The organism is Streptomyces sp. NPDC002817, from assembly GCF_053592055.1.
Genome location: NZ_JBSFUY010000049.1, coordinates 1 through 51,769 on the forward strand (window position 1 = coordinate 1; position 51,769 = coordinate 51,769).

Consider the following 51,769-nt stretch of genomic DNA (forward strand, 5'->3'; position numbering starts at 1 on the left):
GTGGTCCACCACCCAGGCCCCGCACGCCCACCGCACGCTGTACGCGCTGGTCGCCGGAGTGCCCGAGCACAAGATCCGGGTCGTCTCCCCCGACATCGGCGGCGGCTTCGGCAACAAGGTGCCCATCTACCCCGGCTATGTGTGCGCGATCGTCGGCTCGCTGTTCACCGGCAAGCCGGTGAAGTGGATGGAGGACCGCTCGGAGAACCTGATCAGCACCGGTTTCGCCCGCGACTACGTGATGCGCGGGGAGATCGCGGCGACACGGGACGGGAAGATCCTCGCCCTGCGCACCCAGGTGCTGGCCGATCACGGCGCGTTCAACGGGACGGCCGCGCCCGTGAAGTACCCGGCCGGCTTCTTCGGTGTCTTCACCGGCAGTTACGACCTCGAAGCGGCCTACTGCAGGATGACGGCCGTCTACACCAACAAGGCGCCCGGCGGGGTCGCGTACGCCTGCTCGTTCCGGATCACCGAGGCGGTGTACCTGGTCGAGCGGATGGTGGACTGTCTGGCGTACGAGCTGGGGATGGACCCGGTCGAACTGCGGATGCGCAACTTCATCCGCCCCGAGCAGTTCCCGTACCGCACCAGGACCGGCTGGGTCTACGACTCCGGGAACTACGCGCCCACCATGGAGCTCGCCCGGCAGATGGCCGGGTACGAGGAGTTGCGGGCCGAGCAGGCCGAGAAGCGGGCCCGTGGCGAACTGATGGGCATCGGGGTGTCGTTCTTCACCGAGGCGGTCGGCGCGGGGCCGCGCAAGGACATGGACATCCTCGGGCTCGGCATGGCGGACGGCTGCGAACTGCGGGTGCATCCCACCGGCAAGGCGGTCGTCCGGCTGTCGGTGCAGTCGCAAGGGCAGGGACACGAGACGACGTTCGCGCAGATCGTCGCCGAGGAGCTCGGTATCCCGCCGCAGGACATCGAGGTGGTGCACGGGGACACCGACCGGACGCCGTTCGGTCTGGGCACGTACGGCAGCCGGTCCACGCCCGTCTCCGGAGCCGCGGCGGCGCTCGTCGCCCGGAAGGTGCGGGACAAGGCGAGACTCATCGCGTCCTCGATGCTGGAGGTGTCCGTCGCCGACCTGGAGTGGGCCAAGGGCTCCTTCCAGGTCGCGGGCGACCCCAGGGCCTCGGTCACCATCCAGGACATCGCGATGCGGGCCCACGGGGCCGGCGATCTGCCGGACGGCGTCGAGGGCGGCCTGGAGGCGCAGATCTGCTACAACCCGGAGAACCTCACCTATCCGCACGGCGCCTACATCTGCGTGGTGGACATCGATCCGGGGACGGCGAAGGTGACCGTACGCCGGTTCGTCGCGGTCGACGACTGCGGTACCCGCATCAACCCGATGATCATCGAGGGGCAGGTGCACGGCGGGCTCACCGACGGCGTCGGCATGGCGCTGATGGAGATGATCGCCTTCGACGAGGACGGCAACTGTCTGAGCGGTTCGCTGATGGACTACCTCATCCCGACCTCGCTCGAAGTACCCGACTGGGAGACCGGGTTCACGGTCACGCCCTCCCCTCACCATCCCATCGGGGCCAAGGGGGTCGGCGAGTCCGCGACGGTCGGTTCACCGCCCGCGATCGTCAACGCCGTGGTCGACGCCCTCAAGCCGTTCGGCGTCCGGCACGCCGACATGCCGCTCACACCGTCGCGGGTGTGGGAGGCCATGCAGGGCCGTCCCACCCCGCCGATCTGATGGGCGGCGACGTGAGCGCCCTGGCACTCGAACTCACCCAGCGACGGGTGCCGTTCGTGCACGCGCGCGTGGTGCGCGCCCAGGCCCCGGCGTCCGCGCATCCGGGCGACGAGGCGATCGTGCACGGAGACGGCACGATCGACGGGTTCGTCGGAGGCCACTGTGCGGAGGGGTCGGTGCGTACGGCCGCGCTGGGCGCCCTGGTCGGCGGGACGCCGCTGCTGCTGCGGGTCCTGCCGCAGGGCGGGACGTCGTTCCCGGAGGCGCCCGGCGCACAGGTCGTGGTCAATCCCTGTCTGTCCGGAGGCGCGTTGGAGATCTTCCTGGAGCCGGTGCTGCCGCCGCCGCTCGTCGTGGTCGTCGGGGACACACCGATCGCCGAGGCCTTCGTCGCGCTGGCCGACGTCCTCGGGTACACCACCGCCCGCACCCTGCCCGACGAGCACGCGACCGCGGTGATCGTGGCGGGGCAGGGCCACGGCGACGCCGAGGCGGTGCGCGCCGCGCTCGACGCCGGTGTCCCGTACATCGCGCTGGTCGCCAGTCACCGTCGCGGCTCCGCCCTCCTCGCCGATCTCGGCCTCGACGCAAGGCAACGGGCACGCGTCCACACCCCGGCCGGCCTCGACATCGGCGCCCGTACGGCACCGGAGATCGCGCTGTCGATCCTGGCCGAGGTGGTGCGGGCCGTACGGTCGCCGCGCACCGCCCTGCCCCTCGTCGAGGACGCCGCGCAACGGTGAGCGAGCTGTTCACGGACGCCGACGACGTACGCCAACGTCTCGACAGGGTCGGCCACTTGGTCGACGAGGGCACCGCGACGGCCCTCTTCCTGGCCACGGTCCTGGACCGGCCCCTGCTGGTGGAGGGCGAGCCCGGTGTCGGCAAGACGAGCCTGGCGAAGGCGCTCGCCCGGGCACTGGACACCGCGCTGATCCGGTTGCAGTGCTACGAGGGGCTCACTCCTTCCGAGGCGCTCTACGAGTGGAACCACCAGCGCCAGCTCCTCGCCATCCGGCTCACCGAGGCGCACGGCGAACGGCTCGCCGACGCGGACCTGTTCACCGAGGAGTATCTGCACGACCGGCCGCTGCTGCGTGCGGTGCGCCACGCGGGTCCGCGGCCGCCCGTGCTGCTGATCGACGAGATCGACCGGGCCGACGACGAGTTCGAGGCGCTGCTCTTCGAGTTCCTCGGCGAATGGGCCATCACCATCCCGGAGTTGGGCACGTTCGCCGCCGTACGTCCGCCGCTGGTGATCCTCACGTCCAACCGCAGTCGCGAGCTGCACGACGCGCTGCGCCGCCGCTGTCTGTACCACTGGATCGACTTCCCTTCCCCGGAGCGCGCCGCGCAGATCCTGCGCCGCTCGATACCGGCCGCGAACGAACCGCTGATCGCCTCGGCGACGGAATTCATCGGCCGGGTACGCCGACTGGACCTCGACAAGGCACCCGGCATGGCGGAGGCCATCGACTGGGTCGCCGCCCTCGCCGCGCTGCGGGTCTCCCTGCCCGCCCGCGCGGACATCCTCGGCACGCTCAGCGCGATCGCGAAGAGCCCGGACGACCGCACCGCCGTCATCGGGGCGCTCGACGAACTGGGCTACCCCGGACAGGCCACGCGACCGTGACGTTGCTGCCCGCCGTCGACCGGGCCGCGTTCACCGTCGCGCTCGCCGACCGGCTCAGGGAGCGAGACGTGGCGGTCGGCCTCACCGCCACGCAGGACTTCGTTCGCGCGCTGGAGGCCGTCCCTCCGACGTCGCGGACGGCGCTGTACTGGACGGCCCGCATCACCCTCGTCCGCGACCACGCGGATCTGGCGCGCTTCGACGAGGTCTTCGACGCGGTCTTCGGTCAGGCCATGCTCCCGGTGGCGGACCGAGGCAACCCGAACGCGCTCCCTGCCCGCGACGCGCGGGCGGCCACGCCGGTCAGCGCGTGCGACGTTCCAGGCGGGGTTCCGTGGGTGACGTTGCCGCCCGCCGTCACCCGCACCGAACACCACGAGGGCCTGGAGGCGAAAGTCCCGGAGCGCCTGCCCAGTGATCTGGCAGGCGTGGTGGACACTCCCTTCGAGCAACTCGACGCCCGGGAGGCGGAGTTGCTGGGCGTGTGGCTGGAGACGGCGCTTCGGGAGTGGCCGGTGCGCCGCTCCCGCCGATACGCGGTGCGGCCGGGTGGACACAAAGTGGCGATCCGCGAGACCGCGGCCCGGGCCCGGCTCACCGGCTGGGAACCGGTGCGGCTGGTCCGTACCGGCCCGGTCGACCGGGCGCGCCGGGTCGTGATGCTGTGCGACGTGAGCCGCTCGATGCAGGCTCAGGCCCAGGCGTATCTCCACCTGATGCGAGCGCTCACGCTGAGCACCCACGCCGAGGCCTTCGCGTTCGCCACCTCACTGACCCGCCTCACTCCCGCCCTCGCCCACCGTTCACCACGGCAGGCCCTGGCCGAGGCGACGGACCGCGTCACCGACCGCTTCGGCGGTACCCGCATCGCCCACTGCCTGACCACCCTCCTCGCCTCCCACCACGGCGGCACCCTGCGCGGCGCGGTCGTCCTCATCGCCTCCGACGGCTGGGACGGCGACCCCCCGGATCACCTCGCCGCCGCTATGGCCCGCCTGCGGCGCCGGGCGCACCTGGTGATCTGGCTCAACCCGCGCGCGGGAGCACCCGGATTCACCCCTCGCACGACGACGATGACAGCGGCCCTGCCGTACGTCGACCTACTGCTGCCGGCCGGCAGCTTCGCCGAACTGTCTCGCGTGCCGGGCGAGATCGCCCGCCGAGGGACCGGCCGTCGGGGGCTCCGGAGCCCATGACAATCTGTCCGCCATGGAACAGACGGAGGTGCGTGGACTTGCCCTGCCCGCGCGGTTGATCACGCTGCTGCGGGAGGACCGGTGGCACCATCCCGGCGATGCGGAGCTGGCGCGGCTGATCCCGTGGTTCGAGGACCCGCTCGACTTCCTGAGGAGCACGAAGGAGATGGAGCGGGAGTCTCGGCCGTTGGACCTGCTCGCCGACGATCCGGTGTCCTACGCACTCTTCCGCCAGATACGCGGCAGCACCCGGCCGGCTCCTGTGGAACTGCCCTGGCTGGACATCGAACAGGCGCTGCTCATCGCGGTCAACCGCAGGCCGGGTGACGACGTGGCCCTCGCCCTGGACTACCGGACCGACCCTGCCGATCCGCGTGTCGTGGGCAGCGACTTCTGGACGAACCCCCGGCAGTGCGCCTGGCGGGAAGTGGCTCCCGCCTTCTCCGCCTTCGCCGACGAACTGGGCCTCTAACTCCACAACGTCACATGGATCGCCGGCCGGAACCGCCCTGCCGTCACCCCCGCCCCCCGCAGCATCGCCTGGGTGGCGCGGGGTGTGGTGACGAAGCGGCGTAGTTCCGCGGCGGCTTCGGGGGCTTCGCGGTCGGCGAGGGAGAGGAGGTTCCAGGAGCCGCGGGCGGGGAGTTGAGGGCCGTTGAGTTGGTGGAGGTCTCCTGCCGCGATGTCCTTCGCGACGGAGAAGGCCACCGCGAGGGCGACTCCCTTGCCGTGCTTGGCCTCGTCGACACAGGCTGCCTGGCTCTGGAAGATGCGCTGGTTGTGGTCGGGGACGCTCAGCCGGCGCAGTACGGAGGGCAGCATGCCGGTGCGGCCGACCGCCGAGGGGCCCAACAGCCAGGTCTGGTCGCGCAGTTCCGTGGCGCCTGCGGCGCAGCCCGCGAGCGGGTGGTCGGTGCCGATGACGGCGATCACCTGGTAGTTCAGGAAATGGGTGCAGGTCGTCGTGGTCTCGACGGTGGCAGGCCGGGGACCGATGGCCACGTCGACCGCACGGGTCGTCAGGAGCGTGCCGAAGCGCTCGGGGTCGTGGACGCTCAACTCGACGTCCAGATCGTCGGCACGGCGGGCGAACAGTTCGATCAGCCCGGGGGCGGCATGCTCGGCGAAGAGGCTCGACGCGGCGATGCGTAACTGACGGCGGCCGGAACCTGCCCGGCGTACCTCCAGGATCGTGCGGTCCTGGAGCCCCAGGAGTTCGGCGGCGCGGCTGGCCAGCCGCAGGCCGCCGGGAGTGAAGACGAGTCCGCCGGCCATGCGGGTGAAGAGGCGGTCGCCGAGTTCCCGGCGCAGATGCGCGATGTGCATCGAGATCGCCGCCTCGGTCACCGCCAGATCGGCCGCGGCGGCCTTCACCGACCCGAGGCGCACGGTCGCCGAGAAGGCCCGTAGTTGTGCCGGGGTCAACGAGAACCTCCCGCGCTCACCACGGGTGTCCGTCCACCTGTGACCTGGAGCTCAAATTAGCGCACCAGTTCGCCGAGGGCTACGGCCGCGCGGTGACGCCTGATCTCGATGACCGGCCCAGCCCTCGCCCGCTGCGGCGCTAGCGTGGCCCCATGATCGTATGGCTCAACGGCACCCATGGCGCGGGCAAGACGACGACCAGTCCACTCGTGCAGCAACTGATCCCGGACTCACGGGTGTTCGACGCCGAGAAGGTCGGCGAGACACTCATGGACATCAAGCCGGGACTGCCCGCGACGGACAACTTCCAGCACTGGCCGCCGTGGCGGCCGCTCGTGGTCGAGACCGCCCGCCACCTCCTCGACTACACCGGCGGCACTCTGGTGATCCCCATGACCGTCCTGGTCGAGCAGTACTGGCGCGAGATCAGCGCGGGCCTCGCCCGACACGCCATCCCGGTACGGCACTTCGTCCTCCACGCCGACCAGGCCACCCTCCGCGGGCGCATCGCGGGCGACACCGTTCTCGGCCCCGATTCCCCGTTCCGTCTCCGATACCTCGAGCCCTACGCCGAGGCGGCCCGTACGTGGCTGCACGCCGAGGCCGAGGTCGTCGACACCACGCACATCACGCCCGCCGAGGCCGCCCTGCGGATCGCGGAGGCGGTCAAGAGCTGAGGGTCAGTCCATGAGGCCGGCGGCCAGGGTCGCGCCCAGCTCCCAGCAGGCCTCGGTGTCGGACTTGCCGGGCTCCCCGGTGACCGTCACCGCGTCCGCCGCCAGGCGCCAGCCGAGGCCCGTGGTGATCGACTCGATGCCCCGCACCGCTCCGGTGACGTCGCTGCCGCCGTGCACGTAGTAGCCGAACGGCCGGCCCCGCGTCTCGTCCAGGCACGGGTAGTAGACCTGGTCGAAGAAGTGCTTGAGGGCACCGGACATGTAGCCGAGGTTCGCCGGGGTGCCCAGCAGATAGCCGTCGGCGGCCAGTACGTCGGAGGCGGTGGCCGCCAGTGCGGCCCGCCGGACGACCTGGACGTTCTCGATCTCCGGCGCCGTGGCGCCGGACACGACGGCTTCCAGCATCGCCTGGCAGTTGGGCGAGGGGGTGTGATGCACGATCAGCAAAGTAGCCACACCCCGAACCCTGCCGTCGGCCCCGCGTCGCGCGCAAACGCGGCGCCTACTTCTTCACCTCACCGGTGAAGATGGAGGTCTCCGACTCGTAGTCGGGTGCCACCTCGATCTGGAGGAAGTTCTCGCCCTTGGGAAGCTCGCATCCCCAGGGCACGGAGAGGGACCGGCCGGCGAGGACGCTGGTGTCGGGCAGTCCGTCGAGTCCGTCGTCGTAGATGGCCTCGCCTTCCTTGCCTTCGTCGCCGTAGGCGCAGTTGACCGTCATCATGCTCGCGTCGACCTTCTTGTCGGACCGGTTGACGATCTTGATCGTGAACTTGGCGTACGGGGTGTTCTCGGGCGCCGCGTAGTCGCTGGAGACGGCGCGGGAGAACTTGGACAGGCTGATCTCCACGTCGTTGTCGTAGACGATCGTGTCGTCGAACCCGTAGGAGTCCTCGCCCGCTTCCTCCGCGGTCGCTTCCCCGGTGGGCTCGTCGGACGCGGTGTCCGCCACGGTGTCACCGGAGTCGGCCGGGACCGTCTTGGTGACGGTGACGGTCGGTGCCGCCTCGGCCTCGCCGTCGCCGCCCACTCTCGCGGTGACGACGGCTGCGAGGACCGCGGCCACCACCGCGGCCGCGGCGGCGACGAGGACCGTGGTGGTCCTGTCCGGGCGCTGAGGCGGCTGCGGCGGCAGATAGCCGGGCGCGGGCGGCGGGGTGTAGCCCGGCATGGGCAGCGGCGTGCTGTCGTGGCTCATGGTCCCCCCAGGGATGATGCTGTTGAGTGCTCAATGATCACCCGCGGGGGCACTTATGTGGAATTCTCGTAATGAAACTGTGCTGATGGCGCGATCGGCTATTCCGTGCGCAATGCCGTCGCCGTGCGGGCCTTGGCCGCCCAGCCCGCCGGAAGCAGCGCGCCCAGCACGGCGATGCCGACCCCGGCCAGACCCAGCAGGACCAGTACGGGAGCGTCGTACACCTCCAGGACCGACGGCGGCAGCCCGGTGCCCGCGGCCGCCGCCATCTCCGGCAGCACGAAGCCGTGCAGGGCGAATCCGGCCGGCACCCCGACGAGCCCGCCGAGAACGCCGATCCCGGCCACCGAGGCGAGCACGAGGCTCACGGTCTGGCGGGGCGTCATACCGAGCGCCTTGCACACCCCCAGGTCGTGGACGCGCTCCCGGGTGTCGAGGACCACGGAGTTGAGGACCCCGAGTCCGGCCACGGAGATGAGCATGAGGGTGAGGAGCGCGGCCATCGCGTTCAGGACGATGAGGAGGTTGTCCTGCTGGGAGGGGGAGTTGGCGAAGGCGTCGGCTCCAAGGGGTTGTACGGCCGCGGCGAGTTTCTCGGCGTACTCGGTCGGGGAGACGCCCTCCTTCACGTCGACCCGGAACTCGGTGGGGTCGACGGCCGGGAAGTCGGCGATGTCCGCGTGGATCTCCAGCGTGTCGTCGGAGGTGTCGAAGGCCTCGCCCACGATCCGCAGGGTGGCCGTGTCCTTGCCGGCGGTCACCCGCACGGCGTCGCCGATCCCGGTGCCGGTGGTCTCGAGGAAGTGGGAGGAGACGATGACCTGGCCGGGGCCGGTGATCCAGCGGCCGGAGATCATCGCGTAGCTGCCGGAGCTCGAGTCACCGTCGTAGAGAGTGACCCGGACGGTGCCGGAGACTCCGGGCACCGTGGCCTCCTCCTGGGCCACGCCGTAGTACAACGCGGTGCCCGACTGTGCCTTGATGGCGGCGCTCACCTTCGCCGGGTCGGCCGGCGTGGGGGTGGGGGTGTTCGGTGCGGGGACGCGTTCGCCCTTGCCGATGGCGGGACCGCCCGCGAAGACGCTCACGTCGTTGCGGCTCTCGGGGTCCCCGGCCGCCGCCACCTCGTTCAGTGACGAGGTCAGCCCCAGCGCGAAGGTCGCCGCGACCGTGCCGAAGGCCACGGCGAGGAGCATCGCGAGGGTACGGACCGGGTGGGCGAAGGGGCTCGCCAGACCGTAGGTCACCGCGCGAGGCAGCGGCAGTCGGCCCGCCGCGCGGTGGGCCCACTGGCCGCGTCCCGTACGGGGTGCCCGGCCGACGGCGATGGCCTCCACGGTCCGCAGCCGTCCGGCCCGCAGCGCGGGGACCAGCGCCGCGATCCCGACGACGAGCAGGGCGACGGCCGCCACCAGGACGTCCACCCACCAGGCGACCGTCAGCGAGACCGTGCCGTAGATCGTCTCGGTGTCCTCCAGGAGCGGCAGGGCCATGAGGTTGCCCAGGACGACGCCCAGCGCGATACCGGCGCCGGCCGGGAGGAGTGCCTGGGCGACGTAGGCGCGGACCACTTCGCGCGGAGTGAAGCCGATGGCCTTGAGGATGCCGATCCTGCGCAGGCTCGTCCCGACCGCGCCGCTGATCACGCTGCCGACGATGATCACCGACATGACGATGCCGAGCACGCCGAAGGCGATGAGGAACGGGATCGTCGGCGCGGCGTTCTGGTCGGCGGCGCGCTTGGTGTCCAGGTAGGACTGGCTGCCGAGGAGCGCACCGGACGGCACGGCGGCTGCGAGCCGCTTCCGGTCGGCGGCGATCTGGCCCTTGGTGCCGGCGGAGTCGAAGCGGTAGAGCATCTGGCTCGTGACCGGGGTGTCCTTCGACCCGAGTGCCTGCACCTGGGCGGGGGTCGCCCAGGCGTCGGCGGTCTTGCCGACGGACAGGGCGAATCCGACGATGGTGAGCGTCGGGCTGTTGTCGGCGTCCGAGGCCCTGAGGGTGGATCCCAGCTTGAAGGCGGGGCCCTCGAACGACTCCGAGAGGGCGATCTCACCGGTCTTCGTCGGCCACCGGCCCGACTTGAGGTCCAGTCGCTCCACGTCGCTGTCCGGGTCGGACCTGCCGACAAGCGTCATCGCCGGTGTCTTCCGCCCCTGGTCGTCCACCCCGTGGATCGTCGTGGACGGGTAGGGCCCCGCGGTCCCGGTGACGCCGTCCAGCGTGCGCGTGGCCGTCAGCTGGGCCGTACTCACCTTGGCCGGGTCGAACTCCGCGGTGAGATGGGCCCCGTTCTGCCGGGAGAAGGCGCGGTCGAAGGGAGCGTTGGTGGCGACCATGAGCGAGCCGGCTACCACCGCGGAGGCCACGGCCATCATCGTGGCCAGGGCGATCACCACGGTCTGTACCCGGCGCCGGCCGACCCCGGACCGTACGACCCGGCCGAGGGCGCTCATCGCACGGCCTCCGTCCGGGTATCGAGGGCGAGGTGACCGTCGACCAGGTGGATCGTGCGGCTCGCGCACGCCTCGGCCAGGGCCAGGTCATGGGTGACGAGCACGATGGTCTGCCCGCCGCGGTGCAGGTCGACCAGCAGCTCCCGGACGTCCTGGCCCGAGGCGCTGTCCAGGGCACCGGTCGGCTCGTCGGCGAGCAGCAGCGCCGGCCGGTTGACCAACGCCCGGGCCACCGCGACCCGTTGGCGCTCACCGCCGGAGAGCCGGCCGGGGTAGGCGCCGGCGTGCTTCTGGATGCCCAGCACCTCCATGAGCTCCCCGGCCCGGCCGGCCGCCTTGCGCCGGGAGGTTCCGGTCAGCTGGGCGGGCAGCTGGATGTTGTCGGCGACGGTGAGGTCGTCGAGCAGGTTGAAGAACTGGAAGACCATGCCGATCTGTTCGCGGCGGAACCGGGCCAGCGCGTGCTCGCTCATCCGGTCGACCTGCTGTCCGGCCACGGTCACGGTGCCCGTGGTGGGCTTGTCGAGGCCCGCGACGAGGTTCAGCAGGGTGGACTTGCCGCTGCCGGAGGGGCCGGTGACGGCGAGAGCCTCGCCCTGGGCGACACCGAGGTCGATCGGTCCGAGCGCGGGTGCGCCGGCACTGTCGTAGCGCTTTGCCACGCCCGTCAGTTCGATCACATGAGTCATGGAGTCGGTCCTCGCGTCGAAGGGGTTCAGGCTCAGCGAAGGTAGGGGCGCGGGCTCGTTCACCGCGTCGCCCGGGGCACCGACATGGGGCCCTTCCCGCGGAGGACCCGATCGCGGGGTCATCCCTGCGAAGTACGCCAGGAGGACGGTTCGTCGGCCTCACAGGCGGACGCGTCCGCTTCGGCGCGGGCCCCACAATGTGCCGATGGAGACCGTGAACCGTTGGCTGCGTCAGATGCGCGCGGCCGTGCGGCCGGAGCCGAGGCGTACCCCGCTGTCGCGGCGTGCGCTCACTGCCGACGTCGTCCTGGCGGTACTGCTGACCGCGATCGCGCTGGTCGTGGCGGCGCGCTATCCCGGCGACGGGCCGGCCAGCGTGGGGAAGGTGGAGTACGGGGTCCCGGACTTGCCCCGTCCTGCGGTGCCTCCGGGACCCGTGCCACCGGGACCGCGGTTCGTCCCGGAAGAGGCGTACTCCACGTCCTGGCCACTGATCGTCCTGTCGGCACTGCCTCTTGCCGTCCGGCGCAGGTTCCCGCTCGCCGCGTTCGCGGTGCTGATGACCGCGGTGCTGGCCATCGGCGACGACGCCTCCTGGATCAACGTGCTGACCTGTGTCATCGCCGCCTACAGCGCCGTCATGCACAGCCGGCACCGGACGGTGGCGACGGCGGCGATGGTCTTCGCAGCGGTGCTGGCCGGCTTCGCCTTCCGGGAGACGGAACCCATCCTGCCGGGGTGGTCGAGCCCCGCGGTGGTCCTGCTGATCGCGGGGATGACGGCCGGTCTCGTCCGCTACTGGCGACGGCGCCTGTCGGCCGACCGCGAGCGGCTCGCGCAGTTCCAGCGGGACCAGGAGGAGGCGATGCACCGGGCCGTGGAGGAGGAACGGGCCCGCATAGCCGCCGAGTTGCACGACGTCGTGACCCACAATGTGAGCGTGATGGTCATTCAGGCAGGGGCGGCGCGCAAGGTGATGGACGTGGCGCCGCAGCGGTCGAAGGAAGCGCTGCTGGCGGTCGAGGCGGGCGGCCGGGCCGCCATGGCCGAACTGCGCCATGTGATGGGCCTGTTGGCCGCCCCGGACGTGGAACAGCCCGACGCCCTGGAACCCCAGCCCGGCCTCGCGCAGCTCGACGCGCTGATCGTGCGGGTGCGCGCCGCCGGGACTCCGGTGGGCGTCGCGGTCTCGCTCCCGCCGGATCCACTGCCGCCCGGGATCGATCTGACGGCGTACCGCGTCGTACAGGAGGCGCTGACCAACACGATCAAACACGCGCCCGGCGCGGAAGCCTCGGTCGCGATCGGCTACGCCGAGGAGGTCCTCCAGATCGAGGTCACCGACACCGGAGCCGTCCGTGACGCTCCACAGACAGAGGGGAACGGCCGGGGGCTGATCGGGCTGCGAGAGCGACTCGCGGTCTACGGCGGCGAGTTGGCCGCCGGTCCGACCCTCGCCGGCGGCTACCGCGTGAGGGCCCTCATCCCGTGGCGGACGGCATGAGCGGACCGGAGCTGCGCGCCGTCATCGCCGACGACCAGGCCCTCGTACGCACCGGCTTCGGGATGATCCTCGCCGCGGACGGCATCGAGGTGACCGCCGAGGCCGCCGACGGAGCGGAGGCGGTCGACGCGGTCCGCCGCACCCGGCCGGACGTGGTCCTCATGGACATCCGGATGCCGGGGATGGACGGGATCGAGGCGACGCGCCGCATTCTCACGGAGGAGGGCGCGGACGGCCCCCGGGTCATCATCCTCACCACGTACGACCTCGACCACTACGTGTACGCCGCGCTCACCGCCGGCGCCAGTGGCTTCCTGCTCAAGGACGTCACCCCGGAGCATCTGGTGGCCGCCGTACGCCTGGTGCAGTCCGGGGACGCCCTGCTCGCGCCGGCGATCACCCGCCGGCTGATCGAGCGCTTCGCGCACCGCGAGGAGGCCCGCCCGGCTCCGGGCCTGCACCGTGACCTCTCCGATCTGACACCCCGCGAGATGGAGGTGCTCCGGTTGCTGGCGACGGGTCTGAGCAACGCCGAGCTCGCCGACCGGCTCTTCCTCAGCCCGACCACGGTCAAGACCCACGTCGGCCGCATCCTGTCGAAGCTGGATCTGCGCGACCGGGTCCAGGCCGTCGTCCTGGCGTACGAGACCGGGCTGATCACTCCCGGCGGGACGGACTGAAAACCGGAGGACGTCCCCGGCACCGCCGGTTACCGTTGATCCATGGAGGTCATCGAGCACACCCACACCGCAGCCGCGCGAGCGACCAGCTCCCCGGCTGCCGACGCCTGACCTCACCGATCCCCCGGCGGCCGGAAACGGACCGCCGGTGCAGTGCGCCTCTTCTTCTCTGTCCCCGCGGTTCTTTCCGGTCCCCCGACCCGAAGGAACACCGCCATGAACACGGACCGGATCCTGCGCACCTTCACGGACTTCTACGTCGAGCGCGGACACCACCTCATCACCGGCAGCACCCTGCTGCCGCCGCCCCCGGACCCGGTGCTGTTCACCACGTCCGGGATGCACCCCCTCACCACGTACCTGGAAGGCCGCCCGCACCCTCAGGGCCGGCGCCTGGTCAACGTCCAGCGCTGTCTGCGCACCACCGACCTCGACGAGATCGGCGACTCCACGCATCTGACGGTCTTCGAGATGCTGGGCTCCTGGTCGCTCGGCGACTACGGCCATTCGCAGAGCCTGCGCTGGGGATACGAGCTGCTGCACGACGGATTCGGCATCCCGGACGGGCAGTTGTACGTCACGGTCTTCGGCGGGGACGACCAGGTCGGCCCCGACACCGAATCCCTGCGCACCTGGCGGGAGTTGGGGCTGCCCGTGGAACAGACCCGCGAGGACAACTGGTGGTCCAACGGCCCCGTCGGCCCGTGCGGCCCCGACTCGGAGATCTTCCTCTGGACCGGTGACACCCCACCCGAGGGCACCCCCACCACCGACCCACGCTGGGTCGAGGTCTGGAACCACGTCAGCATGCGCTACCGCCGCCACGAGGACGGCAGCCTCTCCCCGCTGTCGCAGCCCTCCATCGACACGGGCATGGGTCTGGAGCGCCTCGTGACCGTCCTCCAGGGCCACGACTCGGTCTACGACACCGACCTGTTCGAGCCCTGGACGCGGCTGCTTCCGCCGCTGTGGGAGCTGGACGAGACGCCGTCACTGCGGCTGGTCCGCGACCATCTGCGGTCCGGCATCGTCGTCATCGGCGACGGTGTGCGGCCGTCCAACACCGGCCGCGGCTACGTCCTGCGGCGCCTGGTCCGCCGTACCCTCACCACCCTCTGGCAGCACGACCCCACCCGCACCCTGTCCGACCTGCCGCCGGAGCTCGTAGAGCACACCCTGGACCACTTCCGTCTGCCCGGCGGCACCACTCCGGTCCGCACGGTGCTCCTGGACGAGGAGCGCCGCTTCGGCAAGCTCCTGGAACAGGGCCGGCGGATCCTCTCCCGCCCGCAGTACCAAGGGCAGTTGAGCGACCAGGACTACCACTACCTCCATGACACCCACGGCCTGCCCCGCGATCTCGTCGTCGGGCTGCGGGGCCTGCGCCGATAGACTCCCCCGCTCATGGACATGATCACCGTCCCGGCCGGGCGGGTCACGCTGTCGGACCGCAGGACGCAACGCAGTTGGGCGGTCGAGGTCGCGCCCTGCGAACTCGCGGCGCACCCCGTCACCCAGGCACTGTACGAGCAGGTCACCGGTCTGCGTCCGGCCGCGGCCGACGGGGAGCGGCTGCCGGTCGAGGGCGTCTCGTGGTGGGACGCGGTCGGCTTCTGCAACGCCCTGTCCGAGCGCGAGGGGCTGAAGCCGGCCTACCGTCTCGCCTCCGGCGGTGATCACGTCGACCGGGACGCCTCGGCCGACGGCTACCGGCTGCCGACCGAGGCGGAGTGGGAGCACGCGTGCCGCGCCGGGACGACCGGCCCGCGCTACGGCCCCCTGGACGACATCGCGTGGTACCGCGGCAACTCGGACGAGCGGATCCACGAGGTGGGCGGCAGGCGACCCAACGCGTGGGGGCTGCACGACACCCTCGGCAATGTGTGGGAGTGGTGCTGGGACGTGTACGACGCCGAGGTCTACGGCGGTTACCGGGTACTGCGCGGCGGTGGCTGGTTCGACGAGCACTGGAGCTGCCGGGCCTCCGTGCGGCGTCGCAGTCATCCCACGTTCCGGGTGGACGACGTGGGGTTCCGCGTGGCCCGGTCGGGTCGGTGCCGGGGCCCGGTGTCCTGAACGCTCTCAGGCGATGAGCGCCTGGTCCGGCGACCCCAGCCGCTCCAGGAGCCGGGCGTGGTGCAGCTCGGCCACGGGCGCGACCAGGTCGGGGTGGCGCAGCAGGGCCGCCGCCCGCCGGTCGTGCTCGTCCGGGGCGAGCAGCCGCCGGAACTCGAAGGGCGTCCCGGCCGTGTGGTCGCCCTCCCCCACCGTGGCCGCGGCGAGGCGGGCCAGTTCCGGGTCGGTCAGCAGACAGGCGGCCCAGCTCGCGACGACCTCGTCCACCCAGGTGCGCCAGGCCTCGCCGTCGGCGCTGTGGTGCCGGTCCCCGCCGGTGATCCGGTCGAGTCGCGCGGCGCCGCCGGGGCCCGCCATCTCGACCAGCGCGGCATCCATCGACGTGGGGTAGCGCAGCCATGCCGCGACCGTGACGGCCTGCCGGGCCTGCACCTCGCACAGGGCCGAGGCCAGGGCGCCGCCGGAGGCCGGGTAGGCGCACGTCAGCCACTGGGCGGTGGCCGCGATGACCGGGGAGAGAGCTGCTTGCACTGGCGAACCGTCCGAACCGCTGCGTGGGGAGTGCGGAAACGGTAGCCCGTGGAGTGGGTCCGTGGGGGAAGTTGTGACCTCGGTGAAATCTCCGATCCATGTCTTGACATACCCCGGTAACGATTCTTAGCTTGGGCGATCATTTAGATTCGTGAAGCCAGTTCACGGATATGAACGGAGAATGTTCATGGGCGATCGCCGACGAAGTCGCCGCCTGGCCGCCGTGCTCACCGTCACGGCGCTGGCGTTCGGAACGGCCGCCTGCGGCTCCGGTTCCGACAGCGCCGGCGGCGGAGACCCGAACACGCTCGAGGTGTGGACCCGCAGCAACCCGGACCCGGCCGCCACCTATGAGCGGGTCTTCGCCGCCTTCACCAAGAAGACCGGCATAAAGATCGACTACCAGCCGGTCATCAACTTCGACCAGCAGCTGCAGAGCCGCGCGTCCACCAAGGACCTGCCGGACGTCATGATCAACGACACGGCGCTGATGGGCAGTTACCAGAGCCAGGGCCTGCTCAAGCCCATCACCCCCGCCTCCATCGCGGGCGGCGACCAGATCACCGAAAAGACCTGGTCCTCCACCGTCGGCATCGACGGCAGGCACTACGGCATCCCGTACTCGCGCCAGGCCCAGACCCTGATGATCCGTACGGACTGGCTCAAGAAGCTCGGTCTGAACGCGCCCACGACCTGGCAGCAACTCCTCACCGTCGCCAAGGCGTTCGCCACCCGCGACCCGGACGGCGACGGCAAGGCCGACACCTACGGCATGGTCGTCCCCGGCAGCGCCCAGAACGGCTACGCCGCCTGGTGGGGCGCCAGCTTCCTCTGGCAGGGCGGCGCCCAGATCATCAAGGCGGACGGCAAGGGCACCTACACCCCCGCCATGGACTCGACGGCCGCCGTGAACACCGTGACCTGGATGAAGGACAACCTCTTCTGCGGTGACAACGCTGTCATCCAGCCCGGCGCCGTCACCGCGGTCACCGGCACGGCCACCAACTTCCAGGACGGCAACGCCGGGATGTACCTCACCGGCCCCTACAACATCGCCACCTTCGACACGACCCTCGGCAAGGACAAGTACGAGGTGGTCCCGGCACCCGCGGGCCCGGCCGGCGACGACGTGCTGGCCGACGGCGAGAACATCTACTTCGGCGCCAAGACCGGCAAGACGAAACAGGAGCGGGCGCTGGCCGCGTTCCTCATCTCGCCGCAGGGCCAGCAGCTCGCCATGACCGGCAAGAACCAGCCCGTCGTCCGCATCCCCGTCAACTCCACGCTGGACGCGGCCGAGGTCCGGGGCGACCCCCGCTGGAGTGTGGTGCAGAAGGCGTACGAGGACGCCTCGCAGCAGTTCCCCAACGCACCCGACTTCGCCCCGATCAAACAGGACACCGCCGACAGCCTGAACGCCATCTTCACCTACTGCGGCAGTGATGTGCGCTCCCAGCTGGGGGAGCTCAACAAGACCCTCGCCGGCGACCTCAAGGACCAGGACCTGTTGAAATGACCGCTACCGTGACCACCCCCGCGGCGCGCAGAGTCTTCGGCGCGATCAGCAAGAAGGCCGTCATCCCGTGGCTGTTCCTGGCACCGGGTCTGCTGCTCGCCCTCGTCTTCAAGTTCTGGCCGATGGCCAAGGGCGTCTGGCTCAGCTTCCACGACGTACGCCCCTTCCTCGGCGACAAGTGGACCGGCCTCGACAACTACACCCGGGTCCTGAGCGACCACCGCTTCCAGGACGCCATCGGCCACACCCTGGTCCTCGGCATCGGCCAGTCGCTCGGCGCGATCCTCCTCGGCTTCGTCCTCGCCCTGCTCCTCGAAGGCCAGGCACGCTCACTGAAGTTCATCCGTACCGCGGTCTTCCTCCCCGCCGTCACCGCGACCGCGGTCGTCGGTGAGCTGTGGCGGCTGATGTACTACCCGACCTCCGACGGCCTCCTCAACAGCGGCCTCCATCTGCTCGGACTCGGGCCCGTGCAGTACCTCGACGACCCGAACCTCGCCCTCTACTCGACGATGGTCATGGGCATCTGGATCTGGGCCCCCTACAACATGGTGATCATCCTCGCCGGCCTCGCCGGGGTGGACCGCACGCTGTACGAGGCCGCGGCGATGGACGGCGTCTCGCTCTGGCAGCGCCTGCGCCACGTCACCCTGCCCGCGATCCGTCCGGCCCTGAGTATCGTCCTCACGCTCGCCGCGATCCGCGGACTGCGCGTGTTCACCGAGGTCTACGTCCTCACCGGCGGCGGCCCGGCCGGATCCACCGAGGTCTGGATGACCCGCGCCTACACCCTCGGCTTCACCCGCAACGACATCGGCGGCGCCTCCGCGGCCTCGGTCGTGCTGCTCTGCGTGACGCTGCTGCTCACCGTCACGGTCAACCACTTCCGCAAGAGGGGAGACGTGCGATGAGCGCCCCCGTCATCGAACCCGTCCGTCCGGTCGCCGCGAAGTCACCGTCCCGGAGATCCGCCAAGCCCCAGCGCACCACGCCGGCCCGCTTCGACACCGCACTCGGCTGGAACGACAAGCCGGGTCTGGCCTGGACCCTGCGGATCCTGCTCTGCGCGATTGCCCTGGGCATCTTCGCCGCCCCGTTCCTGACCATCTTCTCGGGTGCCTTCAGCACCAACCCCAGCGGCTCCTCGCTGTCGTTCCTGCCGCACGACAGCACGCTGCTCAACTTCAAGGTGGCGGGCGAGCGCGGCATCTGGGACTACCTCGGCAACTCCCTCGTCATCGCGGGCGGCGGACTGCTGCTCCAGCTCGTGGTGTGCACGCTCGCCGCGTACGCGCTGGCCCGGCACCGGTTCCGCGGCCAGGCGCTGATCATGATGCTGTTCATGATGACGCTGATGCTCCCCGAGGAGGTCATCGCGATCCCGCTGTCGCTGGTCCTCGGCGATGTCCCGGTGGTCCACCTGGACCTCAAGGGCACGGTGTGGGGCGTCATCCTGCCGCTGGGCGCCTGGGGCTTCTCGGTGATGATGCTGACCGAGTTCATGAAGGACATCCCCACCGAGATCGAGGAGGCGGCCCGCCTCGACGGCGTCGGCGAGCTGCGCATGCTCTGGCAGGTCGTCCTGCCGCTGTGCAAGCCCGCGCTCGGTGTGGCCGGCGTGCTCGGCTTCATCATGATCTGGGACCAGTACCTGCTGCCCCTGATCGCCTCCAAGGACCCCACCGACTACACGGTCACCGTCGCCCTGTCCATCCTGCGCACCGACCCCGAGGTCGGCTCCGGGGTGGTGCTGGCCGGTGCGGTCATCGCCCTCATCCCCAGCCTGATCGTCTATCTGCTCCTCCAGCGCTCGCTGGTCACCGGCATCGCCGCCGGTGCCACCAAGGGCTGAGCACACCGTAGTTACGAGGGAGACATGAAGTTCCAAGGAGTGCTGTTCTTCCCGGTCACGCCGTTCGCCCCGGACGGCTCGCTGGACGAGGAACGGCTCGCGCGGCACATCGATGCCGGAGTCACAGCGGGCGCGGGCGGCGTGTTCGTCGCCTGCGGCACCGGGGAGTTCCACGCGCTGACCGCCGACGAGCTGGAGCGGGCGACGCGGGTCGCGGTCGAGACGACCGCGGGCCGCGTGCCCGTCCTGGCCGCGGCGGGAGGTCCGACGCCGGTCGCCCGCGACCACGCCGTCCGCGTGGCACGAGCCGGCGCCGACGGCATCCTGCTGCTGCCGCCCTACCTGGTGACGGCACCGCAGCAGGGCCTGGTGCGCTACGTCGAGGAGGTCACCGCCGTCACCGACCTCCCGGTGATCTTCTACCAGCGCGGCACGGCCCGTCTGACGGAGGCGACGGCCGCCGAGATCGCCGCGCTGCCCAAGGTCGTCGGCCTCAAGGACGGCCTCGGCGACATCGAGCGGATGCACCGCATCGTCCGCGCGGTGCGCGCGCTGCCGGACGGGCAGGACTTCCAGTTCTTCAACGGCCTGCCCACGGCCGAGATGACCGCGCCCGCCTACCAGGGCATCGGCGTCGGCCTGTACTCGTCGGCGGTGTTCGCCTTCGCCCCCGAGATCGCCCTTGCCTTCCACCGGGCGCTCGCCGAGGGCGACGAGGTGCTGCTGTCGACGCTCCTGGACGAGTTCTACGGCCCGCTCGTCGCGCTCCGCGACGAGGTGCCCGGATACGCCGTGGCCCTGGTCAAGGCGGGCGTGACGCTGCGCGGCCTGGACGTGGGCGGCGTGCGGGCCCCCCTCCTGGACCCCACCCCGGAACACGTGGCCCGCCTCGCGAAACTCATCGACCACGGCCTGGAGGTGACCGGCGCATGAACCCCACGAGGATCAAGGAACTGATCGTCACCCCGATCGCCTTCCGTGACCCGCCGCTGCTCAACTCCAACGGCGTCCACGAGCCCCTCGCCCTGCGGATCATCCTCCAACTCGTCCTGGAGGACGGCACGGTGGGCCTGGGCGAGTCCCCCGGCGGCACAGCCCGCCTGGCACGACTTGAGGCGGCGGCCCAGGTGGTCCCGGGCATGGACGTCTTCGACACGACCGCCGTCTCGGCGGCGATCGACGCCGACCTCCTCCCCACCGTCCCCAGCTCCCACGAGCGCGGCTGGACCGCCTCGACCGTGGAGGTCGCCTGCCTCGACGCCCAGGGCAAGCTGTTGGGCCGCCCGGTCAGCGACCTGCTGGGCGGGAAGGTCCGGGACGCGGTGCCCTTCGCGGCGTATCTCTTCTACAAGTGGGCCGAGCACCCCGCCCTCGACGGACGGGTGGCGATCGGCGACGGCTGGGGCGAGGCCCTGGACCCGGCCGGGATCGTGGAACAGGCCCGGCTGATGCAGGAGCGGTACGGCTTCCGTTCGTTCAAGCTCAAGGGCGGTGTCCTCCCTCCCGACGAGGAGATCGCCGCGATCAAGGCACTGGCCGAGGCCTTCCCCGGCCAGCCACTGCGCCTGGACCCCAACACGGCCTGGACGGTGGAGACATCGCGGTACGTCGCCCGTGAACTGGACGGCGTACTGGAGTACCTGGAAGACCCGACGAGGGGCATCGAGGGCATGGCCGAGGTGGCCGAGGACTCCCCTCTCCCGCTGGCGACCAACATGTGCGTGATCGCCTGGGAGCACCTGAAGCCCGCGATCGAGCAGAACGCGATCCAGGTGCTCCTCACCGACCACCACTACTGGGGCGGTCTGCGCCGCACCCGCGAACTGGCGGCCGTCTGCGAGGCGTTCGGACTGGCCCTCTCCATGCACTCCAACTCCCACCTCGGCATCAGCCTGGCCGCCATGACCCATGTCGCCGCGGCCATCCCCAACCTCGACCACTCCTGCGACACCCACTACCCGTGGAACTTCACCGACGACGTGATCGTCCCCGGCGTCCTGGAACTGCGCGACGGCCACGTCGAGGTCCCCACCGGCCCCGGCCTGGGCGTCGAGCTGAACCATGACGCCCTCGACCGGCTCCACCACCTGTACGTGGACTCCGGCATGCGCTCCCGCGACGACACCGGTTACATGCAACGCTTCGACCCGTCCTACGAGTTGAGGCTGCCGCGCTGGTGATCAGCGCTGCTCCTGGAGGCGGGCGAAGAGTGGTTCCGTCTCCGGGAGGGTGCCGTCGACGGGGGTCACCCGGCGTGTGATGTGCTCCGCCGCGCCGGGGATGAAGGGCCGTAGCTCCTCGGCCAGGGCGCGGCATGCCGTGACCAGTGCGGCGAGGACCGCGTCGAGGCGTTCGGCGGCGTCGGTGTTGCCGTGCCGTTCCGCTCTGGCCAGTTCCCAGGGGCGGGTCGCGTCGATGCAGCGGTTGGCCTCCTCCACGATGTCCCAGGCGGCGTCGGCGGCCCGGCGGAAGTCGAAGTCGGCCAGCGCGGCGTCGATGCGGCCGGGTGCCTCGCGGCATACGTCCAGCAGCGTCGCCACGGGGAACCGGTCGGTCCCCGGTGAGGGCACGGACCCGCCGCGGTAGCGGTGGACCATCGTCACGATCCGGTGGACCAAGTTGCCCAGGCCACCGGCGAAGTCGGCGTCGGCGCGGGCGATCAGCCGCTCGGTGGTGAAGTCGGCGTCCCCGACCCGGGGGACGTCGCGCAGCAGCCACCAGCGGACGGCGTCCGTGCCGTAGTCGGCGGCCAGGGAGACGGGGTCGACGGCCGTCCCGTTTCCCGACTTGCTGATCTTCCGCCCGCCGACCGTCAGATAGTCGTGGACGAGGATGTCCGTGGGCAGCGGCAGCCCCGCCGACAGCAGCATGGCCGGCCAGTACACGGCGTGGAACCGTACGACGCCCTTGCCGACGAGATGGATACGGCGGTCCCCGGCCGCCCACCACTGCTCGTATGCGGGGTCGTCGGTGCCGTAGCCGAGGCTGGTGACGTAGTTGCCCAGGGCGTCCCACCACACGTAGACGACCTGCTCGGGGTCGCCGGGGACGGGGATGCCCCAGCCGCGGGCGCGGGTGTGGGAGCGGGAGACGGAGAAGTCGTGCAGGCCGCCGGCGATGAGCGCGAGGACCTCGTTGCGGCGGGCGGCGGGCTCGATGCGCAGGGTGCCGTCGGTGATCAGTGCGTGGAGGCGGCCGGCGTACCGGGACAGCCGGAAGAACCAGTTCTCCTCCGCGACGAGCTGGGGTTCGGTGCCGTGCTCGGCGCATCTGCCGTCGACGAGTTCGTCCGGCGTGTAGAACTGCTCGCAGCCGACGCAGTACAGCCCCTCGTACTGCTTGCGGTACAGATCGCCCGCCTCCGCGCAGCGGCGCCACAGTCGCTCCACGCCGGTGCGGTGGCGGGGGTCGCTGCTGGTGCGGATGAAGTCGTCCAGCGACAGGGCCAGCGGGTCGCGCAGCGCGGCGAACGCGTCGGCGTTGCGGTCGACGAACTCCCGCACGTCGACGCCCTCGGCCTCCGCGGCGAGGACGTTCTTCAGGGAGTTGTCGTCCGTCCCGCTCAACAGCCGCACCTGCCCGCCGCGCTGCCGGTGGTGCCGGGCCAGCGTGTCCGCCTGCACGAGCTCCAGGGCGAAGCCCAGGTGTGGCCGCGCGTTGACGTACGGAATGGTCGTGGTGATGTAGTGCCGTGGTCCGGTCATCGGTCCTCCTACCGGCGACGGGACCTGATCCGCACCACACGTGAAGGCCCCGTTCCGGGGGCCTCGGTATCGGTGCGCGTGCGCGCTCAGCAGCCCCGGTGCGGGGGCATCATGCGGTGCTGAGGCGTAGGCGTGATCATGGGGTCGAGGGTAGCAACGGGGTCCGTCGCCGGGCATCCGGTTTTGCGGACAGCCTCGTTCGCTAAGGTCGGGCGGCATGACGGTTCAACTGTGTGTGCTGCTCTGGGCCCGGCCGGGCGCCGCCGCCGCGCTGGCCGCGTACGAGGACAAGGTGCTGTCCCTGCTGGGCGAGCACGGCGGGCGGGTGGTGCAGCGGGCCCGTGCCGACGGAAGCGACGGTCGCCCCGACGAGATCCAGTTGATCGAGTTCGCCTCGCAGGACGGGTACGACGGGTTCATGACGGACGGGCGTCGCACCGCCCTCGCGGACGAGCGCGACGCCGCCGTCGCGCGCACCGACCTCTACCCCGTCGAGCTGAGCCGGGCGTAGAAGCGGTCGCGGACCCGGTGCAGCCAGGCCTCGACCGCCGCCTCGTCGGGGCGGTCCGGCAACACCGTGCGGGTCTCGTCGAACGCCGTCTCGTAGTACGCGAGCAGGGGACGCGCCACTGAGGCGTCGGCGGCGACCCGCTCGCCGAACTCCCGGTATTCCTCGGGGTTCTCGACGCGGATCGTCAGGCGGCCGGTGGCGTAGAGCTCCAGTCCCTGGTGACACAGTCGCTTGAGGTGCCGGGCGTGCTTGGAAGTGCGTTTACGGGTCTCCGCGGAGGAGGAGCGGTCGGCCCGGCTCTCAAGTCGGCGGAACTGCTGGGTGGCGTAGCCGAGATAGGCGTCCCGGATCCGTTTGGCACTTAGGAACGACGCGCGCAGGCCGATCAGTTCGTCGCCGAGGGGGGTGCGCACCTCGTACAACTCCGGTGGGAGCCAGACGAGTTCCATGGCGGTCGGGTTGCCGCCCAGGGCGAGCCGGCACCACTTCGCGGCCTCGTGCAGGGTACGGTCCGGGGCCGTGCTGACGTGGGACTCCTTCGGCCCGTGGAGGCCGTGCAGGGACTCGGTGGATGCGGCGAACATGCCGAGGCGGTCCACGTCGGAGCCTTCGTGGGCGAGGCCGTAGGCGGTGGAGCCGACAATGCCGGACAGCAGTACGTTCGGGACGGTCACGTCGGCCACCTTTCGGATCGGGGGTGTGGCGCTCCATTGTGCTGACCTGCACGGATGCGGTCACTCGGTTTTTCTCCGGTGCCGGGTCGGCGAAGGCACCTCCCGGGTACGGCCTGTCGGTGGCCTCCGCTAATGTGTGCGCCCTGAACCGAGGGGAGACATCGAAGTGCTGGTCAGGGCGGGGAATGCAGGGCGTCGGATGGCTTACGTGGCCTTGCTGGCGGGGGTGTTGGCGGGCTGTTCCGAGGCCGCCGACGACAAGAAGGACGCGAAGACGTCCGCGAGTGCGTCGGCGAGCGCCGGCCAGGCCGCCGAGAGCGGCGACAGCATCGGGGCGGCCGGCTCGGCGTGCGAGCTGCCCGTGAGTTTCGACCTCGCCAAGGACTGGGAGGCGGAGGCCATCGACTCCGCGGCCGCCCAGGACAAGGCCTCCCCGACCGATTCCGGCGACCTCGAGGACGAGATCTCCGAGGAGGTCCTGGACTCCATCCTCCGCCAGGGTCCGGTCGCCGCCGCGTGCGAGGTCGACGCCAAGCCGGCCGGCTACATCGGCTTCCTGCGGATCTGGACCGGCGAGCCCGGCGACGACGACGCGCGCACCGTGCTGGAGGAGTTCGTCGCGGCCGAGGACGACTCCAGCAAGGCGAAGTACAGCTCCTTCAAGTCGGGCGACCTCGCCGGCGTCGAGGTGGAGTACGTCGTCACGAGCGAGCTCCTGGACGAGACGAAGAAGGAGAGCGCCTTCGCCGTCACCACCCCGGACGGCCCCGTCGTCGTGCACCTCGGCGGTATCGACACCGAGGAGCACGAGAAGATGGCCCCGGCGTTCGAACTGGCGAAGAAGACCCTCCAGAAGGTCTGACGGACGGCCTGAGTCGGTCCGGTGCGGCGGACCGGTCCGCCGCACCGGACCGTCGGCATCACACCATGGTCAGGACGCCGTACAGGATCCGACGACGGGCGCCGCGGCGTTCCCGTTCTTCATGACCGTGAAGCCGAAGCTCGTCGACGCGCCGGCCGCCAGGCCGCCGTTGCCGTTGCCGTTCGGCTTCATGGTCATCACGTTGCCGCTGCCGTCCCAGGTGGGCGTGCCGTTCCAGGTCGTGGAGACCTTCTGCGGGGACGTCAGCGTGACGGTCGTGGTCCAGGTGCTGATCGCGGCACTGCCCGCGGTGACGGTCACCTTGCCGTTGAAGCGGTCGCTCCACTCCTCCTGCTTGCTGTAGGAGACGGTGCAGGCGGCCGTACCGCCACCGCCGCCCGAGCCGGTGCCGCCGAGGGCTGTCAGTGCGGCCGTGTAGGCGGCCTTCTTGGCGTAGTTGCCGTCGAAGAGCAGCGGTGTGCCGCCGGCCCGCCAGGAGTACTTGTCGGTGACGCCCCACACGGTGATGCCGGTGCAGCGCGAGACGGCCAGGCAGGCCTTGACGACGTTGCTGTAGCTGGTGGCCTGGGCCGTGCCGGAGCCTTCGATGTCCAGCTCGGTGATCTGTACGTCGACGCCGAGGTCGGCGAAACGCTGCAGATTGGCCTGGTAGTCGGAGGGCACCGGGGAGGCGCTGTTGAAGTGCGACTGGAAGCCCACGCAGTCGATGGGCACCCCGCGCGCCTTGAAGTCCTTGACCAGGTTGTAGACGGCGGTGCTCTTCGCGTTGACGCCGTCGGTGTTGTAGTCGTTGTAGCAGAGCTTGGCCGCCGGGTCCGCGGCGCGGGCCGTGCGGAAGGCCTCCTCGATGAAGCCGTTGCCGAGCTTGTCCTGGAAGGGCGAGCTGCGCCGGGCGCCGCTGCTGCCGTCCTGGAAGGCCTCGTTGACCACGTCCCAGGAGTGGATCTTGCCCTTGTAGTGGGTCATGACCTGGGTGATGTGGTTGTTCATCGCCGTCCTGAGGTCGGCGGCGGCGAGGCCGGATACCCAGCCGGGCAGCTGGGAGTGCCACACCAGCGTGTGGCCGCGGACCTTCATCCCCTTGCTCTGCGCGTGGCTGACGATCTGGTCGGCGGACGTGTAGGTGAACGAGTTGCGGGTGCTCTCGACCGCGTCCCATTTCATCTCGTTCTCGGGTGTGACCGAGTTGAATTCGGTGTCGAGCGTGGAGACGTACGCGGATTCGCCCAGGTGGTTCGCGGCGACCGCGGCCCCGAAGTAGCGGCCCTTCTCGGCCGCGGCCGTACCGAGGGTGCTCGCGGCGTCGGCGGTTCCCGACAGGGCGGTGACGCCTGCTGCCGCGAGCAGGCTCGCCATGCCGAGAACCAGTGCCTTGCGGGGCAGGAGTATGGATCTGCGGGTAACCATCTCACTCCGTCCGTTCGAAAGTTTCGGTCTGATTCCGGAAGTGCGCCGAGACCATACGAGCGGCGAACCACACCGTCAACAGGCCGCGCATCAACTCTCGCCAGTTGACCGAAGACGCCCCAGCTCCCACCCAATATTCGATCGCTGCACCGAATGTTTCGGAAATTGATATCGGGACAAGGTGCAACCTTTTCTTCAACCGTGTTGTCTCATCAGATATCAGGCACATGAACATCCCGGGGGACATCATGAGACGCAGCAGAACAACCTGGGCCACCGTCGCTCTCATGGGCGCGACGCTCGGCGTGGCCGCGGTACCCGCGCAGGCCGCCACCACCTGCCCCACCGGCTGGGGCAGCATCGACAAGAGCCAGGCGGTCAGCACGGCGGAATCGGTGACGAACGCACGGACCGGCAGGCACGCCTGCTACGACCGTCTGGTCGTGGACGTTCCGGGCGCGGCGAAGGCCGGCCTCGGCTATTCCGTCCGGTACGTCGACCGACTCCAGCAGGACGGATCGGGCCGGCTGATACCGGTCGCCGGCGGCGCCGTCCTCGAAGTACGGGTGGCCGCACCCGCCTACGACGTCGAGACCGGCGCCCCGACCTATCCCGGACGGGTGGCACGCCCCCTGCCGGGCGTCGACCTCGACGGGTACCGCACCTTCAGGGACACCCGATTCGCCGGCAGCTTCGAAGGAGACACACAGTTCGGCCTCGGCGTCCGCGCCCGGCTCCCGTTCCGGGTCCTGCGGGTGGACGACCGGGTCGTGGTGGACGTGACCCACTCATGGAGCGCCAGGTCCTGACACCTCTGCCGGGTCGGCGCCGTCACACCGCGACGACACCGGCCCCGGCGCTCCCGGCGTACATCTGCCCCATGCAGTGTCCGCCACCGTCGTCCGGGCGCCAGAGCCCGGCGGGGACGACTCCCGGCTTGCTCCGGCAGTGCCCGGAAGCAGACCTCGATCCGGCTGCGGCTCCGCAGCCGGAACCCCGACTCGGCGCCCGCCCGGATGCCCGTGCGGAAACGGCCGGGCCTGCCCCGTGTGAGTCCCGCCGACCCCGCTATTCCCCCGCGTAGGCCCCGACCGTCGCCGCCGTCGTCGCCGCCACCGTCTCCGGATCGGCTCCCGAGGCGGCATAGGCGGCGCCCCACTCCTCGCCGGACCGCTTGAAGAACTCCTTGGCCTCGGCCGTGCCCTGCCAGGCCTCGGACTCCTCCCGGCTCATCCCGCGGCCCGCGAGGTGCATGCCGAGACCGAGGGCGATGCTGTCCCAGCCGATACCGACCGCGCCCGGCCCGAACTGGTTCCAGAACTCCTCCGGCACCACGGCCACATGCTCCACCTCGAACACCGTCCGCCCCTCGCCGTCCGCCGTGAGCCGCACCTCGACCTCGCTGAAGCCCGGGTCCGGCCCGTACAGCCAGCTCACCCGCAGCCGCTCCGGCTCCACGCACTCGAGGATCTCGCCCCCGGCATGGCCCTCCAGCTGATAGCGCCCACCGAGCCGGAACTCCCCGGTGACCGGCAGGAACCACCGCCCGATCCGCTCAGGGGAGGTCACCGCGCCCCAGACGTCGGCGATCTCGGCGTCATAGCTGCGCCGCAGCACCACCGCATGAGCCTCCCCCTCCTCGGCCTTGCGGGTGCCGACCTCCCGGTGTCCACGGTCGATCTGGTCGACGATCTCGCTCATCCCCGCTCACTTCCTCTCTCGGCGCGATGCCTCGGCCCGGACGGCGTACCTGGGCCAACGCTCGCACAAAGGGACCGGGATCGCCTGATCCCGGCCGGGCGGCGTCAGCCACGGCGTCTTCTGCGGCTGATGCTCGCGGAGCGCGTCACGCGCCGAACCACGCACGGGCGAGACCGGAGAGGGTTCCTTCGGCGGGGCCCTCCAACTCCCTCAGGTACCAGGGCAGGTTGCTGTACACGTGCAGCAGTGTGTAGGCGAGGGCGTGGGACGGGTCGACGCCGCTTCCGTACGCCGCGGTGAGCCGGGCGAGCAGGTGGGGGTCTCCTCGGGTGACGAACAGGCCCACGCCCACGAAGTCGTAGGCGGCGTCCCCGATCATGGCGGGCTCGAAGTCGAAGAGGCCGGTCAGGCGCCAGCCGTCGGGGTCGACCAGGAAGTGCTGCTGCATGACCTCGGTGTGCAGCAGCGAGCGCCGTGGGGTACGGGGCAGCGGGACCGAGGCGAGGAAACCGGGGATCTGCTCCAGCCAGGTGTCCGGTAGTCCGTGGCCGCGCTGCTGGGCCACCGCGTTCGCGCGCTGCCGGTCGAGGAAGGCACCCCAGTCGCCGGGCCCGAGGACGTCCTCGAGCGGGGCCGGGTCGAGCGAGTGGAGTACGGCGAGGGTTTCGCCGATCTCGGTGGCGAGGCGTTCCCGGTCGGGCCGCGGAATGCGGTCCCAGGCCCGGGCGAGGTTCTCGCCGCGCAGCCGGGACATCAGGACGTACTGCCAGCCGTTCTCGTACGGCCCGAAGTCGTCCACCCCGGGCGTCGGTACGGGGAGCAGCCCGTGCAGATGGGACAGGACACGGCCTTCGGCGATGCCGTCCCGGGCTGCGGAGGTGGGGAAGAGCTTGAGGACCCGGTTCTCCCCCACCGCGTAGACCGGTTGTGAGCCGTCCGGGAAGCGGGTCAGGGGCGCGCCGCCGAGTCCGAGACGGGCGCAGAGGTCCTCCGCGCCGGCCCGCATCAGCTTCTCGTCCTCGACGACCGCGTCCCACTCTTCGTCGGTCTCCACCACGGGCAGCATGATCGCGACCGTAGGCCGGGCGGTGGCAGCGGGGCAAACGGTTTTGGACGTGCGGAACGCCCGGCCGGACACCCCCGGCCGGGCGCCCTGCGAAACCTGCGGTCAGCCGCCGTTCAGGCGCGCGCGCAGCAGCCCCTTGCCGATTTCGGCACCCTTGCGGCTGTCCGCCTGCGCCTTGCGGAACAGGTCCGCGACCTGCGTGTCCTTGTTCCGTTCGGCGTCGTGGATGTACGTCTCGAGGCGCAGCGCGTTGCTCAGACACGCTTCCACGTACCAGATGAGGTTGTAGTCCTTGTCCGGCGTACCGGTCACGCCGCCGGTCTCCGTGCTGCTGGTCATGCGGGCCTCCTCCAGCGGTTGTCGTTACGGGGCCGCCCGGGTACCCGTCCCATGCGGGTCAATCAGCCGACGTCCCACAGGAAACGGTGCGTGTGGATGCCGAAGTACGGGAAGGACCGGACCTCTTGGACCCCCTCGACGTTGCGTACGACGTCGTTGACGAAGTCCAGCAGGTCCCGGGGGCCGGGGGCGACCACCTCGACGAACAGGTCGAAGCCGCCGGAGGTCAGCACCGAGTAGACGACCTCGTCACGCCGGGCGAGTTCATCGGCGACGGTCCGCGGGTCGCCGTCCACGCCGATGCCGAGCAGGGCCATCGCCTGGCCGCCCATGGCCATCGGGTCGGTGACGCCGACGACCTGCACCGCCTTGGCGTCCAGGAGCCGTTGCAGGCGCTGCCGAGCGGCCGAGGCGGACAGGCCGACCTTGGGGCCGAGGTCGGCGTAGGCGATCCGGCCGTCGGTCTGGAGCTCGCGCAGGATGGCCCGGTCGATCTCGTCCACGTGCTTCCTTTCGGGGTCCGTCATCCGGCCAGTTCGGCCAGTGCGGCGGCGAAGACCTCGGTGTGGGTGTCCACGTCCGCCTCGGTGGTGTCCGGGCACATCAGCGCCATGTTGTGGAAGGGCGTCAGGAGGATGCCGCGGTTGGCGAGGTGGACGTGCAGGAAGTCCTCCAGCTCGGCGTCACCGGCCGCTTCCGACTCGGTGCCGGTACGGGGCGCCGGGGAGGCGAAGCGGTACTCGGTGCGGGCGCCGAGCCTGCTCACCGACCAGGGCAGTGCGTGGGCGTCGATGCCCGCCCGGACACCGGCCTCGAACCGCTCGGACAGTTTCGCCATCCGGCCGAACGCCTCGTCCGTCAGGACGTGTTCGAGCGTGGCGCGCATCGCCGCGACCGAGAGGGCGTTGCCCGCAAGGGTGCCGCCGACGCCGCCCATGTCGACGAGGTCGAGGTCGTCGCGGTCGAGGAGCCGGTCCGCGAGCTCGGCCGACAGTCCGTACGCGCCGGCCGGGATGCCGCCGCCGATCGCCTTGCCGACGGTCAGCAGGTCGGGCTCCAGGTCCCAGGCCGCCGTGCAGCCGCCGGGCCCTGCGGAGAGGGTGTGGGTCTCGTCGTTGATGAGCAGGGTGCCGTACCGCCGGGTCAGCGCCCGAACGCCCTCCAGATAGCCCGGTTCGGGCAGCACGATGCCGATGTTGGTGAGCGCCGGTTCCATGAGGACGGCGGCCACGTCGCCGTGGGCCAGCTCGCGCTCCAGCTGCTCCAGGTCGTTGAACTCGGCGACCCGGCTGGTGAGGGTGACATCGCACGGGGCGCCCACGTTGCCGGGGCGGGCCACGCCGTGGCCGTCGGGGCCGACGACGATCAGGGACTCGTCGACGCTGCCGTGGTAGCTGTAGCTGTTCACCAGGATCTTCGGGCGGCCGGTGACGGCACGGGCGAGCCGGATGGACCACCGGTTGGCGTCGGTCGCCGTCAGCGAGAAGCTCCAGCGGGCGAGTCCGAAGCGGCGGGTGAGTTCCGCGCCGACCCACTCGGCGTCCTCGGTCGGCAGCATCGCCGTGGCGCCGCCCTGCTCGGCGAACCGGCGCTGGACCGCCTCGGCCACCGGTGCGGGCGAGTGCCCGGCCATCGCGCCCGTGTCGCCGAGGCAGAAGTCGATGTACTCGTGCCCGTCGATGTCGGTGACCCGGGCGCCCCGAGCGGTGTCGAGATAGCGGGGAAAGGACCCGGCGGTCTTGTTCATCCAGGTCATCGGCACCCGTCCGAAGAGATGCCCGGCGCGCGCGTACGCCTCCTCGGAGCGTGGGCAGCGGCGCGCGGCCTCCGTCCTCTCGCGGGCCAGGAGGTGCTGGAGACGGGTGCGATCCATGGGCTCTCCGGGCGTGAGTACGAACGAAAACGTGGTGACATCACTCTACGGTGATTGATTCGAGCGTCAAGACAATCGAATCAAGCGCCCCATCGTCGTGCGACGGGGCCCGCTCGCCCGCGGGCGGCTGCACACCGGGAAGATCAACGGACGTGCGGTGATCCTGCCGCACGACGGATCCGAGTGCATGGAACGCGCCAACTCGCCTTTCCGACACGGCATTTCAGACAGTCGACGCAGAAGTGAACAGAGAGCTTTCGGTTTCGGAGCGAAGTCTCGATCAACCGTGCGAGAGGGGTCGGCGACGGTGTGTACTGTGCTGCGAGCGCCTAGCCACCGGCACTCGGACTCACCCCTGCCCGACTTCCCCTGGAAACCGATTCGATGATCGAATTACCGGACCTGGCCGTCGGCGGTCTGGCCGTCGGCACACTGTCCGCGCTCGCCCTCGGCGGCGGTCTGCTGCGCTCACGGCGTCAACTGACCCGGCAGCGCGCCGAGACGGACGCCCTGCGGTCCCGACTCGACGGCGCGCTGCTGGCGTTGACGGCCGAGGTCGAGCACCTGGCGGCTCAGCGCGCACCCGCCGCCGCCCGGCAGCTCGCCCACCCGCACGTGGCGGTCCCGGGCCCGCTCCAGCCGCACACCGCGGGAACGCCCCTGGGTATCGCCCTGGAAGGCGTGCTGCTGGGGCTGCGCGCCGAGCTCTCCGCACAGCGCACCCGTATCGACGCGGCCGCCCAGGCCGGGATGCGCGGCGCCACCCGGGAGATCCAGGCGGCCCTCTACCGTCTGCAGGACGCCCTGCGCCAGCTGCAACAGCGCTACGACGAGCCGGAGTTGGCGCAGACCCTCTTCCAGCTGGACCACGAGAACGAGCAGTCGCTGCGCCGGGCGCAGGTCGCCGCCGTGGTGTGCGGGGCCTGGGTGGGGCTCGCCCGCGAGGAGTCGCACCTGGTGGACGCGGTGACCGGCGGACAGTCGCGGCTCGCGGGCTACCACCGGGTCAAGGTCCACAACCATCTGGAGACGGGCACCGCCCTGGTCTCGCACGCCGTCGAGCCGGTCGCGATCATCGTCGCCGAACTCCTCGACAACGCGCTGCGCCACTCCGCGCCCGACACCGACGTCGTGGTCAACCTGGAGCACGTCCATCACGGCGTCTGTGTCACCGTCGACGACGCGGGCGTGGGCATGACCCAGGACGAACGGGCCCACGCCCAGCGGACGGTGGCCGGTACCGAGCCGATCCTCCTCACCGGCCTCGGCGATCCGCCCCGCATGGGACTCGCCGCGATCGGCCAGCTCACCCGGCAGTTCGATCTGGGTGTCGACCTCTCCTCGCCGTCCCCGTACGGCGGGGTACGCGCGGTGCTGAGAGTCGAGAGTCATCTCCTCAGCCGTATCGACCCCGTCGAGCAGCCACCGGCGGTCAGCACGCCGCGCTCGACGCGCAAGGTCACGTCGGAGGCGTCCCACGGCTACGGCACCGACGACACCGCCGCCCTCACCGGGCACCACGACGAGCTGCCGCAACGCCGCCGCCGTACCCGCGCCGCCGCGCCGGAGGCACCCGCCGCCGAGCACCCGGCCCGCAGTCCCGAGGACGCCGCCGCCTCGCTCGGCGCCCTGCAGTCCGGCACCGCCGCGGCCCGCGCGGACAGTGCCACCACCGACGTACCGACGAACGAGACCGACTACGAGGGGGGACCGGCTCGATGACCAGCCGCGACGCAGGCGACACGGCATGGGTACTGGAACCGATCCTCGAGGTGCCGCATGTCGTGGCCGCCGTCCTGCTCACCCGGGACGGCCTGGTCACGGGGTACACGGACGCGCTGTCCCGGCCCTCGGCCGAGCGAGTGGCCGCGATCACCAGCACCGTGCAGGGGGCGTGCCGGACCGCCGCGGCCGCGTTCGCCGACCGGGACCGGGCCGAGATACGGCAGGTCGTCATCGAGTCGGACCACGGGTACGTCCTCATCGTGCCGACCGACCACGGCACCTGTGTGGCCGCGTACGGAAGCGGCGAGGTGCGTCTGGACCTGCTCGCGCACCGCGTGCACTCGCAGGTGGCACGGCTGGGCGAGAAGGCGATGGCCACCGCACCCCGAGGGAGCGACGACGGCGCTCCGGCATGACAGGCCGCCCCCTGGTCCCGGCGTATCTGTCCACCGGCGGCACCGCCCGCCCCAGCCGCCCGCACCTGGAACGGCTGTCGGTCCTCACCGCCAGCGGCACACCGACCCCGGCCGCTCTCCCGGCCGCCGAACTGGCCCTCCTGGACGCCCTGGAGGAGGGCTCACTGACGGTGGTGGAGGCCGCGGCCCTGCTCCGGCTCCCGGTCTCCGCCGTCCGTGTCCTGGCCGGCGCCCTCCTCGACCGGGACCTGGTGGTGTCCCGCGCCCCGGTCCCGCCCGCCGAACGGTTCGACCCCGACCTGCTGAAGAGAGTGGCCGATGGCCTCCGCGCCCTCAAGCACAGCTAGCAGCGCCCCCGGCGCACCCGGCCGCGTCCATCTGCCGGACACCGCCCGCGATCTGGTGAAGATCCTGGTCACGGGCCCCTTCGGCGTGGGCAAGACGACCCTGATCGATTCGGTGTCCGAGATCGTGCCCCTGCACACCGAGGAACAGCTCACCGAGGCGTCCGCGCAGGTGGACGATCTGGAGGGGGTGCGGGACAAGTCGACGACCACCGTCGCCATCGACTTCGGCCGGATCAGCCTGGCGGGCGGCGTCGTCCTGTACCTGTTCGGCACGCCCGGACAGGAACGGTTCCGGTCCTTGTGGGACGACATCGCCTATGGCGCGCTGGGCGCCCTCGTCCTGGTCGACAGCCGTCGGATCGACGCGTCCTTCGATGTGCTCGGCCTGGTGGAGGAGACCGGGCTGCCGTACACGGTCGCCTTCAACGCCTTTCCGGACGCACCCAGCCACCACACCGAGGAACAGCTGCGTGCCGCCCTGGACCTGGAGCCGGGCACACCGATGGTCACCTGTGACGCGCGGGACGCGAACTCCTCGATCGACGCACTGCTCACGCTGGTCCAGCACCTCATCGACCGCCACCCCTCGGAGAGCCGGTGACCACCTACCCCCCTGCCCGCCAGGACTTCTCCCGCTCCGCACCCGTGCGGCTGTGGGAGGACGGTTTCGCCCTCGACCCGTACCGCTACTACGACGACCTGCGGGCCCAGGGCCCGGTCGGCTGGGCGGAGTTGGCGCCGGGTGTGCCGGCGTACGTCGTCACCGACCGGCGGGCCGCGCTGGAACTGCTGCACGACGCGGAGGCGTTCTCGCACGACCCGCGGCCGTGGGAGTCGACGGTCGCCGACGACTCCCCCGTGCTCGGCATGATGCGCTGGCGGCCCAACTCCCTGTTCGCGGACGGCGCCGCCCATGCCCGCTACCGCACCACGCTGATCGACACCTTCGACCTGGTCGAGCCGCACGACCTGCGGGCCCGTGTGCACCGGGCGGTGCATCTGCTGGTGAGCCGGATCGGCCCGAAGGGCGAGGCCGATCTGGTGGGCGAGTTCGCCCGGCCGCTGATGGCGCTGGTCTTCAACAGCCTCTTCGGCCTGCCCGACAGCCAGAGCGAGCGGCTCAACCAGGCGCTCGGCAAGATGATGGAGGGCGGCGCCCAGGCGGCCGCGGGCGAGGCGGAGTTCGGCGGCTACGTACTGGAGTTGATCGCCGCCAAGGCCGAGCGGCGCGGCGACGACCTGCCGAGCCACCTCCTGGACCACCCGGCGGGGCTCACCCCGGAGGAGGTCACCTGGCAGGTGTTCCTCACCCTCGGCGCCGGCCACGAACCCACCGCGAACCTGGTGTCCAACGCGCTGTCCCGCATCCTCGGCAACCCGCTCTACTACTCCACCCTCACCAGCGGCGCCCGCCCGGTGATGGACGCCGTGGTCGAGGTGCTGCACCACGAGACCCCGCTCGCGAACTACGGCATCCACTACGCTCGCCGGCCGATGACCTTCCATGGAACGTGGATCAGAGCAGCGATGCCGGTCGTGGTGTCGTACGGGGCGCTCGCGTACTTCGCCGAGCAGGAGGTCGTCGACGGCCGCCACCCCAAGGACGCCTCCCACCTGTCCTGGTCGGCGGGCTCGCACGCCTGCCCGGTCAAGCAGCACACGCTGCTCATCGCCACCGAGGCGATCGAGCGGCTCACCCAGTGGCTGCCCGACCTCGAACCCGTGCTGCCGCGCGAGCGACTCGCCTGGCGGCCGGGCCCGTTCCACCGTTCGCTGACGGCGCTGCCCGTCAGGTTCAGCCCTCGCTCCCCCGACCAGCCAGGAGATCCGTCGTGACCGTGACCGACCGCATCGACCGCTTTGTCATCGACCCGTTCGGATCCGACATCGCGGCCGAATGCGCCCGGCTGCGCGCCTTCGGCCCGATCGTCCCCGTCGAACTGCCCGGCGGCATCCCCGCCTGGGCGCCCACGGGCTACGACACCCTCAAGGAACTGATCCTCGACCCGCGGGTCAGCAAGGATCCGCGGCTGCACTGGCGGCTCTGGCCCGAGCTCGGCGAACACCCCTCGTGGGGCTGGGTGCTCGGCTGGATCGGCGTGGTCAACATGCTCTCCACCTACGGCACCGACCACACGCGGCTGCGCAAGCTGGTGGCACCGAGCTTCACCCACCGGCGTACCGAGACGATGCGGCCCCGGGTGGAGGCGATCACGGCGGAACTGCTCGACGCGGTGGCGGCGGACGACGCCGAGGTGGTCGACCTGCGGGCGGCCCTCGCCCATGCGCTGCCCATGCGGATCATCTGCGAACTCTTCGGAGTCCCTGACGAGTTGGTGGCCGACACCGCGCGGATGATAGCGGCCATCATGGACACCTCCGACCCGACTCCGGAGCACGCGGCGTTCGTGCAGCAGCAGATCGGCACGGTGCTGCCCGCGCTGATCGCCCACCGCAGCGCGCACCCCGGCGACGACCTGACCACCGAGCTGATCCGGGTGCGGGACGAGGACGGCGACCGGCTCAGCGACGAGGAGCTGCTGTACACGCTGCTGCTGGTCATCGGCGCGGGCTTCGAGACGACCGTCAACCTCATCGGCAACGCGATCGTCGCCCTGCTGCGCGATCCCGGGCAGCTGGCCGCAGTGCGGTCCGGGCGGATCGGCTGGGACGCCGTCGTCGACGAGACGCTGCGGCTGCAGCCCTCCATCGCCTCGCTGCCGCTGCGGTTCGCGGTCAGCGACCTCGAGGTCGGCGATGTCACCGTCCCGGCCGGCGACGCCATCATCACGACCTTCGCCGCCGCAGGGCTCGATCCCGCCCACTACGGACCGGACGCGCACACCTTCGACGCCGCGCGCGGGGCGGACGATCATCTGGCGTTCGGGATCGGCGTGCACCGGTGCATCGGCGCACCGCTCGCCCGGGCGGAGGCCATGACGGCGCTGCCCGCCCTCTTCGACCGCTTCCCCGACCTGCGCCTCGCGGTCGGGGAGGAGGAGCTGCGGCAGGTGCCGTCGTTCATCGCGTTCGGCTGGCAGGAGGTGCCGGTGCGGCCGCACGGCTGACCACGCGAACAGGGGCAGGACCGGTCCCCCGTTCCGGTCGTGCCCCTGCGGCCCGTCGAACTTACGTGAACAGCACAGCGGTTGTGAACCGCAGCGGTGCCCGCTGCGCGGCCCGGAGGACTCACCTGTGCACAGGTGAGTCCGAATGGCGCGTTTTCTATGCTGCCAACCGGGGCGGTTCCAGCTCTCCTGTCGCCAGATGAGCCAGGACGACCTCGTAGAGATCGCTGCCCGCGGCCAGAAGCTGCCGTTCCAGGACGGGCTCCGCACTGCGGACGTGCTCGCGCACCGTCTGCGCGTGGACACCGAGTGTCTGCGCGGTCCGCTCGGAGTTCCCGCCGACGGCGATCCAGGTGCGCAGGGTGCGGCGCAGATCGCGGGCGTCCGGGTCGAGACGCCCCAGCAGACCCAGGGCCCAGGTGCGCAGCGCGGGCCCGGACAGCACGTCCCCGAGCGGGACCGGCCCGGACCGCTCCCTGCCGGGCCCCTGTTCCATGCCTGCCTGGGTGTTCAGTGCCAGATGGACCAGGGCGCGGACGGTGAGGTCGGAGAAGTCCGTGCCGAGCAGGCCCTCCACCCGCTCCATGCGGGCCCGCACGGTGTTGCGGCTGACGCCCAGGACCTTGGCCGCGCTCACGGCGGTGAACTCCAGGCCGAGCCGGGTGGTGGCGAGGAGCTCACCGTGGGTGTGGCGGGCCAGCACGTCGAGCGGGCGCAGCAGGTCCGCGGTCCAGCCGTGCAGGAGCGCCGGGTCCATGAGGCGTTCGGGGTGGGTGCGCTCGGCGTAGACCGCGGCCTTGTCGGGCCGGAAGTGCGCGACGGCCAGGGCACTGACGGCCTGTCCGTAGGCGGTGGCGGTCCGGGCCAGGGTCTGCCGGGAGCTGCCGCCGATGAAAGTGCCGGGGCGGCCTTCGACCAGCGAGCGCAGCTCCCGGGCGGCGGTCTCGTCGGGGGCCACGACGATCACATGCTGGTCCACGGCCGGGCAGCGCACGACCAGGGCCTGCTCCTCGGTGACGGCCACGCACTCCTCGGCCAGCCGGTCGCGCTCCTCGACGGTGCCTTCCACGACGTAGACGCACGCGGAGTCCGTGTCGAGCAGCCCGGGCCACAGACCCGCGGCGACGCGGCGAGCGGAGACGATGTCCTCCACCATCAGCAGCTGGAGGATCGCCAGCCGCAGGTCGGCGGTGGCCCGTGCCAGCCGGAGTCCGGCGGCGGTCGTCTCGCGCGCCCTGAGCAGCAGTTCGACGACCTGGGCGGTGTGCGTGAGCATGTCGGCGGCCCGCCGGTCGAACGGCGCCGGCCGGGACACGGCCAGCACACCCGCCGTCGCGGAGTGCGGCTGCTCCACCCTGACCAGGCGCTGGTGACGTCCCTCGCCCTCCCAGGCGGCGGAGGCGATCCGGCCGGCGACGATCTCGGCGACCAGGTCCTCGTCGAGCGGGACACGGGTTCCGGCGAGCAGGGCACCGTCGGCGTCCTGCAGGGCGGCCGTCCCGTCCACGCTGTCGGCGAGCCAGGCGACGACCCGGCGGACGTCCCGTCCGGTGGGCCGCAGATGGTCGAGCAGCTCCTCCGCCCACGGCGCGCCGGTGCCCTTCACCCGACCGTCCTCTCCGCCAGCCACGGCACCCGTCTCCTCGTCCCTCGCCTCGCCCTCGGCACAGTCGTCCGGACGTTACCTCACCGATGGCCAGGGGGCTTCCCGCTCCGGACGGCGGGACGAGCGGCCCCTGCGACCCGGGCCTGCGTTGCCGCCGCCCCCGGACGGCATAAGCTCGGCGGATGGCGAAGTACTTCGACGTGCACCCCGACAACCCCCAGCCGCGCACCATCTCCCAGGTCGCCGACAGCATCCGGGACGGGGCGCTCATCGCGTATCCGACGGACTCCTGTTACGCGCTCGGCTGCAAGCTGGGCAGCCGTGACGGCATCGACCGGATCCGGACGATCCGCAAGCTGGACGACCGGCACCACTTCACCCTCGTCTGCCAGGACTTCGCGCAGCTCGGCCAGTTCGTACGGGTCGACAACGACGTGTTCCGCGCGATCAAGGCGTCGACGCCGGGCAGCTACACCTTCATCCTCCCGGCGACGAGGGAGGTGCCGCGCATGCTGCAACACCCCAAGAAGAAGACCGTCGGTGTGCGCATCCCCGACCACGTCGTCACGCACGCCCTGCTCACCGAGCTCGGGGAGCCGCTGCTGTCCAGCACGCTGCTGCTGCCCGACGAGGACGAGCCGATGACCCAGGGCTGGGAGATCAAGGACCGGCTCGACCATGTGCTGGACGCGGTCGTGGACTCCGGCGAGTGCGGGACCGAGCCGACGACGGTCATCGACTTCTCCAACGGCGAGGCGGAGATCATCCGGCACGGGGCGGGCGACACGACCCGGTTCGAATAGGGCCCAGGGGGTGCCGCAACGCAGTTGGATGGCGGATGAAACCATATCGACGGCCCCACCTTCCCGGGCCGGCGAGCTGCTCGCCGTCGACTGCGCAGAGAGGCAGCCCTCATGACCTCCGTACAGGGAACATCCGTCGACATCCGCACCGAGGACGGCGTCGCCGACGCCTACCTCGTCCATCCCGGCGACGGACTCCCTCATCCGGGCGTCCTGCTCTACCAGGACGCCTTCGGCCTGCGCCCGCAGCTGACGTCGATGGCCGACCGGCTCGCCGGGGCCGGTCACACGGTGCTCGTCCCCAATGTCTTCTACCGTCACGGACGCTCACCGGTCTTCGAGCTGCCCGATTTCATCGACACCCACAGCCGGCCCGACCTCTGGGACAGCATCGGCCCGGTCCTGCAGTCCCTGACCCCCGAGCTCGCGATGCGCGACGCCGGCGCCTACCTGGGGTGGCTGGCCGAGAGTCCGCTCGTCGCCGACGGCCCGGTCGCGCTGACCGGGTACTGCATGGGCGCCCGGCTCTCCCTGCTCACCGCGGGCACCTATCCGGACCGGGTCGCGGCCGCGGCCGGTTTCCACGGCGGCCGGCTGGCGACCGACGCCCCGGACAGCCCGCACCTGGTGGCCGAACACATCACCGCCGAGCTGTACTTCGGCCACGCCGACGAGGACCCCTCGCTGCCGCCGGAGCAGATCCAGCTCCTGGAGGACACGCTCACCGAGGCGGGCGTACGGCACCGCTGCGAGGTCTACCCGGGCGCGCATCACGGCTTCACGCAGGCCGACACCGCCGCGTACCACCGGGAGGGCGACGAGCGGCACTGGGCGGCGCTGCTGGACCTGTTGAAGCGCACCTTCTGAAGCACGCGTTCCGGACCGGAGGGCGGCACGGCAGGCATGTCCTGAGTGCCGCCCTTCCGTGATCTTCACGGACACCCGAGTTCTGTCGATGTCATTGACATGCCCGCGTCGCGGCGCAACTCTGAGAGCGCTCTCAAATCAGGTACGGACCAATCCCCCCCCACACACGGAGGTGGAGAGTGCTCGGACGACTCAGGCACCAACTCCTCGCCACGGCCGCGGCAGCCACCCTGCTCGGCGGGCTGCTCGCGCTCGGAGCGTCGCAGCCCGCGAGCGGCGCGGTGCCGGCCACGATCCCCCTGAAGCTGACCAACAACTCCGGCCGAAGCGACGCCGTCCACGTCTACAACCTCGGCACCAACCTCGCGACGGGCCAGCAGGGTTGGGCCGATGCGAACGGCACGTTCCACGCCTGGCCCGCGGGCGGCAACCCGCCCACACCCGCCCCGGACGCCTCGATCCCCGGCCCGGCGGCCGGGCAGTCCAAGACGATCCGGATGCCCAAGTTCTCGGGCCGCGTCTACTTCTCCTACGGCCAGAAGCTCGACTTCCGGCTGACCACCGGCGGTCTGGTGCAGCCGGCCGTGCAGAATCCGAGCGATCCGAACCGCAACATCCTCTTCAACTGGTCGGAGTACACGCTCAACGACTCGGGCCTGTGGCTCAACAGCACCCAGGTCGACATGTTCTCCGCCCCCTACGCGGTGGGCGTGCAGCGCTCCGACGGCACCACGATCAACACGGGGCACCTCAAGTCCGGTGGCTACAACGCGGTTCTCAACGCTCTGCGCGGCCAGTCGGGCGGCTGGGCGGGCCTGGTCCAGAGCCGCCCGGACGGCACGGTGCTGCGCGCGCTCTCCCCCGCCTACGGCCTGGAGACCGGGGCACTGCCCGCCTCCGTCCTGGACGACTACATCAACCGCGTCTGGCAGAAGTACGCCACGACGACGCTCACGGTGACCCCCTTCACCGACCAGCCGAACACCAAGTACTTCGGCCGGGTCTCCGGCGGCGTCATGAACTTCACCAACTCCGCCGGTGCGACCGTCACCAGCTTCCAGAAGCCGGACGCGTCCAGCGTCTTCGGCTGCCACAAACTCCTCGACGCCCCCAACGACCAGGTCCGCGGCCCGATCTCCCGCACGCTCTGCGCGGGCTTCAACCGCTCCACGCTCCTGACCAACCCCAACCAGCCGGACGCCTCGTCGGCGGCCTTCTACCAGGACGCGGTGACCAACCACTACGCCCGTGTCATCCACGACCGGATGGCCGACGGCAAGGCCTACGCGTTCGCCTTCGACGACGTCGGCAACCACGAGTCCCTCGTGCACGACGGGAACCCGCAACAGGCGTACCTCACGCTCGACCCGCTGAGCTGACCCCTAAAGAACCCTCAAGAAAGCGCAGTTGTCGCTCCAACAGTTCGGCGGTGACCGCGGTCCCCACCGGCTGATGGCCGGCGCCCGCCATGAGATACACCTCATGCGGGCGCCCGGCCGCGTCCGGCGCGGCGAACAGCCGAACGGTGTTGGCGACCGGGACCCTGGCGTCGTCGAGCCCGTGGATCAGCGGGAGGGGGCGGGTCGGGGGCGAGGTCGGCATGGTGGCGGGCGGCCTTGTACAGCGCGGTCACCTGGTCGTCGAGCGCGGGTCCGAACAGATCGCCGTGGACCGCCCGTTCCCAGCCGGGCACGCAGCTCGTGCGGGCCGAGGACGAGCAGGAGCGCGTGCACGTCCAGCACGGGCCGTACGATCACCTCCCACCACCTCACCGATCCAAGCGCGCGTTCGATTCGATCAGTGCGTCTAGGGTGCGAGGCATGAGCTCGCAGACATATCTCTCCGAAGTGTTCTCCCTGGACGGCCGGGTCGCCGTGGTGACCGGGGGCAGTTCCGGCATCGGGCGGGCGATCGCCGGGGCGCTCGCTCGCGCCGGGGCGGGTGTCGTGGTGGTGGCGCGCAAGGAGGCGGAACTGGTCGCCACGGTCGACGAGTTGACCGCGGCGGGCTGCCGGGCGGCGTGGGTGAGCGGCGACCTGGGCACCCGTGCCGGGGTGCGCGCGGCGGCGGAGCAGGTGGCGGAGGTGTTCGGGGAGCCCGACATTCTCGTCAACAGCGCCGGGATCAATCTGCGGCCGCCGATGGGTGAGCTGGGCGAGGACGTGTGGGACACCACGATGGCGGTGAACCTGGAGGCACCGTTCCTGCTGGGCCAGCGGTTCGGGCCCGGCATGGCCGAGCGGGGTTTCGGGCGGATCATCCACGTCACCTCGCAGCAGGCGCACCGGGCGTTCGTGCAGAGCGGTGCCTACGGGGTCTCCAAGGGGGCGCTGGAGTCGCTGGCCCGTTCACAGGCCGAGGCGTGGTCGCCGTACGGGGTCACCTGCAACACTCTCGTGCCGGGTTTCGTGATGACGCCGCTCAACGCGCGGCTGGCGTCCGACCCCGAGAAGGTGGCGGAGCTGGCCGCGCGCACGATGGTCGGGCGCAACGGTCTGGCCGAGGACTTCGCGGGTGCGGCGGTGTTCCTGGCGAGCGGTGCCTCGGCGTACGTCACGGGGCAGGCGCTCTTCGTCGACGGCGGGCTGTCGGTGCACTGAGCCTCGCATGCCGCCGTGCGGGAGCGTCGAGCCCCCGCACGGCGGGTCCGGCCGGCGCCTGTCCGGTGGATCAGGCCTTAGATGCCGAAGGGGGCCGCGTAGCGGACCGTGCCACTGGGCAGCGGGTGTGCCGCGTCGAGGGCGAGGGCCATCATGGCCTCGTCCGGGACGTCGAGGGTGATCCGGATGCCGTGTGCCGAGGCCCGGGTGAAGCCGAACCGCGGGTAGTAGGGCGGGTGTCCGAGGACGGTGACGAAGCGCTCGCCCCGCTCCCCGGCCGCCTCGAGTGCGGCCCGGACGGCCGCTGCCCCGGCACCGGTGTTCTGGTATTCGGGCAGTACGGCGACGGGGCCCAGGCACAGGGCCGGGGTGTCGTCGATGTGGCAGCGGGTCATCAGCGCGTGGCCGACGACCTTGCCGTCCTGGTCGGTGACGACGAGGGACAGGCCGTCGATCCAGGCGGTGTCGGTGCGAAGGGCCTCGACGAGATCGGCCTCCAGCGGGGTGTCGAAGGCCGCCAGGTCGATCTCGCGGATGGCGGGGATGTCGGCGCCGGTCTCGGCGCGTGTGATCCAGTCGGTGCGCATGCTCATGACGGGGTAGGGATCCGTTTCATGGTGGTGTTCGTGTGGGTGTCGCCTCGCGAGCTCACGCTCCCGGCGAGGCAGCTCCGGTTGAGGTCAGACCGTCGCCCGGGACGTGAGGAAGGTCCGGGCGCTGCGCACGGCAGTGGTCTTGAGCGCGGTCATCGACCTCGCCTCCCCGCATTCCTCGACTCGGGCACACACGAACGCGGACGACACTACCGCTTGCGGCGCAGGCTCGCGGAGAGATGGTGCTGCAAGGGTTGGCCGACCGCCGCGAGGTCGTGGAGGAAGGTGAGCGTGTCGCCGTCGGTCAGGGTGTAGCGGCGGCGGGTGGCGGTGACGTCCTTGGCCGTGGGGGTGAGGGCCACGTCGTGGGTGGAGAGGTCGACGGCGCCGTCCGCGGCCTGCCCGACCGCGATCTCCGCGATGCCGGTCGGCTGGGTGATCAGCGCCTCCACCCTGCCGTCGGGCTGAAGTCGCCACCAGCCGCTCTCCCGCGCCGCCGGCCGCAGGGGCGCACCGTCCCCGTCGAGCAGCCAGGCCCTGGCCTCGTAGTGGAGGAAGGGGCGCCCGTCGTGGCTGAAGGTGACTTCCTGCGCGTACGTGAAGTCCGCGGCGAGCGTGGGATATTCGCCTTGGCCCCGCCCGTGCCACGTCCCCAGGAAGCCGAGCACGGGTGCGAGCAGTGCGTGCGGGACGGGCGCCTCGTCGGGGCTGCGGCCGTCGGGGTACGGAATGTCCATGTGCGCTCCTCAGATCGTGCCGGTGCCGGCTGAGAGCCTAGGCCGCCCACCCTCACGTCTCGTCCCCGCACGCCGAAACCCGGGTGCGTCGCCTTCCACCGCCCCGCGACCGGACCACTCGACACCAGGGGGCGTCCCGACATGGCGGAACCAGAGACGTATGCCGTGCTGTTCCGCGACGGCGAGCCGCACGCCGCGGTGCTCACACAGGTCGGAGACCGCACACCGGACGTCGTGCTCGACGGCCTGCCGCGGGACATGGCGGAAGCGGCCGTGGCCGAGTTGGTGGCGGCGGGCGCGGAGGCCGAGGTACGGGCCGGGCGCCGGCCGAGCTGTCCCGTTTCAGGCGATTCACTCGGATGAGCGGCGCCAAGGTCGTCGCCCCCTGTCCCCCGCGCCAGCCGAGTCATGAATGGCCGGATCTCGTCACTGAGTGACCAAAGTGAACCTGTGATGGTTCAGAGTTCACTGGTTACTGGCGGTAAATCCTTGCTTTACCCGGTCCTTACCCGTAGACCTTGCTCCATCAGCAGCCGTGACTCTGGGGGGAGTTGGCTTATGGAAGGCACGGTTGACGGGTTCCGCTACGGCGTCGTGACGCCGGTGGCGGCCTATCTCATGGCCTGTCTGGGAGGGGCGCTGGGGCTGCGCTGCATCGTCCGGTCCCTGCTCAACGAACAGTCGTGGAAACCCGGTTGGCTGGCGCTGGGCGCCGCGTCGATCGGTTGTGGTATCTGGACGATGCACTTCATCGCCATGATCGGCTTCCAGGTCGAGGAGACAAGGATCCGCTACGACGCGGGCCTGACCCTCCTCAGCCTCGCCGTGGCGGTCATCGTGGTCGGCATCGGCGTGTTCATCGTCGGGTACCGCGGCGCCGGCACCGCCAACCTGGCCCTGGCCGGCACGGTCACCGGACTCGGCGTGGCCGCGATGCACTACCTGGGCATGTACGCGATGCGGCTCAACGGCGCGGTCAGCTACGACGTGTTGACCGTCTCCCTGTCCATCCTGATCGCCATCGTCGCCGCCACCGCGGCACTGTGGGCCGCCGTCACCATCCGGGGGTTCATGACGAGCCTCGGGGCCAGTCTCGTCATGGGCGTGGCCGTCTCCGGGATGCACTACACGGCGATGGCCGCGGTCAGCGTCCATGTGCACAGCACGACCGGCGGCACCTGGGACGGCGAATCGACCTCCTCGCTGCTCCTGCCGATGCTGCTGGGACCGGTCATCTTCCTCGTACTCGCCGGCGTGGTCGTGATGTTCGACCCCCTGCTCGTGCTGGGCGACGGCGACTGGAACCGCCCCACCTCGCGCCGGCGCCCCGCCAAGGAGCCCGCCGAGGAACCGGCCGCACCACGGCACAGCTCGGCCTTCGACCCGCCCGCGGCACGCCTGCACGCCCGGCAGCACCCGTACGAGGCGTCCCAACGCACCGGCGAGTGGTGATCGGCACCACCGGCCAACAGCCTCCCGCCCCAGGGACGTTCACGAACGGTAGAACCCTCCCCCCGCCCGGCCTCCGCCAGATCATTGTTACGGTGCACCGGTGTCTGAATCATCACGCGATACCGCCGAGGGCGCCGGCTGGGGCACCGCCGAACCCGGCGCGTACGAACGGCTGATGCCGCCCAAGGTCGAGAAGCTCTCGTGGCTCGACCCGCGGACCCTGTGGGCGGCCCGCAACGGCGTGCTGGCCTCCTGGTTCGGGGACCCCACCGGCCGTACCCGCAGCCGTTGGGTGGCCCAGCGCGCGGCCGCCGGAGCACCCGCGGACAAGGTGATCCGGCGGGACGACCCGGACCGGTTCTCCTTCATGGTGATCGGCGACACCGGAGAGGGCGACGCACCCCAGTACGCCGTCGTGCCCGGCTTCCTGAAGGTCAGTCAGGACAGCCGTTTCTCCGTCGTCGCCAGTGACGTGATCTACCCGGTGGGCAGCGCCGACGACTACGACACGAAGTTCTTCCGCCCGTACCGGGACTACCCGGCGCCCATCTACGCGATACCGGGCAACCACGACTGGTACGAGGACCTCGGCGCGTTCATGCGCGTCTTCTGCGCCGACACCCCGGCACTCGCCCCCGAGCCCAGGCCGCGCCCGCTCAGCCGGGCCTGGCTGCGCTCCCTGCTCTGGCACCGTCCGAGCCCGCACGACGGACAACGCCTCGACCAGGCACGGCAGTTGCGCTCCGCGACCGGCCAACGGGCGGCCCAGCCCGGCCCGTACTGGGCGATCGACGCCGGGCCGGTGCGGATCATAGGCATCGACACCGGACTGCTGGGGACGGTCGACGCCGAGCAGGGCGCCTGGCTCCGCGAGGTGTCCCAGGGGCCGCGCCCGAAGATCCTCGTCACCGGCTCGCCCCTGTACGTGGACGGTGAGCACCACCCGTGCCCGATCGACGGGGGCGGCACGGTCGACGAGATCGTCCGCGCCGCTGAGCACCACTACGTCGCGGCGATAGGCGGCGACATCCACAACTACCAGCGCTACCCCGTCGACGTGGACGGCCGCACCATCCAGTACGTCGTCTCGGGCGGTGGCGGTGCCTTCATGCACGCCACCCACACCATCCCCCGCGTGGCCGTCGCGAACGTCACGGAGCAGGACTTCCGCTGCTATCCGCTGCGCGGCGACTCCCTCGCCTTCTACAGCACCCTCTACGGGCGCCGACTGCGGTTGCGCCGCTTCTTCACCCTCACCGAGGCCGACGCGGCGGCCGTGATCGCCGAGCGCCTGGGCATCCCCCTGACCCGCTCCCCGGGCCGGCCCGCCCGCGTCACCTTCCGCACCCGTCTGGTCGCCAGTCTCCTGGGCGCGGGCGGCCGCCCCGACCGCACCTCCCGGTTCCGGCTCCCGGTCCGCAAGATCTACACACAGCTGTTCTCCCCCGGCTCCGCGACCTACAGCCCGCCGTTCTTCAAGTGCTTCCTGCGCCTGGACGTCACCCCGGAGGCGATCCGACTGCGCTGCCACGCGGCCACGGGCAATCGCCGCCAGGAGCTGGACCCGCCGGTCGAGGACGAGGTCACCATCCCCCTGATCTGATCGCACTGGCGGGGAACATCGCAGACCAGGATCAAGTTGCCACAGCTGTACGACGTCGATCGGTGCTCACCTGGAGGAGCCGGTGCCCCCCACCTCTCGCCCGTTGCGCAAGCTGGGCTTCCTGACCATCGGCCTCTTCGACGAAGCGGATCCGCGCCGCGGCCACGAGTCCACGCTGGAGATCATCGAGCTGGGCGAACGGCTCGGCTTCGACAGCGCCTGGCTGCGCCACCGGCACCTGCAGTACGGCATCTCCTCCCCGGTCGCGGTCATGGCGGCGGCCTCTCAGCGCACGAGCCGTATCGAGCTCGGCACCGCGGTCATCCCGCTCGGCTGGGAGAACCCGCTGCGGCTGGCCGAGGATCTGGCGACGGTCGACCTCCTGTCCGGCGGCCGGATCAACCCGGGCGTGAGCGTGGGCCCGCCGATGCACTACGACCAGGTCAAGGACGCGCTCTACCCGGACACCGCCGACGTCGAGGACTTCTCCTACGAGCGGGTGCGGCGGCTGCTGGACCTCGTGCGCGGCAAGCCGGCGACCGACTTCAGCGGCGTCGAGGGCTTCGAGGTGTTCTCCGACCGGGTGCAGCCGCACTCCCCCGGCCTGGGCCGGCGCCTCTGGTACGGCGGCGGCAGCCTGAGTTCGGCGCGCTGGGCCGGCGAGCACGGCATGAACTTCCTGACCAGCAGCGTCGTCAAAGCCGAAGACCCGGAGGAGACAACGGACTTCGCCCAGATCCAGCTCTCCCACATCCGGGCCTTCCGTGACCACCACCCCGACGGCGAGGCCGCTCGCGTCTCCCAGGGCCTGGTCGTCATCCCCACCGACTCGGCCACCCCCGAACAGCGCGCGCGGTACGAGGAGTACGCGGCGAAGCGCACCCCTCGCACCACGTCACCGCAGGGTCCGGCCCGGCTGATGTTCGCGCCGGACATCGTCGGCACCTCGGCCGAGATCGCCGAACGGCTGCACGCGCACGTCGCGTTCCGCGAGGTCGACGAGGTCGCGTTCGCGCTGCCGTTCACCTTCGACCACGAGGACTACGTGCAGATCCTCACGGACATGGCCACGCGGCTCGGCCCGGCACTCGGCTGGCAGCCGTCCGCCTGACGCGGGCCCGTCCAGGATGCGGCGCCCTGCCGACCGCCGCCGGGACAGGGCGCCGCGCGGGCGGTGTCCGCCCGTTCCGCAATCCCCTACTCCGACGAAATCGGCACCCACCACACCAACGCGGTCCCGCCGTCCGGCAAGCTGCTCAACTCCAGTTCCCCGCCCAGCTGCTGGGCCCTCTCCGCCATGTTGCGCAACCCGCTGCGGCGGCCCTCGGACGGAATGCCGACGCCGTTGTCGGAGACGGTGAGGCGCACGTGGTGGGAGTCCTCCGTGAGCACGACGTCGGCGCGATCGGCCCGCGCGTGCCGGGCGATGTTGGTGAGCGCCTCGGAGAGCACGGCCACCACGTGGTCGGCGATCTCGCGCGACACCTGGGTGTCCAGCAGCCCCTCCATCCGCACGCTGGGCGCGAAGCCCAGCACCGGCGCCGCCTCGCCCGCGACCCGCACCGTACGTGCCCGCAGACCGGCGCCGCCGACGCCCCCGCGCGCCCGCAGACCGAAGATCGTCGACCTGATGATCTTGATGGTCTCGTCGAGATCGTCCACCGCGCGCACCACGCGCTCGGAGGCCTCGGGGTGATCGATGAAGCGGCCCGCGCTCTGCAGGGTCATGCCCGTGGCGAACAGCCGCTGGATCGCCAGGTCGTGCAGGTCACGGGCGATCCGGTCGCGGTCCTGGAGCACCGCGACCTCCTCGGCGTCCGCGCGCCGCTCCGCCAGTTCGATCGCGACCGCCGCCTGCGCGGCGAAGCCCTTCAGCGGCTCGATCTCCTTGCCGGAGAACACCGCCCGGCCCCGCTCACGGACCAGCAGGACGACACCCCGGACAGCCCCGGGGTCCGTTCCGATGGGGACCGCCACGGCCGGGCCGAGCCCGGCGAAGCCGTCGGGCCCCGACGACATCAGCTCGTCGTGGGACACGTCGCCGCTGGTGACCGGAGTGCCGGCGGCGAAGGCCTCACCGATGAGGCTGCCTTCGCCGGGCAGCACCAGACCCCGGTGTGCGTCCGCGTCCGTCCCTACGGCGAGTTCCAGGACGAGGGAGTCGGTGTCCGCCATCGGCACCGCGACCACGGCCAGTGCCGCACCCGTGATCTCGCGGGCCCGGTCGGCGATCAGCCGCAGGACCTCGCCCTGCGCACCGCCCGACATCAGTGTGTGGGTGATCTCCGCGTTCGCCCGGAGCCAGCGCTCCCGTAGCCGGGACTCCTCGTACAGGCGGGCGTTGTCGATGGCGACCCCGGCCGCCACGGCCAGCGTCGACGTCACCGAGACGTCCTCCTCGTCGAACTGCGCCGCGCCCCGCTTCTCGGTGAGGTAGAGATTGCCGAAGACCTGGTCGCGCACCCGGATGGGAACGCCGAGGAAGGTGTTCATCGGCGGGTGGTTGGGCGGGAAGCCGTACGACGCCGCATGCTCGGAGATCTTCGCCAGGCGCAGCGGCTCGGGATGGCGGATCAGCTCCCCGAGGATGCCGTGCCCCTCCGGGAACGGGCCGATCCGGGCGATCTGCTCCTCGGTGACCCCGACCGTGTGGAAGGCCGACAGCCGGCTGCCGTCCGGGCCGATCACTCCCAGGGCGGCGTACTCCGCGTCGACCAGCACCGCGGCGGCCTCGACGATGCTGTGCAGTGCCTGCTCCAGGTCCAGTTCCCGGCCGACGGAGAGCACCGCCTCCAGCAGGCTGTGCACCCGGTCGCGGGTGCCGCGGGCCGCGTCGAGCCGGGCCTGCAACTCCTCCAGCAGCTCATCCAGCCTCAGCTGCGGCAGCCGCACACGGGCCTCCCGGGACTCTTCGGGGCCTCCCACCTGCGTCTCCTCCGATCCCTGGGCCGCACGGACGCCGCCCGCTCCGGTACTGCTCACGCTATCGGCCCCACATGCGTGACGGCACGGGAACGGGGGCGGCGCCATGGGGCCCGGTGCCGCCCGCCGTGGGGCCGAACGGCCCCGGCCGTGAACCGGTCGGTCCCGCCGGGGAGCGGGGAACCGGGACCTTCGTCCCCGATCACGGTGCCGATGGTCCCTCGCCCTCCCCCTCCGCCCCGAAGAGACCGATATGCCGGATTTCCCCTTGCTATACAAGGGCTGCCGCCGCGCGATCAGCGGCCACCGGTTCCCGCTTTCCCGTCCCGTCCCGTCCCAGCCCTGGGAGGCTTCATGCTGTCCGCCGAGTCCACCGCCGCCGTGAAGGCCACACTGCCCGCCGTGGCCGGAGCGCTCGACGAGATCACCACCCGGTTCTACGCCACGATGTTCCGCGACCGGCCCGAGTTGCTGGACAGGATGTTCAACCGCGGCAACCAGGCCGACGGCTCCCAACAGCGGGCGCTGGCCGGCTCGATCGCCGGCTTCGCCGCCGCCCTCGTCAACGACCCCGACACCAGGCCGGACGCCCTGCTGGCGAGGATCGCCCACAAGCACACCGCGGTCGGCGTCACCGACGCCCACTACACGATCGTCCACAAGTACCTCTTCGGCGCGATAGCCGAGGTCCTCGGCGACGCGGTCACCCCGCAGGTGGCCGAGGCCTGGGACGAGGTCTACTGGCTGATGGCCGGTGCCCTCATCGCCCAGGAAGCCCGCCTCTACCAGGAGGCGGGGGTGACGCCGGGCGAGATCTGGCGGCCGTGGACCGTCGTCGAGCGCCACGAGGAGACCACGGACGTGACCTCCTTCCTGCTGCGTCCCGCCGACGGCCGCCCCGCGCCGGCGGCGAAGGCGGGACAGTACGTCAGCGTCCGGATGCGCATGCCGGACGGCGTGCACCAGGTGCGGCAGTACAGCCTGTCCGCGGACCCCGGCGGCGGCCTGCGCCGCATCACGGTCAAGCGGGTCGCGGGGACGGACGCGAGCCCGGACGGCGAGGTGTCGAATCTGCTGTACCGCGCCGTGCGGCCCGGGGACGAGCTGACCGTCTCGGCGCCCTGCGGCGACGTCTCCCTCGACGAGGCCGACACACCGCTGGTCCTCGTCTCCGCCGGCATCGGCTGCACACCCATGGTCGGCATGCTCGCCCACCTCGCCGAAACCCGCTCCAGCCGCCCCGTCCTCGTCCTGCACGCGGACACCACCCCGGCCGCACACGCCCTGCGCGCCGAAACGCGCCAGCTGGCGGACCGGCTACCGCAAGCGGCGACCGAGTTCTGGTACGAGCGGCCCGCCCCCGCCGAACCCGACGCGCACACCGGCCTGTTGGACCTCACCGGCCTGGACGTGCCGACCGACGCCACCGTCTACCTGTGCGGCCCGCTGGCCTTCATGCGCACGATCCGCACCCAGCTGCTGAGCCTCGGCATCCCCGCACACCACATCCACTACGAGGTGTTCGGCCCGGACCTGTGGCTGCCTGAAACGGCCTGACCACCTGTCCGGCCCCTCGGTCCCAAGCTGTGGCCGCCCGGTCCTCATCGCAGCGGCCCAGGTGCCCGGGGCCCCCCGGCCCCGCGCCGCGGGGAGCACCCCACCACCGCGACCCCCACACACCCCACCCAAACTCCGACAACACCACCCAAACCGCCGAAAGAA

The 51,769-nt window shown here is 71.1% G+C and carries 52 protein-coding genes; 33 read left to right on the forward strand and 19 right to left on the reverse strand.

The window, feature by feature from the left end; all coding sequences use genetic code 11:
• The 5 genes from ACWD3I_RS45215 to ACWD3I_RS45235 form a co-directional block, all read left to right on the forward strand.
• Positions 1–1,717 (forward strand): aerobic carbon-monoxide dehydrogenase large subunit (locus tag ACWD3I_RS45215; RefSeq protein ID WP_365413717.1); only part of this gene is annotated, 1,717 nt, incomplete at its 5' end.
• Complete coding sequence (locus ACWD3I_RS45220) at positions 1,678–2,460, forward strand: XdhC family protein (RefSeq protein ID WP_365413719.1); 783 nt, start codon at positions 1,678–1,680, stop codon at positions 2,458–2,460. The genes ACWD3I_RS45215 and ACWD3I_RS45220, both read left to right, overlap by 40 nt.
• Complete coding sequence (locus tag ACWD3I_RS45225; protein ID WP_365413721.1) at positions 2,457–3,350, forward strand: AAA family ATPase; 894 nt, start codon at positions 2,457–2,459, stop codon at positions 3,348–3,350. The genes ACWD3I_RS45220 and ACWD3I_RS45225 overlap by 4 nt, the downstream gene beginning before the upstream one ends.
• Positions 3,347–4,546 (forward strand): vWA domain-containing protein, encoded by a 1,200-nt coding sequence (locus ACWD3I_RS45230; RefSeq protein ID WP_365413723.1) that lies wholly within the window; start codon positions 3,347–3,349, stop codon positions 4,544–4,546. The genes ACWD3I_RS45225 and ACWD3I_RS45230 overlap by 4 nt, the downstream gene beginning before the upstream one ends.
• A gap of 13 nt (positions 4,547–4,559) precedes the next feature.
• Positions 4,560–5,018, forward strand: coding sequence for a hypothetical protein (locus tag ACWD3I_RS45235; protein WP_365413725.1), 459 nt, complete (start codon positions 4,560–4,562; stop codon positions 5,016–5,018).
• On the opposite strand, the gene ACWD3I_RS45240 is transcribed toward ACWD3I_RS45235, so the two are convergent.
• Complete coding sequence (locus ACWD3I_RS45240) at positions 5,015–5,971, reverse strand: LysR family transcriptional regulator (protein WP_365413727.1); 957 nt, start codon at positions 5,969–5,971, stop codon at positions 5,015–5,017. The genes ACWD3I_RS45235 and ACWD3I_RS45240 overlap by 4 nt on opposite strands.
• 152 nt (positions 5,972–6,123) lie before the next feature.
• Between ACWD3I_RS45240 and ACWD3I_RS45245 the strand changes: the two genes are divergently transcribed.
• A complete protein-coding gene (locus ACWD3I_RS45245; RefSeq protein ID WP_365413729.1) occupies positions 6,124–6,648 on the forward strand; it encodes an ATP-binding protein in 525 nt (174 codons plus the stop codon).
• A gap of 3 nt (positions 6,649–6,651) precedes the next feature.
• Here the strand turns inward: ACWD3I_RS45245 and ACWD3I_RS45250 are convergent, their stop codons facing one another.
• The 4 genes from ACWD3I_RS45250 to ACWD3I_RS45265 all read right to left on the reverse strand — a co-directional run bounded on the left by ACWD3I_RS45250 (position 6,652) and on the right by ACWD3I_RS45265 (position 10,991).
• On the reverse strand, positions 6,652–7,104 hold the full coding sequence (locus ACWD3I_RS45250; RefSeq protein ID WP_365413731.1) for a flavodoxin family protein: 453 nt from the start codon (positions 7,102–7,104) through the stop codon (positions 6,652–6,654).
• A gap of 46 nt (positions 7,105–7,150) precedes the next feature.
• Entirely contained in the window at positions 7,151–7,846 is a 696-nt protein-coding gene (locus tag ACWD3I_RS45255; protein WP_451084376.1) for a hypothetical protein, read from the reverse strand.
• Between the two features lie 98 nt (positions 7,847–7,944).
• The gene (locus tag ACWD3I_RS45260; RefSeq protein ID WP_451084377.1) at positions 7,945–10,302 is read right to left on the reverse strand and encodes an ABC transporter permease; all 2,358 of its coding nucleotides are present in this window, start codon (positions 10,300–10,302) and stop codon (positions 7,945–7,947) included.
• Complete coding sequence (locus ACWD3I_RS45265) at positions 10,299–10,991, reverse strand: ABC transporter ATP-binding protein (protein WP_365414129.1); 693 nt, start codon at positions 10,989–10,991, stop codon at positions 10,299–10,301. Before ACWD3I_RS45265 ends, ACWD3I_RS45260 begins: the two co-directional genes overlap by 4 nt.
• Positions 10,992–11,196: 205 nt before the next feature.
• Between ACWD3I_RS45265 and ACWD3I_RS45270 the strand changes: the two genes are divergently transcribed.
• The 4 genes from ACWD3I_RS45270 (at position 11,197) to ACWD3I_RS45285 (ending at position 15,251) form a co-directional block, all read left to right on the forward strand.
• Positions 11,197–12,495 (forward strand): sensor histidine kinase, encoded by a 1,299-nt coding sequence (locus ACWD3I_RS45270; RefSeq protein ID WP_451084378.1) that lies wholly within the window; start codon positions 11,197–11,199, stop codon positions 12,493–12,495.
• Positions 12,492–13,175: a response regulator gene (locus ACWD3I_RS45275; protein WP_451084379.1), complete on the forward strand. Its 684-nt coding sequence runs from the start codon at positions 12,492–12,494 to the stop codon at positions 13,173–13,175. The genes ACWD3I_RS45270 and ACWD3I_RS45275 overlap by 4 nt, the downstream gene beginning before the upstream one ends.
• 216 nt (positions 13,176–13,391) lie before the next feature.
• Complete coding sequence (locus ACWD3I_RS45280; protein ID WP_451084380.1) at positions 13,392–14,567, forward strand: alanine--tRNA ligase-related protein; 1,176 nt, start codon at positions 13,392–13,394, stop codon at positions 14,565–14,567.
• Positions 14,568–14,585: 18 nt separating this feature from the next.
• Complete coding sequence (locus ACWD3I_RS45285; RefSeq protein ID WP_451084388.1) at positions 14,586–15,251, forward strand: formylglycine-generating enzyme family protein; 666 nt, start codon at positions 14,586–14,588, stop codon at positions 15,249–15,251.
• A 6-nt stretch (positions 15,252–15,257) separates the two neighbouring features.
• On the opposite strand, the gene ACWD3I_RS45290 is transcribed toward ACWD3I_RS45285, so the two are convergent.
• Positions 15,258–15,782, reverse strand: coding sequence for a hypothetical protein (locus ACWD3I_RS45290; protein ID WP_451084381.1), 525 nt, complete (start codon positions 15,780–15,782; stop codon positions 15,258–15,260).
• Between the two features lie 187 nt (positions 15,783–15,969).
• Between ACWD3I_RS45290 and ACWD3I_RS45295 the strand changes: the two genes are divergently transcribed.
• From ACWD3I_RS45295 to ACWD3I_RS45315, 5 genes are read left to right on the forward strand one after another with little or no spacing between them, the layout of a single operon-like run.
• A complete protein-coding gene (locus tag ACWD3I_RS45295) occupies positions 15,970–17,298 on the forward strand; it encodes a sugar ABC transporter substrate-binding protein (RefSeq protein ID WP_451084382.1) in 1,329 nt (442 codons plus the stop codon).
• Positions 17,295–18,209 (forward strand): carbohydrate ABC transporter permease, encoded by a 915-nt coding sequence (locus ACWD3I_RS45300; protein WP_267016603.1) that lies wholly within the window; start codon positions 17,295–17,297, stop codon positions 18,207–18,209. Before ACWD3I_RS45295 ends, ACWD3I_RS45300 begins: the two co-directional genes overlap by 4 nt.
• On the forward strand, positions 18,206–19,150 hold the full coding sequence (locus ACWD3I_RS45305) for a carbohydrate ABC transporter permease (RefSeq protein ID WP_365413592.1): 945 nt from the start codon (positions 18,206–18,208) through the stop codon (positions 19,148–19,150). The genes ACWD3I_RS45300 and ACWD3I_RS45305 overlap by 4 nt, the downstream gene beginning before the upstream one ends.
• A gap of 24 nt (positions 19,151–19,174) precedes the next feature.
• Positions 19,175–20,083 carry a 5-dehydro-4-deoxyglucarate dehydratase gene (locus tag ACWD3I_RS45310; RefSeq protein ID WP_365413594.1) on the forward strand — a complete coding sequence of 303 codons (909 nt, stop codon included), beginning with the start codon at positions 19,175–19,177 and terminating at the stop codon, positions 20,081–20,083.
• Entirely contained in the window at positions 20,080–21,330 is a 1,251-nt protein-coding gene (locus tag ACWD3I_RS45315; protein WP_365413596.1) for a glucarate dehydratase family protein, read from the forward strand. The genes ACWD3I_RS45310 and ACWD3I_RS45315 overlap by 4 nt, the downstream gene beginning before the upstream one ends.
• Here ACWD3I_RS45315 and metG read toward each other — a convergent pair whose 3' ends face one another.
• A complete protein-coding gene (gene metG, locus ACWD3I_RS45320) occupies positions 21,331–22,854 on the reverse strand; it encodes a methionine--tRNA ligase (protein WP_365413598.1) in 1,524 nt (507 codons plus the stop codon).
• A 217-nt stretch (positions 22,855–23,071) separates the two neighbouring features.
• On the opposite strand from metG, the gene ACWD3I_RS45325 reads away from it, so the two are divergent.
• Complete coding sequence (locus ACWD3I_RS45325) at positions 23,072–23,365, forward strand: hypothetical protein (protein WP_365413600.1); 294 nt, start codon at positions 23,072–23,074, stop codon at positions 23,363–23,365.
• Here ACWD3I_RS45325 and ACWD3I_RS45330 read toward each other — a convergent pair.
• Positions 23,338–24,039, reverse strand: a complete 702-nt coding sequence (locus ACWD3I_RS45330) for a nucleotidyltransferase domain-containing protein (RefSeq protein ID WP_365413602.1) — start codon at positions 24,037–24,039, stop codon at positions 23,338–23,340. The two genes, ACWD3I_RS45325 and ACWD3I_RS45330, sit on opposite strands and share 28 nt — an antisense overlap.
• A 199-nt stretch (positions 24,040–24,238) precedes the next feature.
• Here ACWD3I_RS45330 and ACWD3I_RS45335 point away from each other — a divergent pair, with 199 nt between their 5' ends.
• Entirely contained in the window at positions 24,239–24,901 is a 663-nt protein-coding gene (locus ACWD3I_RS45335; RefSeq protein WP_451084383.1) for a lipoprotein, read from the forward strand.
• A gap of 69 nt (positions 24,902–24,970) precedes the next feature.
• Here ACWD3I_RS45335 and ACWD3I_RS45340 read toward each other — a convergent pair whose 3' ends face one another.
• Positions 24,971–26,329, reverse strand: a complete 1,359-nt coding sequence (locus ACWD3I_RS45340) for an endo-1,4-beta-xylanase (protein ID WP_451084384.1) — start codon at positions 26,327–26,329, stop codon at positions 24,971–24,973.
• A 248-nt stretch (positions 26,330–26,577) separates the two neighbouring features.
• Between ACWD3I_RS45340 and ACWD3I_RS45345 the strand changes: the two genes are divergently transcribed.
• Positions 26,578–27,138: an AMIN-like domain-containing (lipo)protein gene (locus ACWD3I_RS45345; protein ID WP_365414209.1), complete on the forward strand. Its 561-nt coding sequence runs from the start codon at positions 26,578–26,580 to the stop codon at positions 27,136–27,138.
• A 259-nt stretch (positions 27,139–27,397) separates the two neighbouring features.
• Here ACWD3I_RS45345 and ACWD3I_RS45350 read toward each other — a convergent pair whose 3' ends face one another.
• From ACWD3I_RS45350 to ACWD3I_RS45370, 5 genes are all read right to left on the reverse strand, one after another.
• Positions 27,398–28,030 (reverse strand): SRPBCC family protein, encoded by a 633-nt coding sequence (locus ACWD3I_RS45350; RefSeq protein WP_365414064.1) that lies wholly within the window; start codon positions 28,028–28,030, stop codon positions 27,398–27,400.
• A gap of 145 nt (positions 28,031–28,175) precedes the next feature.
• Positions 28,176–29,096, reverse strand: a complete 921-nt coding sequence (locus tag ACWD3I_RS45355) for an aminoglycoside phosphotransferase family protein (protein ID WP_365414066.1) — start codon at positions 29,094–29,096, stop codon at positions 28,176–28,178.
• A gap of 102 nt (positions 29,097–29,198) precedes the next feature.
• Complete coding sequence (locus ACWD3I_RS45360; RefSeq protein WP_365414068.1) at positions 29,199–29,435, reverse strand: hypothetical protein; 237 nt, start codon at positions 29,433–29,435, stop codon at positions 29,199–29,201.
• Between the two features lie 62 nt (positions 29,436–29,497).
• Complete coding sequence (locus ACWD3I_RS45365) at positions 29,498–29,938, reverse strand: Lrp/AsnC family transcriptional regulator (protein ID WP_365414070.1); 441 nt, start codon at positions 29,936–29,938, stop codon at positions 29,498–29,500.
• Positions 29,939–29,958: 20 nt separating this feature from the next.
• Entirely contained in the window at positions 29,959–31,308 is a 1,350-nt protein-coding gene (locus ACWD3I_RS45370; RefSeq protein ID WP_451084385.1) for a transaminase, read from the reverse strand.
• A 384-nt stretch (positions 31,309–31,692) separates the two neighbouring features.
• Between ACWD3I_RS45370 and ACWD3I_RS45375 the strand changes: the two genes are divergently transcribed.
• Genes ACWD3I_RS45375 through ACWD3I_RS45400 form a run of 6 tightly spaced genes read left to right on the forward strand, consistent with a single transcriptional unit; the run spans position 31,693 to position 36,864 of the window.
• Positions 31,693–33,030 carry an ATP-binding protein gene (locus ACWD3I_RS45375; protein ID WP_365413921.1) on the forward strand — a complete coding sequence of 446 codons (1,338 nt, stop codon included), beginning with the start codon at positions 31,693–31,695 and terminating at the stop codon, positions 33,028–33,030.
• Positions 33,027–33,449 carry a roadblock/LC7 domain-containing protein gene (locus tag ACWD3I_RS45380; RefSeq protein WP_307034908.1) on the forward strand — a complete coding sequence of 141 codons (423 nt, stop codon included), beginning with the start codon at positions 33,027–33,029 and terminating at the stop codon, positions 33,447–33,449. Before ACWD3I_RS45375 ends, ACWD3I_RS45380 begins: the two co-directional genes overlap by 4 nt.
• The gene (locus ACWD3I_RS45385; protein ID WP_365413923.1) at positions 33,446–33,796 is read left to right on the forward strand and encodes a DUF742 domain-containing protein; all 351 of its coding nucleotides are present in this window, start codon (positions 33,446–33,448) and stop codon (positions 33,794–33,796) included. Before ACWD3I_RS45380 ends, ACWD3I_RS45385 begins: the two co-directional genes overlap by 4 nt.
• Entirely contained in the window at positions 33,768–34,397 is a 630-nt protein-coding gene (locus tag ACWD3I_RS45390; protein ID WP_365413925.1) for a GTP-binding protein, read from the forward strand. The genes ACWD3I_RS45385 and ACWD3I_RS45390 overlap by 29 nt, the downstream gene beginning before the upstream one ends.
• A complete protein-coding gene (locus tag ACWD3I_RS45395; RefSeq protein ID WP_365413927.1) occupies positions 34,394–35,632 on the forward strand; it encodes a cytochrome P450 family protein in 1,239 nt (412 codons plus the stop codon). Before ACWD3I_RS45390 ends, ACWD3I_RS45395 begins: the two co-directional genes overlap by 4 nt.
• The gene (locus ACWD3I_RS45400) at positions 35,629–36,864 is read left to right on the forward strand and encodes a cytochrome P450 family protein (protein ID WP_365413929.1); all 1,236 of its coding nucleotides are present in this window, start codon (positions 35,629–35,631) and stop codon (positions 36,862–36,864) included. Before ACWD3I_RS45395 ends, ACWD3I_RS45400 begins: the two co-directional genes overlap by 4 nt.
• A gap of 157 nt (positions 36,865–37,021) precedes the next feature.
• Here the strand turns inward: ACWD3I_RS45400 and ACWD3I_RS45405 are convergent, their stop codons facing one another.
• Positions 37,022–38,494 (reverse strand): helix-turn-helix domain-containing protein, encoded by a 1,473-nt coding sequence (locus tag ACWD3I_RS45405; protein ID WP_451084386.1) that lies wholly within the window; start codon positions 38,492–38,494, stop codon positions 37,022–37,024.
• A gap of 158 nt (positions 38,495–38,652) precedes the next feature.
• On the opposite strand from ACWD3I_RS45405, the gene ACWD3I_RS45410 reads away from it, so the two are divergent.
• The 3 genes from ACWD3I_RS45410 to ACWD3I_RS45420 all read left to right on the forward strand — a co-directional run bounded on the left by ACWD3I_RS45410 (position 38,653) and on the right by ACWD3I_RS45420 (position 41,519).
• A complete protein-coding gene (locus tag ACWD3I_RS45410; RefSeq protein ID WP_266897055.1) occupies positions 38,653–39,273 on the forward strand; it encodes an L-threonylcarbamoyladenylate synthase in 621 nt (206 codons plus the stop codon).
• Between the two features lie 111 nt (positions 39,274–39,384).
• Complete coding sequence (locus ACWD3I_RS45415; protein ID WP_365413312.1) at positions 39,385–40,140, forward strand: dienelactone hydrolase family protein; 756 nt, start codon at positions 39,385–39,387, stop codon at positions 40,138–40,140.
• Between the two features lie 179 nt (positions 40,141–40,319).
• The gene (locus ACWD3I_RS45420) at positions 40,320–41,519 is read left to right on the forward strand and encodes a glycoside hydrolase family 64 protein (RefSeq protein ID WP_365413314.1); all 1,200 of its coding nucleotides are present in this window, start codon (positions 40,320–40,322) and stop codon (positions 41,517–41,519) included.
• Here ACWD3I_RS45420 and ACWD3I_RS45425 read toward each other — a convergent pair.
• On the reverse strand, positions 41,497–41,742 hold the full coding sequence (locus tag ACWD3I_RS45425; RefSeq protein ID WP_365413316.1) for an alpha/beta hydrolase family protein: 246 nt from the start codon (positions 41,740–41,742) through the stop codon (positions 41,497–41,499). The genes ACWD3I_RS45420 and ACWD3I_RS45425 overlap by 23 nt on opposite strands.
• 218 nt (positions 41,743–41,960) lie before the next feature.
• Between ACWD3I_RS45425 and ACWD3I_RS45430 the strand changes: the two genes are divergently transcribed.
• Entirely contained in the window at positions 41,961–42,740 is a 780-nt protein-coding gene (locus ACWD3I_RS45430; RefSeq protein ID WP_365413318.1) for an SDR family NAD(P)-dependent oxidoreductase, read from the forward strand.
• Between the two features lie 77 nt (positions 42,741–42,817).
• Here ACWD3I_RS45430 and ACWD3I_RS45435 read toward each other — a convergent pair whose 3' ends face one another.
• Both ACWD3I_RS45435 and ACWD3I_RS45440 read right to left on the reverse strand, forming a co-directional pair.
• Positions 42,818–43,327 carry a GNAT family N-acetyltransferase gene (locus tag ACWD3I_RS45435; RefSeq protein WP_365413330.1) on the reverse strand — a complete coding sequence of 170 codons (510 nt, stop codon included), beginning with the start codon at positions 43,325–43,327 and terminating at the stop codon, positions 42,818–42,820.
• A 215-nt stretch (positions 43,328–43,542) separates the two neighbouring features.
• Positions 43,543–44,070 (reverse strand): FABP family protein, encoded by a 528-nt coding sequence (locus ACWD3I_RS45440; protein WP_365413320.1) that lies wholly within the window; start codon positions 44,068–44,070, stop codon positions 43,543–43,545.
• Positions 44,071–44,211: 141 nt separating this feature from the next.
• Here ACWD3I_RS45440 and ACWD3I_RS45445 point away from each other — a divergent pair, with 141 nt between their 5' ends.
• From ACWD3I_RS45445 to ACWD3I_RS45460, 4 genes are all read left to right on the forward strand, one after another.
• Positions 44,212–44,433, forward strand: a complete 222-nt coding sequence (locus tag ACWD3I_RS45445; RefSeq protein WP_365413322.1) for a hypothetical protein — start codon at positions 44,212–44,214, stop codon at positions 44,431–44,433.
• A gap of 195 nt (positions 44,434–44,628) precedes the next feature.
• A complete protein-coding gene (locus ACWD3I_RS45450; RefSeq protein ID WP_365413324.1) occupies positions 44,629–45,522 on the forward strand; it encodes an MHYT domain-containing protein in 894 nt (297 codons plus the stop codon).
• Between the two features lie 100 nt (positions 45,523–45,622).
• Positions 45,623–47,125 (forward strand): metallophosphoesterase family protein, encoded by a 1,503-nt coding sequence (locus tag ACWD3I_RS45455; RefSeq protein WP_365413326.1) that lies wholly within the window; start codon positions 45,623–45,625, stop codon positions 47,123–47,125.
• 82 nt (positions 47,126–47,207) lie between these two features.
• On the forward strand, positions 47,208–48,236 hold the full coding sequence (locus ACWD3I_RS45460) for an LLM class flavin-dependent oxidoreductase (protein ID WP_365413328.1): 1,029 nt from the start codon (positions 47,208–47,210) through the stop codon (positions 48,234–48,236).
• 86 nt (positions 48,237–48,322) lie between these two features.
• On the opposite strand, the gene ACWD3I_RS45465 is transcribed toward ACWD3I_RS45460, so the two are convergent.
• Positions 48,323–50,050 (reverse strand): sensor histidine kinase, encoded by a 1,728-nt coding sequence (locus ACWD3I_RS45465; RefSeq protein ID WP_451084389.1) that lies wholly within the window; start codon positions 50,048–50,050, stop codon positions 48,323–48,325.
• A gap of 351 nt (positions 50,051–50,401) precedes the next feature.
• Here ACWD3I_RS45465 and ACWD3I_RS45470 point away from each other — a divergent pair, with 351 nt between their 5' ends.
• On the forward strand, positions 50,402–51,604 hold the full coding sequence (locus ACWD3I_RS45470) for a globin domain-containing protein (protein ID WP_451084387.1): 1,203 nt from the start codon (positions 50,402–50,404) through the stop codon (positions 51,602–51,604).
• Positions 51,605–51,769: the final 165 nt, after the last annotated feature.

Coding starts and splice junctions, on each gene's coding strand:
- ACWD3I_RS45315 (WP_365413596.1), top strand. CDS start 20,080: ATGAACCCCACGAGGATCAAGGAACTGATCGTCACCCCGATCGCCTTC.
- ACWD3I_RS45265 (WP_365414129.1), bottom strand. CDS start 10,991: ATGACTCATGTGATCGAACTGACGGGCGTGGCAAAGCGCTACGACAGT.
- ACWD3I_RS45345 (WP_365414209.1), top strand. CDS start 26,578: ATGAGACGCAGCAGAACAACCTGGGCCACCGTCGCTCTCATGGGCGCG.
- ACWD3I_RS45255 (WP_451084376.1), bottom strand. CDS start 7,846: ATGAGCCACGACAGCACGCCGCTGCCCATGCCGGGCTACACCCCGCCG.
- ACWD3I_RS45245 (WP_365413729.1), top strand. CDS start 6,124: ATGATCGTATGGCTCAACGGCACCCATGGCGCGGGCAAGACGACGACC.
- ACWD3I_RS45335 (WP_451084383.1), top strand. CDS start 24,239: ATGGCTTACGTGGCCTTGCTGGCGGGGGTGTTGGCGGGCTGTTCCGAG.
- ACWD3I_RS45435 (WP_365413330.1), bottom strand. CDS start 43,327: ATGCGCACCGACTGGATCACACGCGCCGAGACCGGCGCCGACATCCCC.
- ACWD3I_RS45285 (WP_451084388.1), top strand. CDS start 14,586: ATGATCACCGTCCCGGCCGGGCGGGTCACGCTGTCGGACCGCAGGACG.
- ACWD3I_RS45375 (WP_365413921.1), top strand. CDS start 31,693: ATGATCGAATTACCGGACCTGGCCGTCGGCGGTCTGGCCGTCGGCACA.
- ACWD3I_RS45300 (WP_267016603.1), top strand. CDS start 17,295: ATGACCGCTACCGTGACCACCCCCGCGGCGCGCAGAGTCTTCGGCGCG.
- ACWD3I_RS45430 (WP_365413318.1), top strand. CDS start 41,961: ATGAGCTCGCAGACATATCTCTCCGAAGTGTTCTCCCTGGACGGCCGG.
- metG (WP_365413598.1), bottom strand. CDS start 22,854: ATGACCGGACCACGGCACTACATCACCACGACCATTCCGTACGTCAAC.
- ACWD3I_RS45385 (WP_365413923.1), top strand. CDS start 33,446: ATGACAGGCCGCCCCCTGGTCCCGGCGTATCTGTCCACCGGCGGCACC.
- ACWD3I_RS45325 (WP_365413600.1), top strand. CDS start 23,072: ATGACGGTTCAACTGTGTGTGCTGCTCTGGGCCCGGCCGGGCGCCGCC.
- ACWD3I_RS45390 (WP_365413925.1), top strand. CDS start 33,768: ATGGCCTCCGCGCCCTCAAGCACAGCTAGCAGCGCCCCCGGCGCACCC.
- ACWD3I_RS45415 (WP_365413312.1), top strand. CDS start 39,385: ATGACCTCCGTACAGGGAACATCCGTCGACATCCGCACCGAGGACGGC.
- ACWD3I_RS45380 (WP_307034908.1), top strand. CDS start 33,027: ATGACCAGCCGCGACGCAGGCGACACGGCATGGGTACTGGAACCGATC.
- ACWD3I_RS45260 (WP_451084377.1), bottom strand. CDS start 10,302: ATGAGCGCCCTCGGCCGGGTCGTACGGTCCGGGGTCGGCCGGCGCCGG.
- ACWD3I_RS45310 (WP_365413594.1), top strand. CDS start 19,175: ATGAAGTTCCAAGGAGTGCTGTTCTTCCCGGTCACGCCGTTCGCCCCG.
- ACWD3I_RS45270 (WP_451084378.1), top strand. CDS start 11,197: ATGGAGACCGTGAACCGTTGGCTGCGTCAGATGCGCGCGGCCGTGCGG.
- ACWD3I_RS45450 (WP_365413324.1), top strand. CDS start 44,629: ATGGAAGGCACGGTTGACGGGTTCCGCTACGGCGTCGTGACGCCGGTG.
- ACWD3I_RS45470 (WP_451084387.1), top strand. CDS start 50,402: ATGCTGTCCGCCGAGTCCACCGCCGCCGTGAAGGCCACACTGCCCGCC.
- ACWD3I_RS45360 (WP_365414068.1), bottom strand. CDS start 29,435: ATGACCAGCAGCACGGAGACCGGCGGCGTGACCGGTACGCCGGACAAG.
- ACWD3I_RS45370 (WP_451084385.1), bottom strand. CDS start 31,308: ATGGATCGCACCCGTCTCCAGCACCTCCTGGCCCGCGAGAGGACGGAG.
- ACWD3I_RS45445 (WP_365413322.1), top strand. CDS start 44,212: ATGGCGGAACCAGAGACGTATGCCGTGCTGTTCCGCGACGGCGAGCCG.
- ACWD3I_RS45280 (WP_451084380.1), top strand. CDS start 13,392: ATGAACACGGACCGGATCCTGCGCACCTTCACGGACTTCTACGTCGAG.
- ACWD3I_RS45295 (WP_451084382.1), top strand. CDS start 15,970: ATGGGCGATCGCCGACGAAGTCGCCGCCTGGCCGCCGTGCTCACCGTC.
- ACWD3I_RS45340 (WP_451084384.1), bottom strand. CDS start 26,329: ATGGTTACCCGCAGATCCATACTCCTGCCCCGCAAGGCACTGGTTCTC.
- ACWD3I_RS45305 (WP_365413592.1), top strand. CDS start 18,206: ATGAGCGCCCCCGTCATCGAACCCGTCCGTCCGGTCGCCGCGAAGTCA.
- ACWD3I_RS45350 (WP_365414064.1), bottom strand. CDS start 28,030: ATGAGCGAGATCGTCGACCAGATCGACCGTGGACACCGGGAGGTCGGC.
- ACWD3I_RS45235 (WP_365413725.1), top strand. CDS start 4,560: ATGGAACAGACGGAGGTGCGTGGACTTGCCCTGCCCGCGCGGTTGATC.
- ACWD3I_RS45355 (WP_365414066.1), bottom strand. CDS start 29,096: ATGCTGCCCGTGGTGGAGACCGACGAAGAGTGGGACGCGGTCGTCGAG.
- ACWD3I_RS45440 (WP_365413320.1), bottom strand. CDS start 44,070: ATGGACATTCCGTACCCCGACGGCCGCAGCCCCGACGAGGCGCCCGTC.
- ACWD3I_RS45410 (WP_266897055.1), top strand. CDS start 38,653: ATGGCGAAGTACTTCGACGTGCACCCCGACAACCCCCAGCCGCGCACC.
- ACWD3I_RS45425 (WP_365413316.1), bottom strand. CDS start 41,742: ATGCCGACCTCGCCCCCGACCCGCCCCCTCCCGCTGATCCACGGGCTC.
- ACWD3I_RS45275 (WP_451084379.1), top strand. CDS start 12,492: ATGAGCGGACCGGAGCTGCGCGCCGTCATCGCCGACGACCAGGCCCTC.